Origin of the sequence: Danxiaibacter flavus (assembly GCF_041060425.1) — a bacterium.
Taxonomy (GTDB): domain Bacteria; phylum Bacteroidota; class Bacteroidia; order Chitinophagales; family Chitinophagaceae; genus Danxiaibacter; species Danxiaibacter flavus.
Genome location: NZ_JAULBC010000010.1, coordinates 1 through 57,671 on the forward strand (window position 1 = coordinate 1; position 57,671 = coordinate 57,671).

At 42.0% G+C, this 57,671-nt stretch carries 44 protein-coding genes (1 of these 44 running past the window's edge); 24 read left to right on the plus strand and 20 right to left on the minus strand.

What is annotated here, in order from left to right:
* From QTN47_RS24475 to QTN47_RS24485, 3 genes are all read left to right on the plus strand, one after another.
* A partial coding sequence (locus QTN47_RS24475) for a hypothetical protein (RefSeq protein WP_369332076.1) occupies positions 1 to 196 on the plus strand: 196 nt, incomplete at its 5' end.
* A 140-nt stretch (positions 197 to 336) separates the two neighbouring features.
* Positions 337 to 2,001 carry a reverse transcriptase domain-containing protein gene (locus tag QTN47_RS24480; protein ID WP_439100196.1) on the plus strand — a complete coding sequence of 555 codons (1,665 nt, stop codon included), beginning with the start codon at positions 337 to 339 and terminating at the stop codon, positions 1,999 to 2,001.
* A gap of 110 nt (positions 2,002 to 2,111) precedes the next feature.
* Positions 2,112 to 2,465: an XRE family transcriptional regulator gene (locus QTN47_RS24485; RefSeq protein ID WP_369332078.1), complete on the plus strand. Its 354-nt coding sequence runs from the start codon at positions 2,112 to 2,114 to the stop codon at positions 2,463 to 2,465.
* 17 nt (positions 2,466 to 2,482) lie between these two features.
* Here the strand turns inward: QTN47_RS24485 and QTN47_RS24490 are convergent, their stop codons facing one another.
* From QTN47_RS24490 to QTN47_RS24520, 7 genes are all read right to left on the minus strand, one after another.
* Positions 2,483 to 3,160, minus strand: a complete 678-nt coding sequence (locus tag QTN47_RS24490; protein ID WP_369332079.1) for a DUF4272 domain-containing protein — start codon at positions 3,158 to 3,160, stop codon at positions 2,483 to 2,485.
* A 78-nt stretch (positions 3,161 to 3,238) separates the two neighbouring features.
* Positions 3,239 to 3,907 (minus strand): hypothetical protein, encoded by a 669-nt coding sequence (locus tag QTN47_RS24495; RefSeq protein ID WP_369332080.1) that lies wholly within the window; start codon positions 3,905 to 3,907, stop codon positions 3,239 to 3,241.
* Between the two features lie 111 nt (positions 3,908 to 4,018).
* The gene (locus tag QTN47_RS24500; protein WP_369332081.1) at positions 4,019 to 4,498 is read right to left on the minus strand and encodes a hypothetical protein; all 480 of its coding nucleotides are present in this window, start codon (positions 4,496 to 4,498) and stop codon (positions 4,019 to 4,021) included.
* Positions 4,499 to 4,559: 61 nt separating this feature from the next.
* Positions 4,560 to 5,186, minus strand: coding sequence for a tetratricopeptide repeat protein (locus tag QTN47_RS24505; RefSeq protein ID WP_369332082.1), 627 nt, complete (start codon positions 5,184 to 5,186; stop codon positions 4,560 to 4,562).
* A gap of 70 nt (positions 5,187 to 5,256) precedes the next feature.
* Positions 5,257 to 5,694, minus strand: coding sequence for an SMI1/KNR4 family protein (locus QTN47_RS24510; RefSeq protein ID WP_369332083.1), 438 nt, complete (start codon positions 5,692 to 5,694; stop codon positions 5,257 to 5,259).
* Between the two features lie 64 nt (positions 5,695 to 5,758).
* Positions 5,759 to 6,547: a hypothetical protein gene (locus tag QTN47_RS24515; protein WP_369332084.1), complete on the minus strand. Its 789-nt coding sequence runs from the start codon at positions 6,545 to 6,547 to the stop codon at positions 5,759 to 5,761.
* A gap of 193 nt (positions 6,548 to 6,740) precedes the next feature.
* Entirely contained in the window at positions 6,741 to 7,466 is a 726-nt protein-coding gene (locus tag QTN47_RS24520) for a hypothetical protein (RefSeq protein ID WP_369332085.1), read from the minus strand.
* A 553-nt stretch (positions 7,467 to 8,019) separates the two neighbouring features.
* Between QTN47_RS24520 and QTN47_RS24525 the strand changes: the two genes are divergently transcribed.
* The 4 genes from QTN47_RS24525 (at position 8,020) to QTN47_RS24540 (ending at position 12,573) form a co-directional block, all read left to right on the plus strand.
* Complete coding sequence (locus QTN47_RS24525; protein WP_369332086.1) at positions 8,020 to 8,466, plus strand: Hsp20/alpha crystallin family protein; 447 nt, start codon at positions 8,020 to 8,022, stop codon at positions 8,464 to 8,466.
* 263 nt (positions 8,467 to 8,729) lie between these two features.
* Positions 8,730 to 9,371 carry a 2Fe-2S iron-sulfur cluster-binding protein gene (locus QTN47_RS24530; protein ID WP_369332087.1) on the plus strand — a complete coding sequence of 214 codons (642 nt, stop codon included), beginning with the start codon at positions 8,730 to 8,732 and terminating at the stop codon, positions 9,369 to 9,371.
* A complete protein-coding gene (locus QTN47_RS24535) occupies positions 9,368 to 10,351 on the plus strand; it encodes an FAD binding domain-containing protein (protein WP_369332088.1) in 984 nt (327 codons plus the stop codon). Before QTN47_RS24530 ends, QTN47_RS24535 begins: the two co-directional genes overlap by 4 nt.
* A 2-nt stretch (positions 10,352 to 10,353) precedes the next feature.
* Positions 10,354 to 12,573 carry a xanthine dehydrogenase family protein molybdopterin-binding subunit gene (locus tag QTN47_RS24540; protein WP_369332089.1) on the plus strand — a complete coding sequence of 740 codons (2,220 nt, stop codon included), beginning with the start codon at positions 10,354 to 10,356 and terminating at the stop codon, positions 12,571 to 12,573.
* A 672-nt stretch (positions 12,574 to 13,245) separates the two neighbouring features.
* Here the strand turns inward: QTN47_RS24540 and QTN47_RS24545 are convergent.
* From QTN47_RS24545 to QTN47_RS24565, 5 genes are all read right to left on the minus strand, one after another.
* A complete protein-coding gene (locus QTN47_RS24545; RefSeq protein WP_369332090.1) occupies positions 13,246 to 13,707 on the minus strand; it encodes a cytochrome P460 family protein in 462 nt (153 codons plus the stop codon).
* Positions 13,708 to 13,710: 3 nt separating this feature from the next.
* Positions 13,711 to 14,652 (minus strand): heme-binding domain-containing protein, encoded by a 942-nt coding sequence (locus QTN47_RS24550; RefSeq protein WP_369332091.1) that lies wholly within the window; start codon positions 14,650 to 14,652, stop codon positions 13,711 to 13,713.
* A 644-nt stretch (positions 14,653 to 15,296) separates the two neighbouring features.
* Entirely contained in the window at positions 15,297 to 17,195 is a 1,899-nt protein-coding gene (locus QTN47_RS24555; RefSeq protein WP_369332092.1) for a glycoside hydrolase family 97 protein, read from the minus strand.
* A 1,323-nt stretch (positions 17,196 to 18,518) separates the two neighbouring features.
* Positions 18,519 to 18,665: a hypothetical protein gene (locus tag QTN47_RS24560; RefSeq protein WP_369332093.1), complete on the minus strand. Its 147-nt coding sequence runs from the start codon at positions 18,663 to 18,665 to the stop codon at positions 18,519 to 18,521.
* Positions 18,662 to 19,369, minus strand: coding sequence for a phosphonatase-like hydrolase (locus tag QTN47_RS24565; protein ID WP_369332094.1), 708 nt, complete (start codon positions 19,367 to 19,369; stop codon positions 18,662 to 18,664). The genes QTN47_RS24560 and QTN47_RS24565 overlap by 4 nt, the downstream gene beginning before the upstream one ends.
* A gap of 237 nt (positions 19,370 to 19,606) precedes the next feature.
* Between QTN47_RS24565 and QTN47_RS24570 the strand changes: the two genes are divergently transcribed.
* The gene (locus QTN47_RS24570; RefSeq protein ID WP_369332095.1) at positions 19,607 to 20,227 is read left to right on the plus strand and encodes a helix-turn-helix domain-containing protein; all 621 of its coding nucleotides are present in this window, start codon (positions 19,607 to 19,609) and stop codon (positions 20,225 to 20,227) included.
* Between the two features lie 2,046 nt (positions 20,228 to 22,273).
* Here the strand turns inward: QTN47_RS24570 and QTN47_RS24575 are convergent.
* Genes QTN47_RS24575 through QTN47_RS24585 form a run of 3 tightly spaced genes read right to left on the minus strand, consistent with a single transcriptional unit; the run spans position 22,274 to position 26,878 of the window.
* Complete coding sequence (locus QTN47_RS24575; RefSeq protein ID WP_369332096.1) at positions 22,274 to 23,449, minus strand: prolipoprotein diacylglyceryl transferase; 1,176 nt, start codon at positions 23,447 to 23,449, stop codon at positions 22,274 to 22,276.
* 54 nt (positions 23,450 to 23,503) lie between these two features.
* On the minus strand, positions 23,504 to 25,456 hold the full coding sequence (locus QTN47_RS24580) for a sialate O-acetylesterase (protein ID WP_369332097.1): 1,953 nt from the start codon (positions 25,454 to 25,456) through the stop codon (positions 23,504 to 23,506).
* A 24-nt stretch (positions 25,457 to 25,480) separates the two neighbouring features.
* On the minus strand, positions 25,481 to 26,878 hold the full coding sequence (locus tag QTN47_RS24585) for an SGNH/GDSL hydrolase family protein (protein WP_369332098.1): 1,398 nt from the start codon (positions 26,876 to 26,878) through the stop codon (positions 25,481 to 25,483).
* A 308-nt stretch (positions 26,879 to 27,186) separates the two neighbouring features.
* Here QTN47_RS24585 and QTN47_RS24590 point away from each other — a divergent pair, with 308 nt between their 5' ends.
* The 5 genes from QTN47_RS24590 (at position 27,187) to QTN47_RS24610 (ending at position 37,377) form a co-directional block, all read left to right on the plus strand.
* Positions 27,187 to 27,777, plus strand: a complete 591-nt coding sequence (locus tag QTN47_RS24590; RefSeq protein WP_369332099.1) for an RNA polymerase sigma factor — start codon at positions 27,187 to 27,189, stop codon at positions 27,775 to 27,777.
* A gap of 87 nt (positions 27,778 to 27,864) precedes the next feature.
* Positions 27,865 to 29,061, plus strand: coding sequence for a FecR family protein (locus tag QTN47_RS24595; protein ID WP_369332100.1), 1,197 nt, complete (start codon positions 27,865 to 27,867; stop codon positions 29,059 to 29,061).
* Positions 29,062 to 29,316: 255 nt separating this feature from the next.
* Entirely contained in the window at positions 29,317 to 32,853 is a 3,537-nt protein-coding gene (locus QTN47_RS24600) for a SusC/RagA family TonB-linked outer membrane protein (protein ID WP_369332101.1), read from the plus strand.
* A gap of 18 nt (positions 32,854 to 32,871) precedes the next feature.
* Positions 32,872 to 34,689, plus strand: a complete 1,818-nt coding sequence (locus tag QTN47_RS24605; protein ID WP_369332102.1) for a RagB/SusD family nutrient uptake outer membrane protein — start codon at positions 32,872 to 32,874, stop codon at positions 34,687 to 34,689.
* Between the two features lie 147 nt (positions 34,690 to 34,836).
* Complete coding sequence (locus QTN47_RS24610) at positions 34,837 to 37,377, plus strand: hypothetical protein (RefSeq protein WP_369332103.1); 2,541 nt, start codon at positions 34,837 to 34,839, stop codon at positions 37,375 to 37,377.
* A 402-nt stretch (positions 37,378 to 37,779) separates the two neighbouring features.
* Here the strand turns inward: QTN47_RS24610 and QTN47_RS24615 are convergent, their stop codons facing one another.
* On the minus strand, positions 37,780 to 38,307 hold the full coding sequence (locus QTN47_RS24615) for a nuclear transport factor 2 family protein (RefSeq protein ID WP_369332104.1): 528 nt from the start codon (positions 38,305 to 38,307) through the stop codon (positions 37,780 to 37,782).
* A gap of 490 nt (positions 38,308 to 38,797) precedes the next feature.
* Between QTN47_RS24615 and QTN47_RS24620 the strand changes: the two genes are divergently transcribed.
* From QTN47_RS24620 to QTN47_RS24635, 4 genes are all read left to right on the plus strand, one after another.
* The gene (locus QTN47_RS24620) at positions 38,798 to 39,454 is read left to right on the plus strand and encodes an oxidoreductase (RefSeq protein ID WP_369332105.1); all 657 of its coding nucleotides are present in this window, start codon (positions 38,798 to 38,800) and stop codon (positions 39,452 to 39,454) included.
* Positions 39,455 to 40,338: 884 nt separating this feature from the next.
* Positions 40,339 to 42,993 carry a cation-translocating P-type ATPase gene (locus QTN47_RS24625; RefSeq protein WP_369332106.1) on the plus strand — a complete coding sequence of 885 codons (2,655 nt, stop codon included), beginning with the start codon at positions 40,339 to 40,341 and terminating at the stop codon, positions 42,991 to 42,993.
* 107 nt (positions 42,994 to 43,100) lie between these two features.
* Entirely contained in the window at positions 43,101 to 43,418 is a 318-nt protein-coding gene (locus QTN47_RS24630) for an ArsR/SmtB family transcription factor (protein WP_369332107.1), read from the plus strand.
* Entirely contained in the window at positions 43,415 to 44,386 is a 972-nt protein-coding gene (locus QTN47_RS24635; RefSeq protein WP_369332108.1) for an SRPBCC domain-containing protein, read from the plus strand. The genes QTN47_RS24630 and QTN47_RS24635 overlap by 4 nt, the downstream gene beginning before the upstream one ends.
* Positions 44,387 to 44,812: 426 nt before the next feature.
* Here QTN47_RS24635 and QTN47_RS24640 read toward each other — a convergent pair whose 3' ends face one another.
* Both QTN47_RS24640 and QTN47_RS24645 read right to left on the minus strand, forming a co-directional pair.
* Complete coding sequence (locus QTN47_RS24640) at positions 44,813 to 45,283, minus strand: YybH family protein (protein WP_369332109.1); 471 nt, start codon at positions 45,281 to 45,283, stop codon at positions 44,813 to 44,815.
* Positions 45,284 to 46,028: 745 nt separating this feature from the next.
* Positions 46,029 to 47,021: a S1C family serine protease gene (locus QTN47_RS24645; RefSeq protein ID WP_369332110.1), complete on the minus strand. Its 993-nt coding sequence runs from the start codon at positions 47,019 to 47,021 to the stop codon at positions 46,029 to 46,031.
* Positions 47,022 to 47,699: 678 nt separating this feature from the next.
* On the opposite strand from QTN47_RS24645, the gene QTN47_RS24650 reads away from it, so the two are divergent.
* Both QTN47_RS24650 and QTN47_RS24655 read left to right on the plus strand, forming a co-directional pair.
* The gene (locus QTN47_RS24650; protein WP_369332111.1) at positions 47,700 to 48,938 is read left to right on the plus strand and encodes a PQQ-dependent sugar dehydrogenase; all 1,239 of its coding nucleotides are present in this window, start codon (positions 47,700 to 47,702) and stop codon (positions 48,936 to 48,938) included.
* Positions 48,939 to 49,111: 173 nt separating this feature from the next.
* The gene (locus QTN47_RS24655) at positions 49,112 to 50,512 is read left to right on the plus strand and encodes a Fic family protein (protein WP_369332112.1); all 1,401 of its coding nucleotides are present in this window, start codon (positions 49,112 to 49,114) and stop codon (positions 50,510 to 50,512) included.
* Between the two features lie 167 nt (positions 50,513 to 50,679).
* On the opposite strand, the gene QTN47_RS24660 is transcribed toward QTN47_RS24655, so the two are convergent.
* Both QTN47_RS24660 and QTN47_RS24665 read right to left on the minus strand, forming a co-directional pair.
* Positions 50,680 to 51,429 (minus strand): Ig-like domain-containing protein, encoded by a 750-nt coding sequence (locus QTN47_RS24660; protein WP_369332113.1) that lies wholly within the window; start codon positions 51,427 to 51,429, stop codon positions 50,680 to 50,682.
* Positions 51,430 to 51,749: 320 nt separating this feature from the next.
* Complete coding sequence (locus tag QTN47_RS24665) at positions 51,750 to 52,796, minus strand: methyltransferase (protein WP_369332114.1); 1,047 nt, start codon at positions 52,794 to 52,796, stop codon at positions 51,750 to 51,752.
* Between the two features lie 431 nt (positions 52,797 to 53,227).
* Here QTN47_RS24665 and QTN47_RS24670 point away from each other — a divergent pair, with 431 nt between their 5' ends.
* The 5 genes from QTN47_RS24670 to QTN47_RS24690 all read left to right on the plus strand — a co-directional run.
* Positions 53,228 to 54,007 carry a DUF4382 domain-containing protein gene (locus QTN47_RS24670; RefSeq protein WP_369332115.1) on the plus strand — a complete coding sequence of 260 codons (780 nt, stop codon included), beginning with the start codon at positions 53,228 to 53,230 and terminating at the stop codon, positions 54,005 to 54,007.
* A 208-nt stretch (positions 54,008 to 54,215) separates the two neighbouring features.
* Complete coding sequence (locus QTN47_RS24675; protein ID WP_369332116.1) at positions 54,216 to 54,386, plus strand: hypothetical protein; 171 nt, start codon at positions 54,216 to 54,218, stop codon at positions 54,384 to 54,386.
* Between the two features lie 331 nt (positions 54,387 to 54,717).
* On the plus strand, positions 54,718 to 55,548 hold the full coding sequence (locus QTN47_RS24680; protein ID WP_369332117.1) for a universal stress protein: 831 nt from the start codon (positions 54,718 to 54,720) through the stop codon (positions 55,546 to 55,548).
* A 56-nt stretch (positions 55,549 to 55,604) separates the two neighbouring features.
* Positions 55,605 to 57,038, plus strand: a complete 1,434-nt coding sequence (locus tag QTN47_RS24685) for a serine hydrolase (protein ID WP_369332118.1) — start codon at positions 55,605 to 55,607, stop codon at positions 57,036 to 57,038.
* A gap of 433 nt (positions 57,039 to 57,471) precedes the next feature.
* Positions 57,472 to 57,671 carry the beginning of a DinB family protein gene (locus tag QTN47_RS24690; RefSeq protein WP_369332119.1) on the plus strand. The gene runs 340 nt beyond the window's last position, so 200 of the gene's 540 nt are visible here — the first part of the coding sequence; it begins with the start codon at positions 57,472 to 57,474; the stop codon falls past the right edge of the window.

Genomic DNA, 57,671 nt, shown 5'->3' on the forward strand with positions numbered 1-57,671 from the left:
AGCTATGTTATCAATGTTGCTAAACGGTGATTGCCTAAACCAGAAAGCCTTCCTGGCTATGGAGCAGAGGCTCCTGAATATCTGGCATGGCAACGGAGTCTCCGTAGTAGTCGGAGCAAGGGAAAGCCTTGTACAGGGCGAAGGGAGACAGCTGGTATCATTTAAGATCACCAAAGGAAAATGTGAGAGACATTGAGAGATCCTTTGGTAATTTTAAACAGTCTGTCGAAGCACAGCAACCTTGAGTGCTATAAGTTCCAACGCATTTACCGCACACTGTTCAATGCAAATATGTTCTATGAGGCCTACCAACGTATCTACGCAAAACCAGGCAATATGTCTCCCGGCTCAGATGGTAGCACCATTGACAAAATGAGCCTTGAGCGCATCAGCAATCTCATAGAAAAACTGCGCACTGAACAATACAAGCCCACACCAGTAAGAAGGATCTACATCCTCAAGAAGAACGGTAAACAACGTCCCATCGGTATACCTTCATTTGACGACAAACTCGTGCAGGAAGTGATACGCATGATCCTGGAAGCCATATTCGAGAAGCAGTTCGACAACAGCTCTCACGGTTTTCGGCCACACAAAAGCTGCCACACCGCACTTAAACAGGTTCACAACAGGTTTACCGGAGTCAAGTGGTTCATAGAGGGTGATATTGAAGGGTTCTTTGACAACATCAACCACGACACGATGATTTGCATACTGCGCCACCGCATAGCAGACGAACGTTTTCTGCGGCTGATAAGAAAGTTCTTAAACGCTGGTTACCTGGAGGATTGGAAGTATCATAAAACTTTCAGCGGTACACCTCAGGGAGGTATAGTCAGCCCGATCCTGGCAAATATTTACCTGGATCAGCTGGATAAGTATATAAGGCAATATATAGCGGTATTTGACGAAGGAAAAAGACGTGAGCAGAACGAAGCCTATCATAAGCTGTCCAGGCAAAAAGCAAAACTATTATACAAGTTTGACAGGCTCCGCGATTTGCAGATCAGGAAGGAAAGGATTGAGAAGGTTAAGATTGTAGAATCACAGAGAAAGTTGCTATCATCAGGCAACGAAATGGACAGTAGATATAAACGCCTTAAATATGTTAGATATGCAGATGATTTTCTAATCGGTATTATTGGCAGTAAACGCGACTGTGAGCAAATTAAAGCAGACATACAACAATATCTGAAAGAAAACTTGAACCTCACTTTATCAGCAGAAAAGACACTGATCACCCAATCAAATAAAGCGGCGCGTTTCCTGGGGTATGATGTTAGTATCCGTAAGAGCAATCATACGAAAAGAACAAAGGACGGCCATCTTATGAGAACATTCCAGAGCAAAGTCATATTGGATGTTCCTAATAAGACAATATTGAAAAAATTATTTTCATACGAAGCCGTCAAGCTGATCTATGATCATAATGGTGAGAAGTGGAAACCTACAAAACGCATCAAACTGCAAAACAACGATGACCTGGAAATTTTAAATGCATACAATACAGAAATAAAGGGGTTTACCAACTATTACCGCATTGCCAACAACAGCTCTGCCCTGCACGACTTTCGGTACATAATGGAATATAGCATGTACAAAACGTTCGCAGCAAAATACCGCACCACTGTAGGGAAAATCAGGTCTAAATACCGACACGGTAAAGACTTTGCAGTGACCTATACAGGCAAGAACGGTGTGGTCAAGCGAAATGTTTTTCGCAAAGAAAGCTTCCAGCGCGTTAGCTACAGCACATTAGTAACCGATAACCTTCCCAACACAATTACCGTGTCAGCCAGGACTAGCCTGATAGATAGATTGCAGGCTCAAACATGCGAAGCCTGTGGAGCAACAAATCAGCTACAAATGCATCACGTCAGAAAACTAAAAGACTTACAGGGGAATGAGCCATGGAAAATTCTAATGATTGCCAGACGGCGCAAAACGCTCGCTGTCTGTTACAGCTGTCATCGGAAAATACATAATGGCAAAATGGATTGAAGATACCGGTGGAAAGCCGTATGCATTGAGAGGTGCACGTACGGTTTGGAGGCGAGTGCTTGGAAACCTGCTATAGTAATATGGTAAGGCGCCGGGCACTTAGCCTACGCGTGAAACAAGATGCCCTTGCAATTGAACTGGGTGACGACTGGAACCAGAAAAAGGTGTCTATGTTAGAAGCTAAGGCTGAAATAGAACCGGCTTTATTGGAGAAAGTTGCAAACGCATTAAAAGTACCGAAAGAAGCGATTGAGAATTTTGATACGGAGAAAGCTATCAACATTTTTTCGGGAACTTTTAACTACCATGATAATGACAACGCTTCTATTGTTAGTAACAATGCGATAGTTAACCCACTAGACAAAATTTTAGAACTACACAAAGAGAAAGAAGCATTGTTTGAAAGAATGCTGAAGGAAAAAGATGAAATGATTGCAAGGCTGGAAAGCTTGCTGAAGAAATAAAAAGATGACTTTTGACTTTAAGTAGAGGTGTCCGTTTCCTCCCATTCTTTAATGTCCATGAAACGACGTAGCCAGTTCAATGCCTTGTGTCGCTCAAAAGCTGCAGTTCGGTCTATATCCGTTGTGTCTTCTTTGCCATTAAATAAAAGGTCTCGGAAATAAGATGTTGTCAACTCGTAAAAGATGTTTTCTTCAAATATTTCTTCCGGGTTTCTGTAGGAAAGATTGTTCAAAAAGTCCTGTATACTACCTCCTAAGGGGGCAACATTTCCAAAGAAGTCTTCCAATTGCATATCAGTGGCTGAACTACTGGGCGAAGGTAGCTCCTTTACAAGATTTAGCGACCAAGCTAAAATGTAGGCAGCTTCCAATTGCCATGAAAATTCATTGAGTTGTTCTTGATTAGCTTCGGCTCCTTCTAAATATTCCGCTTCTTTATAGCCAATATGTTGCCAAATGTTCTCATTTTTCAACCAATTAGCAATGCCGTCCTTTTTTGCCGGCTCTTCAACTGCATAAACAATTGCGTATAGAATCATGATCCTGCATCCCACCTCATAAGGCGTCGCAAATGCTTTGTTATCGAACATGAGGTAACGTAAAAAAGTTATTGAAGTATCGGATATACCATGCATCCTAAGCTTATGCTCAATTCTTTTTTTTCGCCCCTGTAGCGTTTCCTTGAGTGTCGTCATGCTGTTGTAGTCAATGGTTGAGTATTTGGTATATTTAAGTTCCGTGTATTGTCATTCCAGACTAGTGCCATTTGCTTGTCACTCAATTACGCCATTCTCTTTCAAAACCTTTATAAAATCGTCACACTTGTTTTTTTCGTTTCCGTAAATATGGATATAAAAGGCTGCTTTGTCAAACCATGTGCCTTTATGCACTACAAGCTCATCGGTTCTTAACCAAGCATCATAATCATCATTTTTTGTGGAAAGCCCTCTAAAATCTTTAGTGAAGATTTGAAACTTCTCTTGACTAACCAACTTAAAAAAGAATGGATTCTCATACCAGTTTGTCAGCAGGTTTTCTAATGAGTAAGTTTCTAACATCTTTTCAAACGAGGAAAATATAATATTAACTGTTTCCAGGTTATTATCGTATACACCTATCTGCCCCTTTTCGTCGATGACAAAATTATATTGAGCTGTCTCATGTTCGCCACATCCAAAATAATAATGCTCATTTAATTTGATAAAGTCTGCAGGAGACTTTGTTGAAATATCTTTTTTAGAAAAAAGCTGTGCCTTAAATGTTTGGGTTGGCTTGTTTACAATTGTTAGAATAAGACCTGAAAAATTAGTTTGAAATTGAACAACTTTTTCAAATGCCGGAATGTCTTGATTTAATAGATATTTTTCAACCTCCTCTTTTCCCGATGTCCAGGCAAAATCTCGCTTTAAGGCATCAAGGTATTTATATGTTTTATTGGACAAGTGCATTGTTTGGGCTGTCACTAAAATCGCATGATACGGCTTAAGGCTTTGCGGAAGTATCTGTAATGCTTTTGCTTAGCGGCTATATCGCAAAACCAATATTTTGTACTGTTATGTTTTGTTTGTAGCCCTTTTAATTAGTCCACCAATTAGATTAATTACAAAGGCAGCCTGTCCAAGTAAAAATGTGGTCACAATTGGCAGGAAAATTAATAATTGTTTATGTTGCTGCTCTTGTCGAGTTTCATAGGCGATAATTTCTTTCCTCGAAGTCGGTACTCTAGACTCATACCATAAACCAGCTGATAATATTAAAATCAAAACGACAAGCGTCGATATAATATGGAACCAAGTTAAATACCTTGTCCAAAGAATCCTGTTTGTTAGTTTATAAATTGTCCAGATGAGTAGAAATCCTAAAGCTAACAGCCATACCGGGTAAACAGCCGACACAACAAAATAAGTGTCATGTAAATGAAAATCAATGCTATTTCTCCAGGTAAAAAACGGAAAAATGAAAAGTAGAATGGTTGTCAGAAGAAAAAGGTCAAAAGGCTGTCTCGGCAATCCTATTTTGAAATTTGTTTTCATAAGCTTCAACTTGTCTTGGCAAGAATGGTTTTGAGAGATCACCTCGTCACAGTCGACGATGTTAATTTTTCAGATCCAATATTTTCGATATAGTCGTGTCTCTATCGTCATTAACAAATTGCTGTAATTGCTGGCGTGTCGCGGAATCGATTTTAGTTTGGTTAAGTTTATTCAACAGATAAGTTGCTTTCTTTCTGTCATTTAACATTACGTGTAATAGGATTCTATTGCTTTGTAGCATCATGTAATCACTATTTGTGGAATTCATTGTATCCAAAGCTTTATCACAAATAGATAATGAGTTCAAAAAAAGTTGCTGTGCTACAATTGTGTCGTTTGTTTTTCTATGAAGAATCCCAGAAATTAAATACAAATCATGAGCTTCTGGTTTTATGCGGCTCGCATTGTCAATTGCGGTTATTGCTTTTCTAAATTCCCTCAATGAACAAAGGAACGCCACCTTGTTATAGTAAGCAAGAAAGTTATTTTTGTCAATATTTGTTGCACTATCCAGTAAACTTAAAGCTTTCCTACAGCTGTCTTCATTGTCAAGGTATTTGCCCAATTCCATCGCCTTAAAATTCAACTTTGAGGATAACGGAGGTAACGGATATTTAGCCGCTTGATCTTTGCAGCCCATAAGACAGAGGAGAAATAAAAAATTTGCTATAGATTTTCGAGTCGTCATATTATTGTGCTAACGTTTTAGGACCTTGCTTTTGTGGCCGCTTTAGCATTCCATCAGCCCGAACAGTAGGTTATTCAGATAAGCTTTTTATAAAGTCGGTGAAAGATAAAGCTACATAAGAAACATTGTCAACATAATGTCCGTCTTGCAATTCCGTTTCGCCTTCATGTTCCCAGAAAAAAACTTGTCCGTAATTTTCGGGGTGCAAAGACATGATAAACAAATTGCCAAAAGGGTCTGTCGCAATGGGAAAAGTACTTAAAGGAAGCCTGTTTAAGAACTGGTTGATGTGCTTGTATAAACTTGCATAATAGTCGCCATTGTGCATGCCAAGAATATAGGTCACAATCGTTGCTGGCGTCTGTAGCCGGCCTTTTAAAGGTTTGCCACCGTTGTAATCGAGCAAAAACTTTTTGTAGTCTTCGGGAAGTTCTATTTGGTTGATGTTCTCAAAGTCTGTCAATTCTTCTAATGAAAGTCTGCCAAACTGATTGGGATTGGTCACCATGATATTGGTTAAATATTATTATTTGTTATTCTAACAATCCTATGTCATTGGCTTTTTCTAATCTTTATAAAGGCATAAAACCATTTCCTAAACTTTTTTCATCCATACCAACAAACGAATAGTGTCGTGGTAAATACCAACCAATAGTTTGCATTACACTTCTGTAGGTGTTTTCGTCTTTAAAATTGGCAGGTGTCAAATTAAAAACTATATCTTGTGAAACTCCTTTTCCTCCTTTCCTATGCCGCATCATTAGTAAGACTTTTGGAGCCTTAACACCATTCCTTTTTAGAAATTCTGCAATAAATTGGCGTGTTTGCCTGGGTAGAATTGTTTCTGAAGGCTGCCCAATCATTACTTTTTCATTTTCGGCAATAGTTTCATCGTTTGAATCTCTTGAAAATGGAGTTTCAGTTGTTGTGTAAAATGTCTTGTTTAAATGTAGATTTAAAATGTCTCCATAGGTTAAAACCCAATCTGCACTATTTGGTGTCGGATTTATTACAACACCAAAACCTGACGTCATTAGAAAATCATCTTTCATTCTTTCAATTACATAGCACTGAAAACTTTTACCAGGTTCTGGTAAAAAGAGTTGAAAATATGGAAAGCCGTCAGGTCCGGTTATAACTTGAGGATTGCCACAACGAAAACTTGCTTGTCCAATGTTTTCTAGAAATGTTTGTTGCCACTTTTCATCTCTCTCGTTTCGTGGTGTCTGAACAAGTCTATATATAATGTCTGTCTTGTTTAAGTCCCCAAGATAAGGCTCGGTTTCCTTTGGCACAGATTTTTCGGTTTTGAAAACTGTCTGTGGTTGTTCTTTTTTCTTTAAGAAGTCAAATAATCCCATTGTTAATTTTGAATTGTCTGTTTTTGTAGGGTCTCTCTAAAATAGTTACCAACGTTTTCGGAACTTGCGTTCGTGAATGTAATAGTATTCCGTTAGCCCAGGTTTATTACAAAAGCTTAATCGAATTTCAAATGGTAAGTTTTGTTCGCTACCCACCATGTTACAAGCCAGTGTTGGCTTCCGTTAGCCTCCGTTATGACCTTTTGAATAGTCTTGAAAGCCATGAACCTTTTGTTTGCTCTGTAGCTACAGGTGTGCTTTGAGCTTCCTTCTTTTTATTTGCCACCCTGTCGACAACATATTTTTTAAACGGTGTATCAAACATTAATTGTTCATCTTCATTTGTTGAGATCATAACACCCAAGTGTCTTTTTGCAACCCCAAAAGCAAAGTCCTCCATCATCTGGTCTTCTGTGTAGTCATAAATTTCATCGTTCTTATATGTGCTTCTGAACATTCGCTGCCCATCAATAATTTTTGAATAAACATAAACATTTTCTTCTTCTTCAATTCTGTCACCGTACTCAATTATTGGTTCTCCATTCACAACTTTTTTAAACCGCAGCTTTTGCCCATCTTTCACTAAAGAATATAAATGATAATTCACTGTACTATGGCAAGCTACAGTCAGAATTTCTGAGTCAGGGAATAGGTCTGTCAACACCTTTTCGTAGTCGCTTAGTAAATCAGGAGTTTTAGAAAGCTCTAAAGAAGTTGTAAGCTGATAGTCGTCTGAAATAATCAAACAATCATTGTAGTATCCAAGATTAATTGATTTGTCATTTGGATACATACATTCTTCAAAAGTTGTGTCATCGGAAAATGTAAGGTCTTCAAAACCTAATTTTTTCAAAAGTTCTCCGTCGCTCATTTGCATGGAAGAGTGTTGGATAATTACCATTGATGCTTTAAAGCCCATAATATGTCAATTTTAAATGGTAGCTAACTTTTAAATATGCAGAGTTCTATCAGACTTTGCAACTTTCGCCACTTCTCATTTCCTTTTGATTTGCGATAAAATATCACGATTGCGGCAGTATAAAAATTACTATAGTAATCTTCGCAAATACAATTTACTTTTTGGAAATCTACCCCCCAACAAAGCTCCGCCACCTCGGCCACAGGCGCTGGGCAAGGATTGATATATAAAAAACGCCAATTAAGTTGATTCAACAAATTAAAATCGTTAACCACTAGCCCAAACGCATCAATTCAAAAATCACTGAACAGATACTGCATAAGTGTCGATTAATTTCCAGAAACCCCTCATTACCCCGAGGTGGCCACCTGGGTGCAGATTTCTTGCTAATAGTTACCTGCGTCTAATGTCGTTTCTGACCTCCTGGCCCTCGCAGCGCATTGTAATACTGGTTTATTCTTGCAAAAGTTCTTTCAATTATAACTTTTTGATAAAACCGCGTCCTCTCTTTGGCCCAATTTTTATTGCCATTTTTTCAAAAAAGGAGGTTGCTATGAAACGCGATATTGAAAAATCCGGAAACTGGGGCACAAGGAGATTTTCGGACCCTTTCAGGGATTTTTTTGATATGGGAAATCTATGGCCCGCCTGGTCTGAAAGAAGTTCTTCGCTGCCCGCAGTTAACGTATCCGAAGACGAAAAATGTTACTGCGTAGATGTTGCTGCGCCGGGATTTAAAAAGGAAGACTTTAAAATTAATGTAGACAACGATGTGCTGAGTATCAGCGCTGAAAAGAAAACAGAATCAACAGAGAATGACAAGAACAGGCAATACAGCCGCCGGGAATACAGCTATAGCTCTTTTACCCGTTCTTTCAGGCTCCCGGAAAACGCCAAAGATGATAGCATTGAAGCCCGCTATGAAGATGGCGTTTTGAAGCTGGAAATCCCCAAAACACAGGAAGAAGTAAAAGCATCGAAGGAAATTAAAATAAGCTAATTAACCCGCAGGCGCCGGAAACTACCGGCGCCTTTGTTTGTATTTTGGAAAAAAACCTTCTTTCACTTTTATTGAAATTTTCTGAGGCGTGCCGCAGGAAAAAATTATCCTGTCATTCCATTTATTCCCGAAAAGAACATTCAAACAAAACTGGACTAACAATTGCAGCAAATTATCCGGTTCCGGTTTTTCCGGCAAGCAAATTTGTGTAACACCAAATGCGCTAACGCACATCTCCAAACATTCATCTCCAATCATGCGACATGACTAACGACAATACGCAGGATAAGCAAGAGCAACCAGGCGAACTGCTTGAAACCAGGCGCCAATTTTTAAAACAATCCTCAGCCATCACGGCAATTGCCCTCGTGGCGCCGGCATTGGTTGATGCTGCTGAGAAAAAGCTGGACGAGAAAGCGGCGGATATCTTTGAAAAGGTTCCACTGAGCATTGAGATCAATGGCAAACAGCACCAGCTTTCTGTTGAACCGCGTGTAACACTGCTGGACCTGTTGCGCGAACAACTCCATCTTACCGGCTCCAAAAAAGGGTGCGACTATGGCCAGTGCGGCGCCTGCACCGTTCATGTGAATGGCAAGCGGGTATTGAGCTGCCTGAGCCTGGCCGTTATGCAGGATGGCAAAAAAGTTACAACCATTGAAGGTCTGGCCACCGGCAGTACGCTTCACCCGATGCAACTGGCTTTTATTAAACATGACGGTTTTCAGTGTGGCTATTGCACACCTGGGCAGATCATGTCCGCGGTAGCCTGCATTAACGAGGGGCATGCCGGATCGGATGATGAGATCCGCGAACACATGAGTGGCAACCTATGCCGCTGTGGCGCTTATCACAATATTGTCGCCGCCATTAGGGAAGTAAATGCGAAAGGAGGTAAGTCATGATTGCGTTTGACTATGTTCGTCCGAACTCGGCAAAAGCCGCTGTAGATGCCATCACAAAAGATGCGTCGGCGCAATTTATAGCAGGCGGCAGCAACCTGGTGGATCTGATGAAACACGGTGTGGTTGCTCCGCAAAAACTGGTTGACATTTCCCGCCTTCCGCTTAACTCCATTGAACAGTCCGGTAATAATATTCGAATCGGCGCGCTTTGCCTGAACAGCGAGGTAGCTGAACATGCCTTGATTAAGGAGAAACTTCCTTTGCTGGCACAGGCACTCAATGCGGGCGCTTCACCACAAATAAGAAATATGGCAACGGTTGGCGGCAATATGCTACAAAGAACGCGCTGCACGTATTTTTATGATCTTGCCATGCCGTGTAATAAACGACAGCCGGGCAGTGGCTGCGGCGCATTAAAAGGCTATAACCGCATGCATGCCATTTTTGGCGCGTCGAACAGTTGCATTGCGGTTCACCCTAGCGACATGTGTGTGGCACTGGCTGCGCTGGATGCAACGGTTATTGTTGCCGGAAGCAAGGGAGAAAGAAAGATCAGTTTTGTTGATTTTCACCGTCTGCCGGGCGATACACCGGAAAAAGATACCCACCTGCAAAAAGGAGAACTCATTACTGCCGTTGAAATTCCTGTTAATGATGGTTTCGCCAAACATTCGCTGTACACAAAGGTGCGCGACAGAGCATCTTACGCATTTGCGCTGGTGTCTGTTGCCGCGGCGTTGGATCTTCAAAACAATACCATTCAGCATGTAAGGCTTGCGGCGGGAGGCGTGGCGCATAAACCCTGGCGGTTGATGGCTGCTGAAAAATATCTGAAAGGCAAATCGCCGACGGAAAGCAATTTTAAAGCCGCGGCTGAAGCAGCGATGTCAGCAGCAAAAGGCTATGGCTATAATGACTTTAAATTAACGTTGCTGCCCAACACCATTATTCACACACTCAAAACAATTGCGGGGGTATAGTTATGGGAAAGTTTTTTGAACGTCCGCTTGTGCCAGATGACCTGGACAGGGTTGAGGGTAAAGAAAAAGTTACCGGAACCGCCAGTTATGCTGCCGAATATGATGTACCGGGTGTGCACTACGGCGTGTTGGTGAACAGCAGCATTGCAAAGGGCAAGATCAGCACTCTCAACACAAGGGAAGCAGAAAGGTCGCCCGGAGTTGTGGCTGTGGTAACGCATTTGAATCGTCCGAAAATTCCTTTTTGGGACAATCCACCGGAGCAACAGGACAATAAGCGTGTTGAGGGACAGGAGTTCCGTGTGTTTTTTGACGATACCATTTATTTCGACAGGCAGCCGATCGCGCTGGTGATTGCCGATACATTTGAACGGGCCACTTATGCGGCATCTTTGGTGAAAGCGACTTATAAGAAAGAGTCACCTTCCACCAATATTAAAAACAACCTGGACAAAGCCTTAACCGCAAAGCAGGCGCAGGATTATTCGCGCGGTGACAAGGATGCCCTAAAATCCGCGCCCGTAAAAATAGAAGCGCAATACACCACGCCATTCCAGGTACATAACCCAATGGAGACGCATGCAGCGACGGTTGTTTGGGATGCGCCGGACAAAGTGACCGTGTACAATAAAACGCAGGCGACCAAAATTGCGCAGCAGGATATTATGCGGACGTTTGGGTTAAAAGCCGAAAATGTGATCGTACACTCGCCATACGTGGGCGGCGCTTTTGGCTCTTCCTCACGCGTTTGGCCGGAGGAAATGGCGGCGCTGATCGGCGCGAAAAAATCCGGCAAGCCGGTAAAAGTGATGCTGCGCCGGGATGAGGCTTTTAATATGGTGGGCTACCGGCCCACATCTGTTCAACGTATATCGATTGGCGCGCAGTCGGATGGCACGATGACCGGCATCAATCATGAAGCCTTTGGTTCTACGTCGCAATATGAAAAGTTTGCAGAGCGCATTGTCGATCCCACAAAGGCATTGTATAACTGTGCGAATGTAAGCACCAGTTACCGGCTTGTGCCGCTGGATATGAGTACGCCATGCTGGACAAGAGGTCCGGGTGAAACAAGCGGCTCCTTTGCATTGGAGTCAGCTGTCGATGAATTGTCATATGCTTTGAAGATGGATCCGCTGGAATTACGGTTGAAAAATTTTGCGGAGAAAGATCCGGATAACGGCAAGCCATGGTCAAGCAATTACCTGAAAGAATGTTATGAATCCGGCGCGAAAAAATTTGGCTGGAAGAACAGGAATCCGCAGCCAAAGTCCATGCAGAAAGATGGCTGGTTATTGGGCATGGGCATGGCAGCCGGAATCTATCATGCCGGCCGATCACCCGCAACGGTTAGCGCTACACTCCGTTCAAACGGCACATTGCTGGTGCAGACTTCTGTCGCCGATACAGGTCCTGGTTCCGCAACTATCATGACACAAATAGCAGCTGAAGCAATGAGCATAGATGTGCGAAAAGTAGAATTTCAATGGGGACATTCGACATTGCCGCCTGCACCGGGACAATTTGGTTCGCAAACAACTGCTTCCACCGGCTCCGGCGTGTATGATGCAGTAAAGGCATTGCAGAAAAAGATCGCAGGGATGCTGAGCGGCAAACAAGGCTGGGCTTTTTCCGGATTACCTGTGGAAGACATCTCGTTTGCGGATGAAATGATTGTTGACAAGAACGGCGATAAAGTGAGTTATGATGATGCCTTAAAGGAGTTGTCAGTTAAAGAGATCAAGGCCGAGTTTGAGTCGAAACCAACGGAGGAAAGAGAACAATATTCCGGTTACTCTTTTGCCGCGCATTTTGTGGAAGTGCTGGTGCATCCCGAAACTAAAATGGTGAAGATGAACCGGGTCGTCTGCGCGGTTGACGCCGGCCGCGTCATCAACAAGAAAACTGCCGCCAGCCAGGTGTATGGATCAATGGTTTGGGGAACGGGGATAGCGTTGATGGAGGAAGGCATCCTGGATCATCGTTACGGGCGTTACGTAAATAATGATTTTGCGAATTACCATATTCCGGTAAATGCAGATATCTGCCATGTGGATGTGCTGTTTACAGATAAGCCGGATCCCATTTTGGACCCTATGGGAGCGAAGGGGCTGGGTGAAATTGGATTGGTGGGCTTTGCCGCTGCGGTGGCTAATGCGGTTTACCATGCAACGGGGAAAAGGGTGAGAGATTTGCCGATAACGTTGGATAAACTGTTGTAAGCTGGTTGGAAACATATAAATATTGGGAGTTGACCACTTCGCGTTTTTTTTTTGAACCATATAAGTAAGGTGTTGGCCGCGCCAACGTTTCTTTGTAAACAACTGATAAAGCTTAAAGCCCAAAGCCTAAAGCTGACCGAAGCGAATTTTTTTAAACCATATAAGTCATATAAGGGCGTGTAAGACCTTACCACCCTGGGTTAATGCTGACTAGTGTAGTTTATGCCTACTCAGCCAGTTTGTGCCCTTCACCATTGACTATTCACTAGTTGTATAGAAGGCATGTAAGGGAATATAAGGTTTTCCGCTTCGCGGAATTTTTGGGATTCCGTTTAGTGAACAATTTGAATCGTATAAAAGCGTGTGAGAAATACATTGTTTCAGAGGCTTGTTCTAAATGAAAGCAGACTGCGCTTTTCAACCGAAGCTGAAGGCCTCGAAGCATTAGCATGGGGCAACGCCCTATGAATAAAGGACAAACACAAATAAAATATCTGAAGGGGCGGAAGAAATTGAATCATATAAAAGATGTAAGACAATGTAAGGTTTCCGCTCTGCGGAAGCTCCAGCTTCCGCAGGCTTACTTTATCGCTTGCCGCGATTAATTGTACAATACAAAATCGCCAAATGCGATAGAGTAATGCCACGAAGCCAGGAGGCTTCGCGGAGCGGTTACGGCATAACAGATGCCTGCTGCGCGATAATAGCAACAATTCGTTGTTTGTTACCGGTAGTATCGCTCACAAGCGCAAGAGGGTTGCCTTCGTAACGTTTGTAACCGATAGCTGAAGGATCGTTTCCCGTACTTACCTGTTCAATGCTTTCAATTTTATCCGGAATATTTGCGCCGAACCAATTTTCATCCGGCTTTTGTTTCCATACTACCAGTACCAACTGTTCACCTGCCGCTAATATTTTTCCTGAGCGTGCGCGATCAACGGCGATCCGATTTCCGTATAGGGTCGACATTGTTTGCTGTCGTTTGTTAATGCTGCTTGTAATAACGTGCATGTTATTCACTGAAAAAGATGCGGGTAGTGAAGCCTGATTATTTACAATTTTATCCGGAGCTACCGGAGCCTTGCAAGATGCCATTAATACTACTGCAGCAGATACTATCAATCCTGTTTTCATGGATTAATTTTTTAAAGGTGAGGTGAATACAAAATCCCGATCTGCAACCGGCTTGTGGCAGCCGACACATTCTGAAGTAAACGTGGCGGTTTTGCCATAAGGAATTAATTGCGGCGTTTTAAACCTGGCAAAACCCCAGCCGTGTGTATCTGCATATTTGCGACTATCTTTTATCATGTATTCGATCTGCTTAAAAGCGCCGGTCGTGACATTTCCATCTTTATTTTCTAGCTGGTCCCAGGCGACTTTGGCGAAAATGGTGCCGTCGGGCCATGGATTTATTTTGCCGTCATGAACAGCTTTTACCGCTATGTCATTTCCAAAAATTACGCGCATGGTACCATTGTCGAAGCGGTCTGTGGTGCTGATTGCCTGCCAGTTTTTATAATCGGGCATGTAGGTGATTCCGTTGAGCGTCTTTGGCAATTGTGCAGAATTCATCTTTCCATCTATCCAATTTTGATATTGTTGTTTTGCTGCGTTCTGTTTGGCTGTGTCACCTGGGTGATCTTTGACGGTAGCATTGAGATAATCTTTCAAAATGATCAGGTCTTTTTCTGTTATGTGCGCCTCGCGATGTATTGTCTCATAGTCTTTTAAAGGCATAGCGCCAGCAATTGCCTGGTTTACACTTTCCCAAAGTTTACCGGCACGGTCGGGTGCAGCTATCTTATCCCACTCGGAAAAATTGAGAACAGCACGACCGCTCTTAATGTGTTCGGCAACACGCCAGCTTGCAGGTGAGATCTGATCAAACCAGCGCAATTTCGTTTCGTTAGAATGGCAATCATAACAAGCGCGCCTGAGGATGGCTTTTACTTCTGGCGGAGCCTGTATATCGCTGGTAACAGGTTGCTGCGGTATTGATGGCCGGACAAACTGCAGCGCAATAAAAATTACCAGCAGGGCCGCAAGAATATCGCGGAAGGTTTTTCTTTTTTTCATAGCTGTTCAAAGTTAGACAGGACATTTGGCTTTGTAAACAGAGAGGAAGTTGAAAAGGACAAAACGGGGTTTGAAGTAGACATTTGGAACTGTGAAAGAAAATTTGAACCATATGAGGAATATAAGGACCTGGTTTTGTGCGTCTGATTGTGTCTTTGACTGACGCTGAAGGCTTCAAAGCAATAGCATGGGGCAACGCGCTATGAAAACGATAGCAAAAACAATAAGGCCGTGAAAGGACGGAAGAATTTAAACCATATAAGTAAGGTGTCGGTCGCGCCAACATTTCTTTGTGAACAACTGGTAAAGCTTAAAGCCCAAAGCTGACTGAGGCGAAGTTTTTTGAACCGTATAAGGCACATAAGGGAGTATTAGAAGTTACGCCGGAGGTCAATAATGGCTAGACCAGTATACATTTACCCAGCCAGTTTGTGCCCTTCACCATTGACCATTCACTATTCACCGGTTGCTTGGAGGACATATAAGGGAGTATTAGAGCGTCGCCGCCAGTTTATACTGTTCTTTAAATTATAAAATGACTGCACTTTGACTGAGGCTGAAGGCCTCATAGCACTGGCCCAGGGCAACGCCCCGGGGGAAATAGCAAATGAGAATCAAGCCTGAAGGAGCGGAAGCAAGAACTCCTACATCGGCCTTATCCAAATAGCTTCACCACCGGAAGCCAATAAATGAACATCCAAAACGGTCGAGGCATCTACGGTCAAATGCTTCATGGAAACCTTTGTTCTTACTGGTGATGAAGGATTATCGTAATAGATGGTTGCTTTAAACTTTTTACCAGGTTCAAGAAAAGAACAGTTGAGCTTTAAATCCCTTGCATCATTGTTTGTTATACCTCCAACAAACCATTCATTATTGTGTTTGCGGGCCACGGTAATAAATTTACCAATTTCTCCGTCGAGGATCCGGGTGTCATCCCATACAGTGGGTACATGGTCGAAAAATTCAAGCTCAGGTTCATTCTGTGAATCTTCCGGCTTATCATACCAGTACATGAATTGTAATGGGCTATAATATACTACAGATAAAGCCATCTGGTGTGCTGAAGTGGTTTTAAGAACACGCGCGTTTTGTGTCCCGGCCAGCCTGGGTTTAAGTTCCGGGCGATGATAATAACAGATTGTGTAATCTGCCGGGCCGCACAAAAAACGGGTAAAAGGTAAAACCGTATTGTTGTTTGCATCAGGCATTTCTTCATTGCCTCTTACACCTTCCTGTGTCAGCAGATTTGGATAGGTCCTGCTAAAACCGGTTGGCCTGTATTCGTCATGAATATCCACCATCAAGTGATACTGCGCACATTTTTTCACTGCCTCATGCAACCAAACGGTCCACCGGTGCGAGCCAACATGTACAAATCCAAATTTCAATCCTGCAATTCCCCATTTTTCATACAAAGGAAGCAGCGTGTCCAGGTGTTTTGCCAGGGCACGCTGATTAACGTACAGAAAAACGCCCACGCCTTTTTCTTTCGCATATCTCACAACCTCCTGCAGATCTAAATCATTGTTAGGATTGCGTCGTGGGTCAACATTTACTACCGAGGCGTCGGAGACTGCAGCATATTCATAACCGTACCAGCCTGCATCAAAGTGAATGTATTGTAAATGACGTTTTACGGCAAAATCAACAAGCTCTTTCGCACCTTTTGTTGAAAGGGACATTTCGCGCATGATTTTCCCGGGTTTTATCCAGTCCGTATTTTTTATGGCGCAAGGCGCGTTTAAATTTAGCATCAGGGCATTGTTCTGCAGTAGCCGGGTTTCCTTGTCCGCGATCATTATCACGCGCCAGGGCGTGGCAAAGGGTGTGGTTAGTTCAACTTTATCATACATTGAACAGGTAATTGTGTTGGGTTTAGAAGGATGTAAAGCAAATTTGGTTCTGCAATAATCTACCACCTGTGCTTCGGCGAGGGCAACTTTTACACCATTGCTTAGCGCTAAGGTCAATGGTCTTTCAGCTTCGGATTGCCAGTTGCTTAAAGGCAATAACTGGTAGACTCCCTGTGCATGATCCGTTACCCAAGCCTGCGTTTCAGCAGGCAAAGAAAATTCAGTCAGATCTCTGCTTATGGTGATGTCGGAGCCGCCGGATACGTGTTCAGGAAAGGCGTAACGAAAAGCGATCCCTTCGTCGTAGGCTCTCACTTCTACCTGGATGCATTGTTTCGCATTATTGTTCTTCCAAAAGGAAAACAGCTTCGCATTATAATGATCACGGATAAAATTCTTTTCACCATACACGGGTTTCCACGTAGTATCTGTTTTGGTTGACGTGACGGTTTGTAGTGATAGTTTATCTTTCCAGCCTTCGATGCCTAATGTTGACTGTTTTATAATTTCTTTTTGTTGATAGGTTGTGGTGTAACTCAGTTCTCCGTTCGCCGCAACCGCCAATGAAAACCGGATATTTCCGTTGGGTGATTGCAGGCTCAGCGAATCCTGCGAGTATGTTTGCGTTGTAAGGAAAGTGGTGACGCAACATAAGATCAATATCCTTTTTAAACAGCTATATGGCATTTTTATCAGTTAAGTCGTTAGAAATTTTTTCAATTTATCGCTTCCGGTTCGATTAATCTTCCACCGCAGTAAAAATATTTAAGCAAATTTTCATTTGCGGGCTGAGAGTCACTTCTTTACCCTATAAAACCGGTTCAGGTTTTGATTTTCAATTCAAAACAAATCAATAAACAAATGCATCATCTCTTAATTCTTAACCATTAATCTTTTCATAATTAACATGTATGTCTGAACATATTGACAAACCATTATATTTACTGAAAGGTTTTTCTTAAGCATAATCAGGACAATTACGAAGCCTCTTTCTTTCCAGTCAGGGGCATTTTTAAAACACAGGGCTTCGCCCTGGTGAGGGTTTAAACCATATAAGTAAGGTGTTGGCCGAACCAACGTTTCTTTGTAAACAAATGATAAAGCTTAAAGCTTAAAGCCTAAGGCGGACCGAAGCGAAGTTTTTTTAAACCATATAAGGCATATAAGAAAATATAAGAACTTTTGCTCAGGTTAATAATAACATTGACCACACTAGTTGTATAAAAGGAATATAAGAACAAATAAGAATTTTGCCCAGGATGATAATAACACTTAAACGAGAATACATTTACTTCGCCAGCTCGAGTCTTCACCATTGACCATTCACTATTCACTAGCTGTATAAAAGGCATATAAGAGCAAATAAGAACTTTTGCCCAAGACAATGATAACACTTAAACGAGAATACATTTACTTAGCCAGCTCGAACCTTTCACCATTGACCATTCACTATTCACTAGCTGTATAAAAGGCATATAAGAGCAAATAAGAATTTTGCCCAGGACAATGATAACACTTAAACGAGAATACATTTACGTAGCCAGCTCGAACCTTTCACCATTGACCATTCACTACTCACTAGCTGTATAAAAGGCATATAAGAGCAAATAAGAACTTTTGCCCAGGACAACGATAACACTTAAACGAGAATACATTTACTTAGCCAGCTCGAACCTTTCACCATTGACCATTCACTATTCACTAGCTGTATAGAAGGCATATAATAGAATTTAAGAATTGCTTTATTTGAACTGCGTTTTCTAAATATGCGCAGACTGCAGTTTTGACCGACGCTGAAGGCGTCGAAGCATTAGCATGGGGCAACGCCCCATGAAAAAATAATAATTACAATCAAGCCTGAAGGGGCGCCAACAAAAAAGCCGCCCACAACGGAGCAGCTTTTGGATTTTTATCGAATAGCTTTCAACATAACTCTCTACTTAAATACACCTGTCGACATTACGCGAGTCCAATTGGCAGGCAAGGTTTTCACTCCAAAAATCTTTTCTATTACCAACGCAGTGTTTTTATTAATCCCGGCACACTAAAGCCATCCAATCCAATGATCACTACTCTTTGAGCTTTCTGTGCGTATATAGCGAGGCAGATAACAATTAAGATCAGGAATGATAATCTCTTCAGTCTGTTTTGCCTCATGCTCCGGCTTTTTCTGAGCGAGCACTTTCGTTTGCAGTCTTCACTATTGGCAATAGCTCAAGCAAATCGTTGATAATATATTCCGGATCTGCAGCTTTTAATTGTTCGTAAGTGTGTGCACCGGTAGTAATACCAATATTGATGCTGCAGCCTGCATTCTTTCCTTCTTCAACATCTATCGAAGAATCACCAACTTTAATCACCTCTTTTGCATCGCTTACACCAAGTTGCTTCATAGCATACAGTATCATGTCCGGCTTTGGCCTGTTTTCACCAACATCAGATGCGGTAACAAGCGCGTCAATATCATCACCAATTTTCCAACCGATCTTTTCAACCAATGTCTCAGCAGTTTCCCTGTTGTAACCCGTGTTTAATACCACTTTTATGCCCTGCTGTTTTAATGTATGAAAAAGCCTGGTAGCGTTGCTTTGTTCAAAAATGTCCTGTGTGCGGTAAGCGTTCTCCAATTTTTGCCTGAAATTTTCAAATATTTTGTTGGCAAGGTTATCATCCTGTTTACCAACCAGGGCGAGCACGCTTTTTATTGCCTGCAACTTTTCTTTGCCGGCGCCAACTTCCAAAACCTGTTCAAGCGAAAAATCGAATCCTTCTTCGTTAATGGCTTCACGTACTGTTTTGTACACCACATTGTTTTCATCCACTGTGGTTCCCGCCATGTCAAAAACAACCATTGTAATCATACTATCTTTTTATGAGGTGAATTGTTTAGCCAGCATTGGTTGCCGGTGGTTTGTTTTATTTGTTAATACAACACGTTCATGGCAATAACCTGCACCATCTTGTCTTAAATTCCGCGCGTGCCAACAACTTAATAGGCTGGTCCAGGTTAATCTCAGTCACCAAATATATTTCTTTATACGAAATTATTTTTCTTATAAGTAAATTTTTAATTTTAGCCTTTAAATAATCATTAAGTGATGGAACAGGACTCTTTAGGGCATGGACAATTGGTTTACTATAAAATAGGCGGGCTGATAAGGCAATACAGGAAAGAAAAGGACCTGAAATTGCTCGACCTTTCGGCAATTACCGGCATTAAAAGCGCAATGTTGTCAAAAATTGAAAATGGCCGGATGATTCCTACCATTCCGACACTTTTCACTATTATTAATAAACTGGGGATCCGTCCGGAGACTTTCTTTTCACAACTTAGCACGGAGAGTGATTTTCCTGGTTACTTTTTTCTTCCCAAATCAGGCTTTACGGTTTATGAAAAGGAAGAAAGTGCGATTGGCTTTGAGTATAAATCTATTCTTGAATACAATTTTGAAGGAGGGGCCTTTCAAATATCATTTTTAACACTGCAGCCCGGCGCGAAACGAAGCCAGGTTACCACTGCCGCTTTTGAATTTATTTACGTGCTAAGCGGTAACTTAAAGTATGCGTTAGAAGATAAAATATTTGAACTGAGCGAGGGCGATGCGCTTTTCTTTGACGGAGCCATAGGGCATGTACCTGTTAATGATAGTAATATGACAGTAACGCTGCTGGTATTGTATCTTTTTACGGAACAAGGCAAACCGGGCGGAGGTTTTTGAACCATATAAGTAAAGTGTCGGCCGCGCCAACGTTTCCTGGCAAACAACTGATAAAGCTTAAAGCCCAAAGCCTAAAGCCTAAAGCTGACCGAAGCGAAGTTTTTAAACCATATAAGTAAGGTGTCGGCCGCGCCAACGTTTCTTTGTTAACAACTGATAAAGCTTAAAGCCTAAAGCTGACCGAAGCGAAGTTTTTTAAACCATATAAGGCATATAAGAGCTTTTGCCCAGGATAATAGAAACACTTAAACGACAATATATTTACTTAACCAGTTCGGACCTTCACCATTGACCATTCACTATTCACCAGTTGCATATAAGTAAGGTGTCGGGCGCCAACGTTTCTTTGTAAACACGGATAAAGCTTAAAGCCCAAAGCCTAAAGCTGACCGAAGCGAAGTTTTTTAAACCATTTAAGAAATATAAGAGCAAATAAGAGCTTTTGCCCAGGATAATAATAACACTTAAACGACAATATATTTACTTAACCAGCTCGGACCTTCACCATTGACCATTGACTATTCACCAGTTGCATAGAAGGGATGTAAGAGAATATAAGTTTTTCCGCTTCGCGGAATTTCCAGGTTCCGCAGCCTTACCCTATCACCCACTGCGATTATTGTAAAACACAAATTGGTATAAGAATACAACACTGTATAGACCTGAACGGAGGTTTTTGAACCATATAAGTAAGGTGTCGGGCGCCAACGTTTCTTTGTAAACACGGATAAAGCTTAAAGCCCAAAGCCTAAAGCTGACCGAAGCGAAGTTTTTTAAACCATTTAAGAAATATAAGAGCAAATAAGAGCTTTTGCTTAGGATAATAATAACACTTAAACGACAATATATTTACTTAACCAGCTCGGACCTTCACCATTGACCATTGACTATTCACCAGTTGCATATAAGTAAGGTGTCGGCTGCGCCAACGTTTCTTTGTAAACAACTGAAAAGCTTAAAGCCCAAAGCTGACCGAAGCAAAGTTTTTTAAACCATATAAGGCATATAAGAGCATATAAGAATTTTGCCTACAATAATAATTGCAGTTAAACGACTTTATATTTACTTAGCCAGACCGGACTTTCACCATTGACTATTGACTATTCACTAGTTGTAATAGAAGGGATGTAAGGGAATATAAGTTTTTCCGCTTCACGGAATTTCAGGTGCCGCAGCCTTCTCGATCACCCACTGCGATTAATTGTAAAAGACAAATTGCTATAAGAATACAACACTGTATAGACCTGAGCGGGGGTTTTTGAACCATATAAGTAAGGTGTCGGGCGCCAACGTTTCTTTGTAAACACGGATAAAGCTTAAAGCCCAAAGCCTAAAGCTGACCGAAGCGAAGTTTTTTAAACCATTTAAGAAATATAAGAGCAAATAAGAGCTTTTGCCCAGGATAATAATAACACTTAAACGACAATATATTTACTTAACCAGTTCGGACCTTCACCATTGACCATTGACTATTCACCAGTTGCATAGAAGGGATGTAAGAGAATATAAGTTTTTCCGCTTCGCGGAAATTCCGGTTCAACACGTTGGTTTATTTTATTCGGTGATTGGGTTTTGAGTACAGATCGCGGCAAAAGTAAATTAAGACTGAAAGTCGGAGGCTTAGCAGAGAATAGGTCCGTCGCGTCGACGCCTCTTTGCGCTCGCTGCGTGAAACAAATTTCTTTTTTCTTCAAAACAATGAATCGCTGCAAGCGATAGTGTAAGACTAACAAGCCAGGAGGCTTCGCAGAGCTTGCAGCGGGGACAATTCGCACGTCTTTGCATGAGGCTGAAGGCCTCATATCATTAGCCCGGGGCAATCCACTGGGAAAAATAGCAAACGGTGATCAAGCGGTCAAAGGGCGCAATAAAAATATTAAAATACTGAGGTCTTCAGGAAAAGCCTTTGTATTGTTGATTGAGAGATTGCAAAATTTCTGGTCAGTGATTTCCTATCCTGAACGCGACTTTGCATTTGCCCGTAGGGCATCAAGCTCAATAGTAAATTCGCGTTAGTGCATGTATTGTCCGTAGGACATATACCAATTACACATCACCATCGGGTTTCCGCACCCTATTCGCGTTCAACTTCGGCGCAATAAAAAACAAAAACACACCGCATACGAACAGAAATACAGATAACATTTCCGCCTGCGTAGGATGAAATCCCCAAAAATCATATCGTACATCCACGCGGATTTTTTCAATTGTAAACCGCTCAATGGCGGCGAACATAAGATAGATAGCCGATATTCTTCCGGCCATCCTGATCTGTTTGCGGATCAACATTAAAATGGCAAATAAAAAAAGACAAAGGATCAATTCATATAATGGTGTTGGAAAAACCGGTACCGCCAGTTTGTTGCAATAATCATCCCAGGTGCAATCCTGCATATATATGCCCTTCCTTAACACATTGTGCGGGTAATCGTAGCTCCACAACCACGACGGCAGCCAACCGTAAGGATTAGGATTCGGATTATTTATTCCCCAGTCACCGTCACCCGCTATCTGGCAGCCGATGCGGCCAAGGCCATAGCTCAGCATCAGCGAAGGCGCCAATGCATCGGCCATACGCATACGTTGTACGCCAAACTTGTAATGATAATACCACATAGCAAAAGTGGCGACGATAAAACCACCGAGGTAAGCAAATCCGGTTGACGCGAAAATGTTTTTGATGGGATCATTCAGAAACGCGTTCCAGTTTTCCATCAAGCCAAAAACCTTCGCGCCAATAATGCCGGAAATAGCCGCAACCAATATCGCCTTGGGAACATACTCATGCGGATAAACTGCAATCACTTTTTTCTCCGGCCTGTACAGGCGCTGCATATAACCGACGTACAGCGTCACTGTTGCCCAGATAATTCCTAATAAAACCCCCACCGGTATGTTGCCTTTCCAGGAGAACAGGTATTCTTTATTATCAGTTATCTCATACGGTGTGAACAATAAACCAACCAGTTTAAATCCTGCAAGAAATCCCAGTATCAGGTGAAGTAAAACGCGTTTAATAAGAGTGCGTTTACCAATTGTTATGGTCTTTGTTATATAAGTAAGTTCACGGTTCTTTTCCTTTCGCCTCAGTTCATACCCCCACAGCCAGGCGCCGGGAATAAATGCTAGCGCCATAAAAAAACCGGCGGAGCTGATCACCTTTAAAAAAGGGACATTTATTCCAAACAGCTCTTTTATGACGTAATATAAATTGGGATACATTATTGCTTTCGATCATCTTTATGACGATAGAAATACTATTGCTGTCATAAAGATTTATTCGTTGTAAGAGAATTTTTTATTTGCGGTCATGCCCTGGTAGTCATCCGTTCTGAACGGCACCACCGGCAATCCCTGTCCGTTATACAGGTCAACATCACCCGGGTTACTGCTCCATGCATAGCGCACCGATACAGGTGTTTTAACATCCGGGCCGTATACAACAACGGTGTTCTCACCTTTTACATATGCTTTTGCCCAATGATAAACTTTGTCCGGCCCCGCAACGCTAAACCCACGCACATAACCATATTTATCCCTGCTGGTGAAATTGCCGGTGAAGGTAACGATAATGCTATCTCCAACCACCTGCATGTTTTTATAACGCGGACTCTGATGAATACTATCTATGCCGTATGCCATATTCAATGCAGTTATAGCGAGACGATTGCCGACGGACATTTTATCGTGCGGATGCAGATCATTGGCTTCACCTACATCAATGGTTGTTGCCATGCCGGTATTGGGCAAAGACAATGCCGAAGTCTGTGCTTCGCGAAGCTCGGCCCATTCGCTGTTTCCCGGCTGTTTATCTTCGGGCATAAAGTTGGGAAGCTGAACAAGCAAAAATGGCAGATCTCCCTGGTTAAATTGTTTGCGCCAGTCTTTGATCATCGCTGGCAGCAGATCTTTGTATTCTTCCGCTCTTCCTGCATTGGCCTCGCCCTGGTACCAGGTAAATCCTTTAATGGACAATTGCGTGAGCGGTGCAATGTTCGCATTGTATAAAACAGTTGGCGATCCGAATATGTATGCGTTAGAAACCAATGGTCTTTTAAATGATGAAGCGTTGATCTTTACACCGGTTTTATATTTCCATTCACCCGCCCAATAGGGTGCCCAGAACATATTGAACATGCCGCCCTTTCCGCCTGCATCAAAAACACGCACTACAACAATATTGTCTTTTGGTTTTATGATGTTAGCCGGAATTTTATACGAACGCATATTCTGATTACCATAACCCTCTCCTACTTTAACTCCGTTGATCCAAACAATATCATAGTCATCAACCTGGCCATAATTTATATAGGCATTGCCTGCAAAATCATGCGGAAAAGAATCGAAACTTCTTCTGAACCAAACAGAACCATCATAGTCTTTTAAGTTCTTATCCTCCCAATGCGCAGGAAGATGCATGGTTTGCCAACTTGTTACATCTGTTTCGGATTTGAACCATTCTTCTTTTAATCCCGGATCATCTTTTAAATAATATTTTTTGTTCCAGTCGGCTTTTGTCTTTTCAAAATCATTGTTCATCTCCGCCATGCTTTTATTGGGCGCGAGGTAGAGGTTGTAATAATTATTAAACTGCGGAAACTGGTGAATGGCCTCATTGCTCATCCACTCTTCAATGGCAGTGGCGCCAAGGTTGTCGCTGATCAGTCCGATCGGCACATTCAGATGTTTTTGTAAATAACTTCCAAAGAAGAAACCCACAGCCGCAAAGTCGCCCACATTTTTTTCTGTAGCCATTTTCCATTCACCACCTTTTAATGTATCCTGCGGTGCATAGTCCATTCCAATGCCGGCTGTAAATAAACGGATGTTATTGTTGTTGAAAAAAGAGGTATCTGCCTTCGGGCGCGCGTCACGCGTTTTAAATTGCATATTACTCTGGCCACCGCAGACCCATACATCACCAAACAAAACATTGTCCAGCTCAATTGTATTAGTGCCTTTGATGGTCAATTTGTACGGACCGCCGGCAGGTGTTGCAGGCAGACTTATTTTCCATTTGCCATTTACAGGCGCTGCTTTATAAGAGGCATTATTAAATTCAATCGTAACATTTTCCCCTTTATCCGCAGTTCCCCAAATATTGCAGGGCTTGTCACGTTGAAGCACCATATTACTTTGAAACAGTACCGGCAACTTTACATCAGCTTTTGAATTAAGCGCTGGTATGGAAAACAATATTGCAAATGCGGTTTTTATTGTTCGCTTCATTATTTAGTATTGATCAGACTAAAACTAATTTACTTTTTCGATAGATACTTTGTGTGCTACAGGTTTTGCAAGCTGATACATTTTGTCCGTCATCTCATCCATTTGTTTTTGCACTTTATCCCGCGCTGATTTCTCATGTAGCTCCAGGTATGCATCTTTCTTGCCTCCGATGAACGGATTCTTTTTTGCTTCGGCGATCACCGAATCCGTAATAGCGGGAGTGTCTTTTAAAAATAAACCTCTGTCATACAGAAAATCATAGCTGACCCAATAGAAAGAGCGCAATTTATCCTCAAGATCCTTTCTCTTCAATTGAAGGTCCATTATCTGCTTTGCCTGGTGGTATTGCGGGGTGGTGCTGATCATTGCAAGGTTAACTCCGCCGTTTAATGCAGCGCCGGTATAAGAGCCGATCAACTGCCCGTCGATTTTCAGATTGTAATTGGCTGATTGATCAAGATGCTGAACCTGTAGTAATTCGCTATTAAACTCTTTCGTAAAAGGAATTACATCAAGCGCTTCGTATTGCTTTTGCGGATTCCAAAACACGCGTGCTGTTGAGTCGATCGGGAAAGGAAGTGATTTAGCCAGGTAAGTAAATGCGATATTGTTGTTCTTTTTCTGCAGGCCGGAGATACTTGCATTTTCTGCTTTCAACGTTTTTGCTGCGTTTGCATCAATGACAATATCAGCAATTGGCTTGTTGGCCAATCCCTGTGCTTTAAGAAACAAATAAGCCATCACCAAATGACCAGCATTGCCCGGATGGATCCTGTCAGGGCCGGTGATCGTAAACGCTGTGTCTTTTTGCTGGCCTTTTTTATTGATCTCTGTCATCGGGTAAAAGAGATCTACGAAAGCCCAGTTGTTTTTAGCCGCTTCTTCTTTTTGAAAAGCGCAAATGCCTTCCATGGTTTTAAACTTACCCCAAAAAGGTTCTTTACCATTTTTTACCGTTTCATCATAAGGAGATGAAAGCATCATGATCTTTTTAAGATCTTTTATGCCGTTCAGTTTATCGCGGATGCGCGTGAACCATTTGTAAGAAGTATCAATGGCGGATTTGCGAACGCTGTCCGTTTTATCCTTATGCATCGGGTATTCAAAATAACGGCTGTCATTCATTCCAAAACTTACGGATAGTACAGTTGGTTTTTTAGCCAGTATATCATCATCCAGTCGGACATAGATCTGCCTTGCCACATCTCCCCCAATACCCCCGTTTATTACTTCAATTTTTCTTTCCGGGAAATGGGTGATATAATACAGCCAGATATAAGTTTCGTAAAACCCCGCTTCAGTAATGCTGTTGCCGGCAAATACTACGCGGTCACCTTGTTTAAAAGGTTCAGGAGACTTTTGCGAAAAAGCCGGTGAAAAGAATATTGCGCAAATGCCCAATGTCATTAACCTTGATCTCATAGAATGCTTTTTTAAAAGATAAATCTCCTTACAAGTGTGTTAAAACCCGGTTTACCTCTATCGGGTAGCAAAGGTTAACAAGTTCTGCAACAACGATGCCGCCGGTCGAAAAACAAAGTCGTCCTATATTGACAAACGAAAGTAATCATGATGCACATCATATACTTCGGCTCATGAATACTGCAATAGCTGCTGTTAAAACCGTGAGTTGTGTATAATCAACATGGTAAATTTAAAATTTACACAAACGTTTGTGTTATGAAATATGTCTGAACATGCTTAAATTAGGCGTACATCTCTAATTCTGCATGTATCACCTCCAGACTGACGAACGGCTGCTTGAACTGTTAAGCGACCATGACGATCGTGCCTTCACGGAAATATACGAGCGTTATTGGGAGCAATTGTCTTTATACGTTTTGAAGGTGACCCAATCTTCTGAAGAAGCGAGCGATATTGTACAGGAAATCTTTGTCTCTCTGTGGAAAAGACGCAATGAACTGCAGATTAACGGTCCTCTTTCCGCATACTTAATAAAAGCTGCACGCAATCTTAGCATACGCTATATTGAAAAAAATATCCGCAAACGTAATTTCCTTTCTACACTCAGTAGTCATTTTGTACAGGAAGATTCTTCTACCGAAAGTAAAGTGACATCACATGAACTGGAGTCTGTCGTAATAAAAGCGGTTGACAAACTTCCTCCCAAAATGCGCACGGTTTTTTTGTTGAGCAGGGGCGAAAACCTCTCCCACAAAGAGATTGCAAAGCGTTTGGGTATTGCCGAACGTACCGTAAAAAAACAGGTTGGCAACGCATTGAAGGTCATTCGCACCCAAATGCATATTGTGTTAATCATGGCAATTCCCGTCTTCCATTTCCTCTCAGGCGTATTTTAAAATTTTTTTTCAAATCTTCTACTACCATCGTTCTGTTGCGGGAACTTATATGTGATACGTAAATATCTATCACCCAACTAACCGTTCATGAATCCGCAACAGGCAAAAGAACTCCTGGAAAAATACAGGCTTGGATTATGCACCGAGGAAGAAAAAAACGCAATTGAAGATTGGTTCAATTCTTTAAATGAAGAAGGTTCCTGGCAATGGTCGGAAGATGAACGCAATGTGTTCAAAGAACAATTAAAGAAGCGTATTGATAAGGAAATAACGGATGAGCAGCAAACGCCGGTAAGCAGAATGCGCAGCAACAGGTTTCTAAAGTATGTGGCAGCAGCATCGTTGTTAGCTGTTATTGCAACGGGTGCTTATTTTCTTTTCAATCGATCAGATAAAGAGAAAGAAAAAACGATAGCTGCAACAACCCAGTCATATAAAAATGATGTTAAGCCTGGCACAGATGGCGCTATTCTTACACTGGCCGATGGCCGCCAGGTAATGCTGGATAGTTCCGGAAACACTGTGCCGGTACAGGATGGCAACGTTCAACTGACGAACAAAGACGGAAAACTCACTTATTCGGTTAATGGAGAACAACAAGCGAACGAAGTACTTTCCTATAATACGGTTCAAACGCCAAGAGCGCGGCAGTTCAAATTGCATCTTTCAGATGGAACCAATGTTTGGTTGAACGCTGCTTCATCTATACGCTATCCGGTTGTTTTTGGTAAGAAGGAACGTGTAGTAGAGATAACCGGTGAAGTGTATTTTGAAGTTGCCAAACTGGTTGATGAAACCAATAAACAGCCCGTACCATTTACCGTGCATATACAAAAGGCATCAGGCGACGCGGGTGAAGTTCAGGTGTTGGGAACACACTTTAATATTAATGCATATGATGATGAAGACGATATTAAAACGACGTTGGTTGAAGGAAAAGTAAAAGTAAAAAAACAGCAGGAGGAGGTTTTCCTGTTACCCGGCAACCAGGCAAAAATGGATAAGAAGGGAAAATTTACGGTTGTAAAAGATGCTGATATAACCAATGTAATGGCGTGGAAGAATGGCCTCTTCAGCTTTGATAATGCAGGTGTTCAGGTTGTGATGAACCAGTTGGCGAGATGGTATGATATTGAAGTGGAATATGCTGGTGGAAAAGTACCAAATGATCGTTTCTGGGGAGATATTCAAAGAAATGCGAGACTATCAACTGTATTGAAAATGCTTGAAATAAGCGGGGTGAAGTTTACGCTGGAAGGCAATAAGGTCACCGTTTTAAAATAACTCTTTTCATAACAATCTATCATCACGAAAAACAAACGCTTATGACAAACGAAAGCTAATTTCTCCACTACTCAATTTTTAACAGGTATGGCTCAAAATAAAACCGGAAAGTGTCGGTAGCACTTCCCGGAGTCTTCACGAATGTGAAATGATTTTGGTCATTCCTGTGTAACGCTAATTACTTTCCCACAAAGTGGGAACAGGTATTCTATTAACCAAAATCTAAGTAAAGTTATGTATTCCAAAACTTATTGCATGTCCTTTTTAAAAGGACGTTTTCCCACCGGCCTGCTTGCCATTAACTACTTTAAAAAGGTTTGCGGGAAAACAAACAATACAATTTTTCTCGCTATGAAACTGACCGTTTATATCCTTTTGGTTGCCTGCCTGCAGGTAAGTGCCAAAGGAAGTGCGCAGCGTGTAAGCATTGTAAGAAAGAACGTTGCACTGAAGGAAGTTTTTAAAGAAATTCAGAAGCAAACGGGCTACACGGTATTTTGTAATTATAAGATATTAGAAAAAGCAAAGAACGTTGATGTAGATATTAGCAAAGGTTCCCTGGAAGAACTGCTGAATGCTACGTTAAGAACGCAGGGGCTTGACTACAATATTGAAGAGAAAATGATTGTTGTGTTTGAGAAAAAACAGGATGAAGATGATCTGTTTTTGCCGGGGGCTGCTCTTCCTCCGCCGGCCACCATTATTACAGGAAAGGTACTTGATGAAAACGGAGAAGCCCTTGTTGGTGCATACGTTTTATTGAAGGGAACCAAAACAGGTGTGGCTACAGGTGAAAAGGGAGAGTTTGCGATCAGCATTCCTGATGATGTTGCAAAAGTTCTATTGATCACTTATGTCGGCAAACAGTCGGTAGAAATAAAGCTGGGCGATAAAAGAGAAATAACTGTAAATCTGCTGACATCCATAGAAGATAAACAAGAGGTAATTATTGTAGGTTACGGATCTCAAAAAAGAGAAAACCTGACCGGTTCTGTTGGAACAGTTAAATCTGAAAGGCTGGCTGACAGGCCAACTGCATCGCCGGCAACATTGCTGCAGGGCCTGGCTCCGGGTGTTACCGTTATGCAAAGCGGTGGCTACCCAGGCGCAGGTGCAAGCATCAAAATAAGAGAAGTTGCAACCTGGCAGGGTAGTACTGATCCGTTATATGTGATTGATGGTGTAATTCGTAATGCAAGTGTGTTTGCTTCACTCAATCCCTCAGACATCGACAATCTCAGCTTGTTAAAAGACGCGGCTTCTGCTTCCATTTATGGTATGCAGGCCGGCAATGGTGTTATATTGGTTACAACAAAAAGAGGCAACTCGGATAAAACACAGATCTCCTACAATGGCTCTTACACTACCAATAAGCCAACTGTAAAGCCACCCCGGATGAACGCCTTTGAGGCATACACTTTTGCAAACAAAGCCTTTGCACAGAAAGGTCTTCCGGCAAATGATCCCACTTTCTACAGCGATGATGAACTCGAATATTTTAAAACACATTCCTACGACTGGGTAGATGAGACCTGGAGAGATCCATGGAACACCAACCATGTGCTTTCTATGAGCGGCGGCGCAAAAAATGTACGCTACTATGTATCCGGCGGCTATCTAAGCCAGACAGGTTCCAGTTCTAACAAATACAACAAATATAATTTGCTGGCAAAACTGGATGGACAGATCAATAGTTCGCTCAGCTTTACGCTGGATGTAAATGCTTCCTGGGACAAAGGTGACCGTCCTTATTGGGCATATGATTACGGAGATCCCAACCTGTCAAACATCTACAACCGTCTCTTGATGGTTACGCCGGGCCGTCCTGCGTTTATCAATGGCTTGCCGGTAGGTAACTTTGACAATACAAATACTGCAAACCTGGCAGAAGGTGCGGGTGGTTATATCAGGCCTTATAACTCCAATATCTCTCCTACGTTTCAGTTGAAATATAATATTCCCGGCATTAAAGGGTTGTCAGCTAAAGGAATGTTTGCATACAATACTTACAATGGTTATACAAAAACCTTTGCCAATGCACCCTATATCTATTATTTCAAAACCGCCGGGCAGCACAACCACATCATAACAGATGAGCTTGACTCAGCCAGAACGGGTGGATATAAAATACTTGACCAGGCGCAAACCGCCGGTGCAGGTGCTTCACAGGTATTGTCTGAAACATGGACGATAAACAGCAACTACCAGTTGGATTTTATGTTGAACTACAACCGTGTTTTTGGTGAGCACAACATTTCCGCATTTGTTGCATATGAACAACTAAAAAGCTGGGGTAAATACATTACAGGCAAGGGCAACTATTTTGATAACCTGAACTTCCAGGAATTCAATGGTGCCTCTACATCACCGGCCAATCGCACCGTTTCCGGTAATCAGCAAAACCTTGCCGGACAAGCTTCTTATTTTGGCAGGATTGATTATAACTATGCCAACAAGTATATGCTCGGCGTCACTTTCAGAGCAGACGGTTCCTATATCTTTCCTCCGGAAAACAGATGGGGTTATTTTCCTGCCGCTTCTGCAGCGTGGAATATCTCTAACGAAAACTTTTTTGCGGGCCTGAGAAAAACCATCGATTACATGAAGCTGCGTTTCTCTTATGGCATAACCGGATCAAACAATACAGCAGCCTGGCAATGGCAGCAGAACTATACGTTTAACTCTAATTCCGGCGTATATCTTGGCAACGGAAATCCTCCTTCAACCGTTCTTGGAGGAACCATCAATCCAAACATTACCTGGGAAAAGAACCGCAACTACGACCTTGGTCTTGACGTAAGTATGCCCAACCGGCTGATAAGTGCAACAATTGATTTGTGGGCAAAGAAAACAAAAGACATCCTTGGTCAGCGTAACGCATCAATACCAAGCACTGTCGGTGCCTCACTGCCCGCAGTGAACTATGGTAAAGCATCTGCAAAGGGTATTGAGATCGCCGTTTCGCATGAAAATAAAATTGGCAACGTGTTTTACAGGGTAGGTGCCAACTGGTCCACTTCTACCAATAAATATATTGAAGTAGATCAGGCTGCTTCTGTCAGAGATCCGGAAAATAAAATCGGCAAACCGGTAGCGGGCTGGATAACCGGTTATGTGTCTGAAGGTATTATCAGAACACAGGCAGATGTTGATGCCATACTCAGTAAGAACGGCGCGGGTTTTACCATTTTTGGCAATGCGCCTAAGCCCGGTATGTTGTTGTATAAAGATATCAGAGGTCCGTTGGGTCAGGACAAACCTGATGGCAAAATTGATGGTAATGATGCCATTCCGCTCTCATTCAACGGAATACCAAGAGTGAACTATGGACTCAATTTTACAGTGGGTTGGAAAGGGTTGGATGTAACTGCAATTTTCGCAGGCATAGCAAAGTATGATATCATGCCAACGGATGTATATGTTAGAAGACCATTGCCGGGAAACAATAACCTGAAGATCTGGCAAAATGCATGGACTCCTGAAACAGCCGCTACTGCCGACATGCCCAGCCCTGTGTGGAACGACTGGCAGATAGGTTCTAATGCTGAAGTTGCGTCTACTTTCTGGATGAACAATGGTGCATTCCTGCGCTTAAAATCGCTGATCGTTAACTACAACCTTCCCCAGGCGTGGTTCAGGCATACACAATTGCAAAATGCACGCATTTATTTCAGCGGCGAAAATTTGCATCAATGGAATCATACAGGTTATTATGATCCTGAGCGTGGTGGCGATTTCAGACAGTACCCGCTTATGAAGAGTTTCACTTTCGGGGCAAGTGTGAATTTTTAACCAGAAAACTAACTACAAATGAAAAAGATGAAATCAATCATACAAGCTACGATCGCGCTTATTTCTGCAGCTGTGCTTGGATCGTGCAACAAGGCATTTGATGTGGAACGAGTTGGCGCAGTAACACCAGAACAACAATGGGGATCTCCTGAGTTTATTGAATTCTATATCAATAATTTTTACAACGTGCTTCCGGCGTGGAACCGTAATGAAAATTATTCGGAAGAGGCCGGCACAACTACGTTACCTTCCGCTTTAAAAGGGACTGCACAAACCCAGGACGGTTATCCCGACAGAAGCTGGGACTATTCTTCCGTTAGAGGGCTGAATACTTTTTTTGCTAACATAGAAAATAGCAAGGCGATATTATCAGATGATCAATATAAAGTATTGAAAGGACAGGCCTACTTTTTCAGGGCCTATGTGTATTACAAAATGGTGAAAGTATTGGGCGGAGTGCCTATTATTACTGATGTGCAGGATCCTACATCAGACCCTAAACTCTTAATGGTTGCACGGAATACCAGTCTGGAATGTTTTGATTTTATTGAAAAACAACTGGATTCCGCTGCAATGTTATTGCCTTCCACGTGGGATGCCAACAACACAGGCCGCATTACCAAAGGTGCTGCACTGGCGGTAAAAGGAGAAATGCTGTTGCTAAAAGCCAGCCCCTTGTTCTGCAAAACAAAAAATCCTACGTACTGGACCAATGCTTATAACGCTTTGACCGCTGCAAAGAATGAGCTTGATGCCAATGGATATGGCCTGTATTCCGAAAGTTCTTTAAAAGCAACAGAAAACTGGTGGTACAAAAAGTCAGACGCAGCAAAAGAAATGGTGCTGTATCTGCGCTATAATTTTCCGAATAAGACCAATGGTTTCCAGGCTGCGCAACGCCCGCTGACTGTAAGCTCCGGCGCTGCTGGTGGCGCACAACCGACATGGGAGCTCGTTAAATCTTTTCCGATGAAAAATGGTAAAAGTATTACAGATCCTACCTCGGGTTATAATGAAAAGCAATATTGGAAAGATCGCGATCCGCGCTTTTATACAACCGTTGTGTATAATGGTGCGCAATACGATTTTGCTGGTGTGCCCAACAGAATACAATGGGTGTTCAATGGCATAGCCGGAGATGATGGGTATAAAACATTCAATTATACCGGGTTCTACGCAAGAAAAGAAATTGATACAACACTCAGTTCAACACTCTGGAATAACCAGGCATTTGACTGGCCCATTATCCGCTATGCCGAAGTGCTGTTAAACCTGGCTGAAGCGGCTAATGAAACAGGGCATTCTGCAGATGCAAAAACACTGATGATCAGCGTAAGGCAACGGGCGCATATTAACGCCGGCGCAGGTGATTATGGACTTGCTGCAAATGTTGGCTCGGACTACCAGGCGACGCTCAATGCAATCATGCTGGAACGCCAGGTTGAGTTTACACTTGAAGGAAAACGTTTTTGGGATTTGAGACGCAGACGGATGTTTGGCGTACTTAACAATTACGGCACCATGCACGCATGGGGCCCATATCTCAACAAACAGGCTGCCAAAACCTACGGAATTGATACTACAGGCTCCAACAGCGAAATAGCGCAAAGGCTGAGCAACGTTGTACTCAATCCCGGCAGCATTGATGTGAACAAGTTTTTGCAGGACATTACAAATTATTCTCACGATCCGATCGATATCAGCTCTACCAACCAGATCAATATGAAGGACTACTATTATTTTGGTCCGCTTGATCCGGCATGGATATTACAGGATCCTAATCTTAAACAAAATATCGGTTGGGATAACGGAGACTTCGATCCCACCATTCAATAGTTGAGCAGTTAGGAATAGTGGTGTCACCTCTCGTAGGTGATGCCACTTTAATTTGGACAAGTTCAGATGATCAAAGCTGCAAACCTTGCGCTGTTGATTGCTTCATCCCTTTATCCTGCTTTTAATTATCTCTCTTAACTACTAAGCATGCAAAACAATCTTCTTACAAAAATTGCACGGTACGCCGCCTGTTGTTCGATTTTTGTGACATCATTCATCGTGTCTTCTTTTTCGCCGGCGTCGGATATTACTTTGACTACCGACTGGCTCACCCTGCAGATAAACAATTCAGGAAACATAACTGGTATTGTTTCCAAAATAAATAGCAGGAATTACGGTGCTGCATCTATGCAGTCGCCATTGCTCACTTTGTACAAAGATTCTGTGTACATAAAGCCAACCAAAGCCGTGTACAACGGAGGGAAAAAGCAAATCACCCTTAACTTTTCAAATGGCTCCGTAGCGACAGTTGGTGTTGTTGGGAAAGGTGCCTACCTGCGGTTTGAATTGCAAAAGCTTATGCCACGCAATGGTGTGCAGGCAATAGTTTGGGGGCCATTTGCAACATCTATCCACGAATCAATAGGTGAAACGGTTTGCGTTGTACATGATAACGATTTTGCCGTTGGACTACAGGCTTTGAACATCAATACCATTGAAGGGTTACCGGATGGAAATGATAATGCCGGCGGCGGTAGCTTTATCGATCCCTTACCTGGACAGCATTTGCCGGATTCATTAAAAGATAAGGTCGGCATGCCAGTAGAAGTAAACGTGAATGTAACCGGTGATATGCCTGAATACGTGCGCATGTATCGCGGAAGCGCTGCAGTTAAGAAATCTTATGGAAGCGAGCTAAGATTGTTTTCAAGAGATAGAAGAATTCCGCGTATTGTAAATAATGGCAATGCAGGCAAGCATCAGTATGTGCAACCTGTGGATGTTGATTTTGCCGGCTCGGCCATTGCATTTTTTGGTTGTGAAGAAACAAAAGTCCTGGATGTGATTGGTGAAATAGAAAAGAATGAAAAGTTACCGCATCCCATGCTTAATGGTGAGTGGGTTAAACGGTCACCTGTGCCCGGGCAGGCATACCTGATGTATGAAGGGAAAGACATGACGCAGGGGATGGCTTATGCCGATAGTTGTGGATTTAAACTAATTCATGCGGGTGATTTATTTGAAAGCTGGGGACATTTTGGTCTTCATACTAAACGTTTCCCGCAGGGTGCTGCTGATATTGAAAAACTGACGAATACCGGCTGGCACCGTAACATAGCGTTGGGCGTTCATACGCTCACCATGTTTACGGGTACAAACGATGCGTATATTTCACCCGTTCCAAGCGACAGTCTTGCAAAATCTGGTACAACGTCGTTGTCAAAAGATCTATCGGAGGATGATAAGGACATCTTTATTGATGACCCATCTTTTTTCCGCAATGCTTTTGGAACACATACTGTAAAGATTGGAAAGGAGCTGATTAACTTCCGGGCTGTTTCGACAGAAGCTCCATGGCGCTTACTCGACTGCAAACGCGGTCAGTACAAAACGGCTAAAACAGGGCATAAAGCGGGTGAACGCGTGGACAAGCTTGTAAATAGTGATTACCAGGGCTTTTATCCTGACATTTATTTGCAGGATGCATTTGCCAAAAGACTTGCCACAGTATGTAACACAACCGGGCTCGGACTGATGGATTTTGACGGATACGGAGGCGAATCGCCCACCGGACACGGTACTTATGGCGCCGCCAGGTTTGTGGACCTTTGGTACAGGAGTTTGGATAAATATGTGCTTACCTGTGGCGCAGGAACATTTCATTATTACTGGCATATTTATTCCTTCATGAACTGGGGCGAGCCGTGGTACAACGCCTTACGTCAAAGCCAGGTCAATTACAGAATAGAAAATCAGCGTTATTTTAACCGCAACTATATGCCTCATATGCTGGGGTGGTTTAGCCTTGGTGCAGATTACCGCCCTGAAGAGATTGAATGGATCCAGGCGCGCAGTGCAGCATTTAATGCGGGCTATTTATTGAGAGTTGACGAGAGTATTGAAAAGAATGGATTTAAAACTGATGTTTTTAGTGCGATAAGAGAATGGCAAAGCGCACGAAACGCTAAGGCTTTCTCCAAAGATCAATTGAAACTATTGCAGGATCCAAAGAATGAATTTCATTTGGAAAAGACAGGAGACAAAAGCTGGAATTTATACCCGGTAAATCTTCAATCATCTTATGAGCACAAATTCCGCAGAGTGCAAACAGGTGAACCGGTAAGCACACGTTTAAGTGTACAAAATCCATATGCTGCGCAGCCTGCTAAGCTGTACATCACAATTCAGGCAGAGGAAGGCAATAAGACTGAAACTGTCTCAGCTATAAAAATTGAAATAAACAGTTATCAATCACTGGAAATAGATGAAGCGCTAAAGGCCGGTGACAGAATTGTTGTTGATGGTAAATCAGTTTATAAATGCGACGCTACATGGAACAAGATAAAAGAACTGAAAGTTGCCGGAATTCCGCAATTGAATGCAGGCGTTAACCAGGTTGTTGTAACAAGCGAGTTTTCATCAGAACAGTCTCCACGACTAAAGATGGAATTTAAGTTCGTTGGCGAGCCACAAAAAGTAAAAACCGGGGAATACGCAGGGATGAAAGCACCAAAGGGGGTTAAATAAGTAATCATTATTGTCCGGCTAAATTCAACAAGTGTGACCGCGGTCTTATCGATAATAGTTAGAGATTAACTTTTTGACGAACTAATCCCGAAGCCCGTTCGGTCAGGCGGGCTTCGGGATTGCATACCTCTGCTTATCTTCCTAATTAAAGTAGACGTCGTTAACGTTCGACTTGCACGCCACTTGCCTTTTTGCACTTTTAGTCAGCCAATAGTGAAAAGCAATTACTCATTACAGACAAAAAAACCCGCGGCAGCGTCGCAGGTTTTTTATTTGTGTGTATATGTTTTTATTTCTCGCTGTTAAGAGAACAAAAGTTGCCTGAACCTGGGTACTTCGTACCCGTCCGAATGCGCATTCGGCGCGGGCGGGCTTCGTAACTCGTACTTGTTAATTCAGTCGCTAAAAATATCCATTATTATTCGCCGATTTTGCCGGAACAGGCTCTGTCACCATCCAGTTTTCAGTGATCTTTCCGTTTTCAACCCTGAAAATTTCAACGCGCGCAAATACCTTTCCGTTAGGTGCCACATCTCTTATAAAAAGCCATACAAGGTCGCCATCGGCAGCAACCTGCTTAATATCAACGGTTGTTTTTTCAATACTTTTTGCAGTCAGCATGGTTCTAAGGGCCATTTTCAGCCAATCCCTACCATCTTTTAAAAGCGGATTATGCTGTTTCATATTTTCGGCTACATATTTATCTACAGCGGTAGTGTCTTTGTCGCCCCAAAGTTGCTGATAGAATTCTTTCACCAGTTTTTTGTTGGCGTCAAGTTTTTGTTGTGCTACTTCTGCTGCGCTGGAGGTGAGTGCTGCCGCCGTATCGTTTTTCGCTGTCGTTGACTTGTCGCCAGAATTGTTAGAGCAGGCGGTAAAGAAAACAGATGCCACTAGTGTTGTACAAAGCATTAGCTTAAATGATTTCATTGCTATTGATTTTAAAGTGGATAATTTCTATTATAACAAAATACTAAAAACTTTGATTATTTTTTTAATATGTAACGGTTAAATAGAGGGAGAAATGCATGATTTTGGAAGAAGGGTTAGGGTAAGTACGAAGTACGAACTACGAAGTACGGAAAGAGTTGCCTTGTGATGGTGTTTACAGGCCAGAATTTGCGTTTTATGGTGGAGGCACTAACCGGAAGCAAGAAGTAAAACTTTAAAAAGTGGTAAAAAGGTAATGCACTTTTGCTTCCCGGCATTAGAAAGGGTTTTAATCGGGTTTGCTTTGAGTTTCTGGTTCTTTTGGGTCAGCCAAAAGAACGTGCGATAGATATATTTTTGAATCGTGCGCGCCTGTTCATAAATCTTTCAAGTTTCATAGTGGTTTCTACTATAGAATTAAATGCAGTACTTTGTTACATCTGTGACAGCTGACAGCTCATAGCTGATAGCTCATAGCTAAACCTCTTCCATGAAAAAAGCAATTCTATTTGGCGCCACGGGCTTTATCGGGTCCTTTTTATTACAGGATCTTTTGAATGATGAAAGTTACGATCAGGTAATAGCTGTGGTACGCAAGCGACTTCCGGTAACACATCCAAAACTGGAGATGTTAATTGGTGATTATGCCACGCTTCCATCGATGAAAGAGTCTCTTGTGGGAGACGATATATTTATTTCCATCGGTACAACGAAAAATAAAACGCCTGACCAGGATAAGTATTACGAAATAGATCACGATTACCCATTGCTCGCAGCAACTATTGCGAAGGAAAATGGTGCAAAGGGCGTATTTCTTGTTTCCGCAGTTGGCGCAAATGCGGACTCAAAAATATTTTACATCAGAACAAAAGGCGAAACAGAACGTGATATCATAGCACTGAATTTTGATCACACACATATCTTCCGGCCTTCTATGTTAATGGGTGACAGAAAAAATGAAAACAGGCCACTGGAAAAATTTATGATCGGACTGTTCTCTGTTATCAATCCGCTTTTCATGGGTAACCTTCAAAAATATCGAGGCATTAAAGGTGAGGAAGTTGCTAAAGCTATGCTGAATGCGGCAAAGAAGCCGGCGGGGAAAGTGCAGGTGTATGAGTGGAAGGAAATGAAGGAGTTGTTATAAGTGCTGTGTTGTTTTGGCTTTGGTTAAGGATTGACCGAATGATTCGGCGGCACAATTAAATACAAGGACAGCAACAAAAATATTGTTACACAGACCCACGGAGAACACGCGGAGTTGCACAGAGAATAGGGTTATAGCCTTTACAAATTTCGATCTCGTCATATTCAATACAATTTATACCTGGTCTTCTGCAAAATTCAACAGCACTAAAGTCGGGAGACATCTCCTGCGTGCCAATGACAGATTTCACAACAGTGACAGTTTTTCCCGTAGGGAATTAAGCTTAATAGAAATGTCCGAATTGAGAACATCATAGTCCGTAGGACTTTAACCAAATAAATGGGGTTAATGTCCTACGGACAAGAGAACCTGGTATGTTAGAGTTTCTATTAAACTTTAAGTCCTACGGACTATTGACGAAGTGTACTGTCATCTCTTTTTGATTGTGGCTCACCAAATTCTCAGTCGATGTGACGATGCCGTTGCAACCTTTTTACTATTAGTTTCATCTTGCCAGAAATGCTGCTTGTAATTCATTTTGTTGATGAGCTTTCATCGTCATTTCGACGAATGCAACTGGTTCCCGTCCTAAGCAAGGGAGTCTGATAAATAACCCCGGGGAAGAAGTGAACGGAGACATCAAATAGCATTTTTTATTCAATTAAATCTGTCTGTTATTGCTTAAATTGAGGCATAATTGTATTTGCACGTGCAAAATCCGGCACGACTTTTCGGTCATCATTAATAAAGTTTGCCCGGCTTAAAAGCGATTTGAAGAAACTGAGGTACAACGCGCTGAACAAAGCTGCACAAGGTTCAGTCCTATATGACGCATGATTTAAATCGCGGCAGACGCCATTGTTTAACCCTGTTAATAATGTGCTATGCAGACAATTTACCATCAATTGCCGGCAGACGAAGTTTTGCAAAAACTACAAGCCACTGCTGAAGGTCTTTCCACAGAAGAAGTTAATCGAAGACAGGAAGAGTATGGGTTAAACAAAATCCCTCAGCCAAAATCCAAAACCCTTTTGGGCATTTTTTTCCGGCAATTCCTTAATCCGCTTATTTATGTTTTGATAGCTGCCGCCATTATATCCGCCACAACCGGCGATATTACCGATGCCATTTTTATTACATTCATTATTGTATTTAACGCCATACTTGGTACATACCAGGAGTGGCGCGCGGAAAACAGTGCACAGGCTTTGAAGGATATGGTAAAAGTAAAGTGCCGTGTTAAGCGCGGAGGACACATACTTGAAATAGATTCCGAAGCATTGGTTCCCGGAGATATTGTACTGCTCGAATCCGGTTATAAAGTTCCGGCTGATATGCGGTTACTGGAGGTAAAAGATCTTTCGGTGGAAGAAGCATTACTGACAGGAGAATCCGTTCCGGTCATCAAAAATACAGAGCAGCTGAATGGTGGTGAAGATCTTGCATTGGGTGACAGGTTAAATATGGTGTTTGCTGCCACTACCGTACAAAAGGGGCGCGGTACAGGTATAGTGACCGCTACCGCTGAACACACACAGATCGGTAAAATTGCCGACTCACTTCGCACTACAGAATCAGAGAAGCCGCCTTTGGAAAGACGGATGGAATCCTTTTCAAGAAAGATCAGCATTATTGTGCTCGTTGTTTGTGCAATACTTGGTGTGATAGGTTATTTTGAAGGGACATCTGCCAAAGACATTTTCTTCCTGATGGTTGCGGTAGGCGTTTCCGCTATTCCTGAAGGATTACCGGTGGCCCTGACTGTTGCGCTTTCTATAGGTACAAGACGTATGGCAAGGAGAAATGTGATTGTGCGAAAACTTCCCGCTGTTGAAGGGTTGGGAAGCTGCACGATGATTGCTTCGGACAAGACCGGAACGCTCACAATGGATCAGCAGTCCGTAAAGAAGTTGTACATGCCCAACGGAAAATCCTATGATGTAACAGGCGAGGGTTATAACGGTGAAGGAGAAATCCATGATGATGGCGAAAAGGTTACTGAGATAGATGGGCCATTGCAAAAGTTCCTGATAGCGAGTATTCTATCCAACGAAGGCATTTTAAGAAAGACTGAAAAGGGCTGGGAACATTCAGGCGACGCAGTGGATGTAGCTTTCAGGGCTTTGGCATACAAGATTGGAAAAGATCCCAAATACTTTCAGCAACAGGGTAAACTCAAGGAACTAATTCCGTATGAATCAGAAAGAAAATTTTCTGCAGTGTTTTTCGAAAAAGAGAACAGGCTGTTGTTCGCAATGAAAGGCGCTGTGGAAGTCATACTGAAAAAACTTCCTGCTGAAAAGCAGCAAGAAATCAACCGCGTTGCTGAGCAAATGGCAGCAGACGGTTACAGGGTTTTGGCTTTGGCTGGTGCTGAAGTGGTAGACACTAAAATTGATAATCTTCATTCGCTTGAGTTGCTTGGTCTCATTGGCATGATAGATCCCCTGCGGCCTGAAGCCAGGGAAGCTGTTGAAGAATGTAAACGTGCCGGCATAAATGTGATCATGGTTACAGGAGACCACCCGGCGACCGCGCTTGTCATTGCAAAATCATTGGGTATTGCAGAAAAGCCTGAAGATGTGGCAACAGGCGCAGAATTGTCCGGCACTGAAGGTATGCCCGCAAAAGAACTTGCTCAGAAAATTAAAAATAAAAAAGTGTTTGCCCGGGTGGCACCACTGCAAAAACAAAAGATTGTTGAAGCGATGAAGGCAACCGGCCATTTTATTGCTGTTACCGGCGATGGCGCTAATGATGCACCAGCCCTGAAATCTGCCCATATTGGTGTAGCTATGGGAGCTGGCACTGATCTGGCCAAGGAGGCATCTTCCATTATTGTTACCGACAACAATTTCGCCTCCATTGCTGCCGGTGTGGAAGAAGGGAGGTTTACCTTCGATAATCTTCGCAAGATCATTTACATGTTGCTTTCCACCGGGGCCGCAGAGTTGCTAAGCATCGCATTGGTTATCGTACTGAATATGCCCTTGCCGTTTATCGCGGTGCAGCTATTGTGGCTGAACCTGGTGACAAACGGCATACAGGATATTGCGCTTTCATTTGAAAAAGGTGATTTTGCCGTTATGAACAAACCTCCCCGCAAACCCGGAGAAAGCATTTTTGATAGGCTAATGAACACCCAGATCATCGTTTCAGGTCTTGTAATAGCAGGTGTTGTGTTTGCTGCATGGCATTATATGTTGCTGCAGGGGTTTGATGAAAAGCATGCACGTACAATAGTAGTGATGTTAATGGTATTGATGCAAAACTTTCACGTACTCAATTGCCGGAGTGAAACGAAAAGCATTTTCAAAATTCCCTTCAGCAATAACTATGTATTGATTGCCGGTATAGCCTTGGCACAGGTCGTACACATATCAGCAGCCTATATTCCCGTTCTTAATGATACACTGCAACTGGAGCCGATAAAACTTAAAGAGTGGTTGCTATTGCTGCCAGCCGCAGCCAGCATTATTGGTGTAATGGAAATCTTTAAATGGTGGTGGCGTAGCAGGGAAGGTAAAAAAGAGTTGTGAAAGATGACATTTTAAAAATCTCCTTAAAAATTAATTTTTTTGTTGCGCAACCGAACGATTGCGTATATATTTGCAACTGAACGGTTGCTAATAGTAAAAATTGTATTATGCGGCAAGATATATTTCAGGCAATTGCTGATCCTTCCAGGCGCATGATTTTAAGCCTGATGGCTTTGCTGTTTATGACATTAAATACAATCACTGTGTATTTTAACAGCAGTCGGAAGGTCTTGTCAAAATATTTACAGATCCTTGCCGGGAGCAAGCTCCTTGAACAAAAACAAGGAAGAGAAATTTATTATTATTTCAATCCTCAGAAAATGAAAGAGGTATATAAATGGCTCGAACAATTCAGGCGGTTATGGGAAAAACGCCTGGACAGACTAGACAATGTATTAACTCAAATAAAATCAACAGCAAAATGAGAGACCTTAATAAGATGGAAGTCAAAAAAGACTTATCCAACAAAAAGCTTGTCATCGAACGAAATTTTGAGGCCACCCCTGAACAGGTTTGGATGGCCTGGACACAACCGGAATACCTTGACCAATGGTGGGCGCCGTTGCCATGGCGGGCCGAGACAAAGAGTATGGACTTTAAAGTTGGTGGCCGCTGGCTATACTGCATGGTAGGACCAGATGAAACAAGGCATTGGTGCAGTGTTGACTTTACACGAATTGAAGGTCAGAAAAGCTTTGAAAATATAGATGCCTTTTGTGATGAAAATGGCAACAGGAATTATGATATGCCTGCTATGAAATGGAAGGTTGATTTTGCCGCCAGTGCAACGGGCACAAAAGTTTCTATAGATGTATTGTTTGACAGCGTCGCTGATCTTGAAAAGATTGTTGAAATGGGCTTCCAGGAAGGTTTTGCATCTGCAATGGGCAATTTGGATCATTATTTCAGTACACACTTCAAACTACGCCAGGATTCAAAAACAGGTACTCCCACAAGAGTATGTACTTACCTGAATTTTAACGGTAAAACAGAAGAAGCATTCAATTTTTATAAGAAGGTTTTCAGAGGTGAATTCTCAGGTACAGGTCTTCAACGATTCGGCGACATTGAAGCGCCGCCTGATATGCCGCCGTTGAGTGAAGAAGATAAAAAGCTCATCATTCATGCAGAGCTTACCATTTTGGGCGGACATATTTTAATGGCAACAGATGCGCCTGAAAGCATGGGTTTTAAACTAAAGCCGGGTAATAACATGCACATAAACCTGGAGCCCGAGTCAAGAGAAGAAGCAAAAAGATTGTTCGATGAATTGTCAGAAGGTGGCAAGGTGGACATGCCAATGGCAGATATGTTCTGGGGCGCATATTTCGGGTCATTCTCAGATAAGTACGGTATCAACTGGATGGTTAATTACCAGGAAAAAAATGGGTAGTTTTTTTGAACCATATAAGTAAAGTGTCGGGTGTCAACGTTTCCTGGTAAACAACTGACAAAGCTTAAAGCCCAAAGCCTAAAGCCTAAAGCTGACCGAAGCGAAGTTTTTTAAACCATATAAGGCATATAAGAGCACATAAGAATTTTGCCTGCGATAATAATTGCACTTAAATGACTTTACATTTACTTAGCCAGCTCGAACCTTCACCATTGACCATTCACTATTCACTAGTTGTATAGAAGGCATATAAGAAAATATAAGGTTGTTGACTGGCCTTTATACTTTTATACGCTTTATATGGTTTAATCTTTCAGTGCCGTTAGTTTCTCACATGAATTAGATGCTCGAATGAATATTAGTCTGGGCAAATGATAAAGCTTATATTTTCTTATATGCCTTATATGGTTTAAAATTATTTTGTTATTACTCAGGCGCAGCCTGTGTCATTTCTCTTAATGTTAACCAACCTGTAGGGCTGCTCTTATCCTGTACATAAATCACCATCGAGCGTCCCCTGCCGATACTTGGTTCTCCTCCGTTTTTAGGTGTCGACTTAATCGCGAAGATGGATGTTTGTACGGCTGTCTCTCCGTTAAAGACAGTGCTTTCAACAGTGTTTTCAACAAATTCAACTTTTGTATTTTTAAACCATTCTTCCAGTCCTTTTTCCAGCGCTGCTCGGCCGGTAACAACATTCGTTCCGCCAAAATATTTTATCACTTGTGGGTGATGCAAACTCGCCACTAATGCGGCGTCTCCCTTTGCAAATGCATCAGTAAGCGCAGCGATGTTTTTATCTAACGACTGCCTTAAAGCAATTGAATCAGTTGTGTTTTGTGCATGTGCCTGAATGCTCACAAAACTCATAAGTAAAAACTGCAGTATATTTTTCATATCTGTCTGATGTTATGATTTACGATTGTACCCAGCAAGTGAATTAAATATACTGCGGACTTTCAACGTCTGAAACTCTGGTTGATCAGTAACATACAGGAGTATGTGAAATGCAACAATTAATTGATAAGTGTATGCAGTACGCTCAGCAAAGCTTCGTGGGCTTACTCTTCAGCTCGCAGCAACTTTCTTTAATTGGCTTAATGCCTGATAGCGTGAGCAACCTAAAGTACTTATCTTATGTGTCTTCCATACAACTAGTGAATAGTCAATAGTCAATGGTGAAGGTTCGAGCTGGTGAAGTAAAATGTATTATCGTTTAAGTGTTATTATTATCCTGAGCAAAAGTTCTTATTTGTCCTTATATGCCTTTTATACATTAGTGAATAGTCAATAGTCAATGGTGAAAGTCCGGTCTGGCTAAGTAAATGTAAAGTCGTTTAAGTGCAATTATTATCGCAGGCAAAATTCTTATTTGCTCTTATATGCCTTCTATACAACTGTGAATAGTGAATGGTCAATGGTGAAGGTCCGAGCTGGTTAAGTAAATATATTGTCGTTTAAGTGTTACTATTATCCTGGGCAAAAGCTCTTATTTGCTCTTATATGCCTTATATGGTTTAAAAAACTTCGCTTCGGTCAGCTTTAGGCTTTGGGCTTTAAGCTTTATCAGTTGTTAACAAAGAAACGCTGGCACGGCCGACACCTTACTTCTATGGTTTACAAAACTTCGCTTCGGTCAGCTTTATCTTAGCTCTCCCGGAATCACCACTACACTTTGTTTTCTGCCTTGTCTTAACACTGTCAATTCAATTCTTTTTCCAATCACATCCTCACTCAAATACTTGTGCAGGTTATCAGTTGAGCCAACTGGTTTGCCTTCAAACTCAACAATAATGTCACCAATCCGCAATTGCTGATTGTTCACGTTAGCATCGGGTGTTATCTCAAAAATGTACACACCGGTAGTTGTCTTTAACTGGTTGGCACCAATCATACGCTGCGTTAAGTTGACTGGTTGCGCTGCGATAGCCAGCTTAGCGCGTTTTACTTCACCATGAATAATCAGCTTGCCTGCAATAAAAGCGGCGAGGTTGGACGATACTGCAAAACACAATCCTTGTGCTGCGGATATTACGGCTGTATTAACACCAATAACCTTGCCTTCGGAATTTACTAACGGACCACCACTGTTGCCGGGATTCAAGGCTGCATCAGTCTGAATAACGTCGTCGATCAGGCGTCCGTTATTAGCGCGTAGTGTGCGTCCCAATGCGCTTACTACACCCGCGGTAACAGTATGTTGCAGTCCCATTGGATTGCCAATGGCAATTGCTATCTGGCCCGTTTCCAGTAAATCAGAATTGGCAAACTGTAATGCTCTCAGATCGCCGTCATATACTTTAATAATGGCAATATCCGTTGATGGATCTGTTCCGATCAATACTGCATTCTGCTCTGTTCCGTTTGCAAAGGATGCTTTGATGGAAAGCGCATTTTCAATAACGTGATTGTTTGTTACGATATATCCATCCGTAGAAATCACAAAGCCGGACCCTGAGCCGGGCATTTCTACTTTCTTCTTAGTATTGGGATGGATGGCTTCCTTGATCACTTTAATATGCGCAACAGCTTGCGAAACATGCTTCACTACGCCGGTAACGGTTGAGGAATATGCATCAAGCAATTGCTGGTCTGAAAATGACAGGAACCCGGTTGCATAGTTTTCTTCTTTCATGCTGAAAGAAATTCAACAATTAAACCAATTGAGAAGATGGCAATTTTGGCAGGGGAGATTTGAGAAATTAGATAGTGCTGGAAGTAAGCGCAATTCAAAATCAATTGGTTCGGACAGAAAGGCTCGATACCCATCTTGGCAAAACGTGAAAGGAAAAATGACACAAAGGCACGGCCGTTGGCCGGATTTTTTTGAACCATATAAGAGACATAAAAAAATATAAGGATTGCACCTTACTGAAATGTTTTACAGACATTAACATGAATGAATTATCAAACCGGCGCTGAAGGCGTCAAAACAACGGATATTGAAAAGCCGTATAGACAAAAAATGCAGACTACTCCAAATGAGGATTTTTAAACCATTTAAGAAATAAAGGACATATAAGGATGTCACCGCATTGATGGGTCTTTTCAAAATATCAGGATGATTGAACTGTGAACCGACGCTGAAGGCGTCGAAGCATTAGCATGGGGCAACGCCCCATGAAACATAGCAAAACGCAATCAAGCCCTGTAAGGGCGTAAGCAAAAGCAAAACGCAACATTGTCAAAAAAATCAAGGCTTGCCAACGGCCGTAAATTATATAGCTTCTTCATTACCCAATCGGTAAATGGCTCCGTTTCAAAGCCGTGGTTACGGCTTTTATCGTTATTTTCATTCTATAAAACAATTACCATGCGGCAAAGACAACTTTTTTATGTGCCTGCACTGCTTATGATGGTTGCGTCTTATTCTTGTTCAGGCAATAAGGCCACTCCAAAACCGACGGCAGGCGGAGACAGTACCAAACTTCCTCCCGTAGAAACAAAAGAAGCCAATAGCAAATACAAACCTGCATTTGAAGGACAAACAAGAATAGGCGGCGTAAAAACAACCACTCCTTATAAGGTGGACAAACTTGCCGGCGATCTGGGAAACCCCTGGGCTGTTATCCCAATGCCTGACGGTAGATTGCTGATTTCATTGAAATCCGGTTCCATGCAAATTCATGACGCCAACGGCGAATTGGTTAAAAAGATCACCGGCTTTCCCGCTGTAGATGACAGAGGACAAGGGGGCCAACTTGATGTGGCACTGGATCCCAACTTTGCTACCAACAAAACTATTTACTGGTCCTTTTCTGAAAAATATGGAGTTGGTAACCTGACTTCTGTTGCCAAAGGCCAATTAAATGAAGCAGCCGGGAAGATCGATAACCCAACTGTCATTTTCCGCGCTACACCCGCATTGAACAGTAACCTGCACTTTGGCTCAAGGCTGATCTTTGATAAGGATGGTAATCTTTTTGTGAGTGCCGGTGAAAGATCGATTCTTGAAGGAAGAAGGCAGGCACAATTGCTAAATGCAGGTCTTGGTAAAGTATTTAAAATTACGCCTGATGGAAAACCAGCTCCCGGCAATCCTTTTGCAAGTCAGGCAGGAGCAATGCCAGAGATTTACGCTTATGGCATTCGTAATCCACAAGGCCTGGATATTAACCCGGCGACAGGCGACCTTTGGGAGGCAGAATTTGGTCCGCGTGGTGGTGATGAAATAAATATCATCCGTGCCGGTAAAAATTACGGCTGGCCTGTAATAACCTACGGTATTGAATATAGCGGAGATAAAATTGGTGATGCCATTCAACAAAAAGATGGTATGGAACAGCCGGTTTATTATTGGGATCCTGTGATATCACCAAGTGGCATTAGCTTTTACAAGGGCAATGCAATTCCTGAATGGGAAAACAACCTGTTTATTGCCTGCCTGAGCAGCATGCATATAGACAGACTGGTGATAAAGGACAATAAGGTGGTGGGCGAAGAAAGACTATTGGAAGATAAAAAGGAAAGATTCCGCGACGTTGCGTATGATAAAGGGATGTTATACGCAGTAACAGATGGGGGGAATTTATATAGGATTAGTAAGAAGTAAGTCATTCAAACAGTATAAAAAAGCCCGTGCAAACTAATTGCACGGGCTTTTTTATAATCAAATTGCGTCATTTATGTCGTAATCCTGTCGCAAATTTGTCGCAATCCCCTTAAATTTGTCGTAATAATGACGCAAAAATTTCCCTTAACGCAACTTCAGAGAAAGTAAATGGAATGACAAAGAGTAGCAAAAGAGATATTGATCTTCAACTGGAAGAAATTAAGAGCGCTATAAAGCGTTTTAAAAATGGAGCATCTATTAATGATATTCAATCGGACTCGCAACTAAGTGTTGGTTTGCGGACGTTGCAGAGACGGTTAAAAAAATTGCAGGAACAAGGATATATCGTTAATTCCGGAAATACAAGAGATTCAATTTACCATCTTGCTGAACCACCGCATCCATACGGGGTGAAAAATAGCGGCTCAGTATCCGGGGAACCCGTGGCCTTATCAGCTCAGGGAAAAGAAATTCAAAAAATAGTCTCGAACCCTGAAAAACTACGCCGTCCGGTTAGTTATAATTTCGATTTTTTAAGACTGTACCGGCCTAATATAGACACTTATCTTACCGAAAAAGAGAAGCAGCAACTTTTAGAAACAGGCAAAACAGCCAGGATGAATGAGCCGGCTGGCACGTATGCAAAGGAAATTCTTCAAAGACTACTGATAGATCTTTCGTGGAACTCCAGTCGCCTGGAAGGAAATACTTATTCGTTGCTCGATACCCAGCGCCTTGTTTCATTTGGTGAAGTTGCAGATAACAAATCGCAGATGGAAGCGCAAATGATCCTGAATCATAAAGAGGCGATCGAGTTTCTTGTGCAAGACGCAGATGAAATAGGGTTTAACAGGTATACTATTTTGAATTTACATGCCCTGCTTTCGAATAATCTTCTTCCTGATCCATCGGCATCGGGACGACTCAGAACATTTGGCGTAGGCGTTGCTAAATCTGTCTATACCCCTCTTGCAATGCCTCAACAAATTGAAGAAATGTTCGAGTTAATGCTCAGCAAGGCCGGTCAAATAAAAGATCCTTTTGAGCAGGCATTTTTTATTATGGTTCAATTACCATACCTGCAACCTTTTGATGACGTCAACAAACGCGTATCGCGGCTGGCATCAAATATTTCCCTGAATAATCATAACCTGGCTCCTTTGTCGTTTGTTGATGTACCAGGCGATTTATATATCCAGGGAATGATTGGTATTTATGAGCTGAATCGCGTGGAGTTATTTAAAGATCTGTTTCTATGGTCTTACCAACGGTCGGCTTTGCGGTATGCAGCTTTACGTCAATCATTAGGAGAACCCGATCCTTTTCGTTTACAATATCGCGATGCTATCCGCGCAATAATTTCAACAATAGTGTCGAATGTATTGTCTCCAAAAAGTGCAGCCGGGCGAATTGAGCAGGCTGCTGATGCTTTGCCGGAACAGGACCGGAAAAGGTTTGTTGAAACAGTTAATGCGGAACTGCTTTCTTTACATGACGGTAATTTTGCCCGTTACGGAATTAGGCCATCTCAATTTTCAGCCTGGAAAGAAGCGTGGAATAAGTCAGAGCAATAACTGTTGCCAACGGTTTGCCGTGATTGTATAAAGTCTTACAATTGATAATTGAAAAGGGACAATTGAAAATGTTGTAAGCGAAAGTGAAATTGCTAAATGGCAAAGGTTATATAACGGTATGAAGAATCATTCTGATCATTATCAATTTTCAACTGTCAATTTTCAATTCATTCACTGATCCAAAACTCTATATTATACTCCGTCTCGCCCAGCGTTCCGTTTTTTCCAAAAATAACTTCTTTGCTTTCGGCCGGTTCGCCGTTATCATGACGATTATCCAGCAAAAGTTTTTTTCCGGCATATATTGCTTTAACAGAATATCTTCCTATAGGGATATCGGTAGCCATAAAAGTGCCGGCCACATCTTTGATCGTCTTTTCAATAGATGTGGCGGCGCTGCCATCAATTAATTTTGTATCGAGCGGTGTTAGTATGAGTTTAATCTGCGTTACATCAACATCAGTTCCGAAAGCATAAAGATCTACATGTGCTCCATAAAAACCTCCGTTGCCGGGTTTCGGTCCGGATAACTTCCATGTAAAATTGCGGGTAGTTACTTTGCTTTTGTCAAAGGGGTCAGTGTTATCCGCCTGTAAGTCAAATTTGTAATCCTGGCCGTATGCACTTCTTTCAATTTGAGCTTTTGCGGTCCATGTACCTGCGGGTTCGGCCGGTAGTTTTATGGAATATTTTCCGCTATTGTCCGTTACGCCATACAGGTAAGTATCATACCAAACCGTATGTTCAATAGTTGTCTTAACGCCTTGCAATGGATTGCCATTTTCGTCCATTACCTTGCCGTCAACTTCACCAGAACTATTGTCTGTGTCTTTTTGATTGGAAACACTTTTTGAACATGCAGCCAATGTGAACGGCAGAAAAAACAAGAGTAATAGTGGTTGAAATAAATGTTTCATGCCAATAAAATAACAATGCCGTTGACCGGGTAATTGCGCACCATGACCATCATCGTCAACACGGGCAACGACATCTATAATTTGATAATAAATTTTGTTTGATTTTACTTGTATACAGCTAGAGAATAGTCAATGGTCAAGGTCCGGGCCGGTTAAGTAAATATATTGTCGTTTAAGTGTTATTATTATCCTGGGCAAAAGTTCTCATTTGCTCTTATATTTCTTAAATGGTTCAAAAACCTTCGCTTCGGTCAGCTTTGAGCTTTAGGCTTTAAGCTTTATCAGTTGTTTACAAAGAAACATTAGGCGCGCCCGGCACTTTACTTATATGCAACCAATGCACTGGCAGGGCCTCCCAATTGAATCTTCGTAATTTCCTTAAAGCCTGCTTCTTTTGCCCAGCCTGCAAAATCTTTGGCTGCGTAATCAAAGCCACCAGGCGTTTCAATAAGCATGTTTAAAGACATTAACAGCCCGAATGCATTTTCTTTTCTTTCGTCATCAATAATGTTTTCAATCACAATAAACGCTCCGCCTTCTGGTAATGCATCATAGGCCTTGCCGATGAGCATTTTCTTTTCTTCAAGATTCCAGTCATGCAGAATATTGCCCATTGTAATTAGGTCAGCTTTAGGAAAAGCATCTGTGAAGAAATTTCCGACAGCAGTTTTCACCCTGTCGCTAACACCTGATGCATCAATGTTTCTCTGTGCAACGCGCGCCACAGGAGGCAGATCATATGTTGTAGAATGAATGCCGGGATTAAATGTAGCTATCTGAATGGATAGTTCGCCACTTGCACCACCAATATCAACATGTGTTTTGTATTTAGAGAAATCAAAGCTGCGGGCGAATGCTATAAAATTACTGCGTTGTACGCCAGTCATAGCCCCCATAAATTCTTCAAGTTTACTTTCGTCTTCATACAATTTTTCAAAGATCCCTGCTCCGTGAATTTTTGCTTCGTTTTGCGGTAAGCCTGTTTTAAGACCTTCTTCCAGATCATTCCAGAAGGGAAATAAACGGTTGTTACACATTTCGAGCAATCCGCCTACATAAGAGGATTTTTTCTTGTCAAGGAAAACATCTGTTTCAAGTGTGTTACAGTATTTGGCTTCAGTGCCCGTACCTTCCCTGTACAAAAATTTAAGTGCTACCAACGCATCAAGAAAATCGTACAATCCTCTTTCCTGCAGTCCTAAAGCCTCTTTAATTTGTGTACCCGTTTTGCTGCTTTCGGCAAGCGAAGTAAAAAGATGAAGATTCACTGCAGTAAGCAGCACTTTAGAAGAGAAAAAACTTAATCCCGTTTCCAAAATAGATGCGGGCGTAATTACTACCTGGGCAGACGTTGTTTGTGTTAGCATTTTCTAAGGTTTTTTATTGTTTAAAGTTGATGTTAGTATTGAGGCGTTTCTCAATTGCGGATGCTAAGCTAGTTTACAATTTTACCTCATGCAAGCGAGAATGCAATGAAGTGCTGTTTTGCATGTATGAGCGGCGAAAAAACGCGTACAAAAGAGCAATAGGGCTGCAGGTTTTTTGAAGAAATCAAGCAATAAATTAAAAATGTTATACGTTTTTTTTATTATGCAATCCATTGCATATCAATGCTTTGGCACACAGGTTATAATTTCCGGAGCATATGTTTTTTAAATTGGCAGCAAATTTGCATAGAGCATTCAGAATCTGTACCATATGCTAAGTTGTAATTTATATATAACTAATATTGATCGCCCTTGTATCTACCTATACACTTCAAAATTGTGATTTCTGATTTTAAATAAAAAGCAAAAGTATGATTAGACAACTAAGACTGGCAGGCGTTATTGCCTTGTTTATTGGGAGCGCTGTGGCTTGTAAGAAAAGCGATTCTCCTTCGGGTAAAGCAACAGTAGCGGTGCATTTAACTGATGCGCCGGCCCCGTATGATGAAGTAAACGTTGATGTGCAAAAAGTTGAAATCCATTCAGATCAAAGCGGATGGGTAACACTTGATCTGATACATCCCGGCGTTTACAATCTGCTCGATTTTAGGAATGGCCTCGATACCTTATTGTGTCAAAGCGAGTTGCCTTCCGGAAGTATTTCTCAGATGAGGCTTGTTTTAGGAAGCAACAACTCTGTTGTTGTGGATGGTGCTGAATATGCACTTGCAACGCCTTCTGCTGAACAGAGCGGACTTAAGTTTAATATTCAGCAGGAGCTTGCAGCAAATGGTTCCTACAATATCTGGATCGATTTTGATGCAGCTAAGTCTGTTGTAAAAAAAGGAAACGGAAGTTATAGTCTTAAGCCTGTAGTGCGAGCATATACAGAACAGACCAACGGACGCATAAAAGGAATTGTTCTGCCACTCTCAGCAGGGGCCACAGTGTATGCCATTAATGGCACAGACACGCTTTCCGCTATTCCTGACATTGCAGGGCGCTACATGTTCTCCGGTGTTGCGGAAGGAAATTATACTGTTACAATTGATGCAGCTGCAACCAGCGGATTGTCTGATACAAGTATTTCCAATGTATCAGTTAAGTATGGTCTTATAACCGATGTAGGTATTACCACACTGGTACCATAATATTTTTCGCAGATCCGGCATACCACTTTGCAATAAATGATCGCTTATATGATCCTGAAACAAAAAGCTTAATACAAGCGGTCTGTTGCAAGTGAGCCGGATCTCATTTTTTACAGAGGATCTGTTACAACCGGTATAGATAAATTATACTTTATCTTTGGACCCGTTTTCAAGGAACAAAGAGATTTCAAAGTTTAAATGATTAGCGATGAAGGTTCGGTTACTGTCATTAATAGCTGTCTTAATAATATTTGCATCATGCGATAGTCACATGTATAAAGGCAATTCAGGAAAAATCCCTCCTGGTCAGGCGAAGAAGATGGATGGCAGCCAGTCCGCAAAACCATATGCACCCGGACAGCAAAAGAAAAACTACTAACCTGATGATGTTGGCGGATTTTTTTATTTTGAAAGCGTTTTAAACAATCCCGGCCTTCTCTAAGCTGAAATATTTGAAGCCTGCGTAAAGGCTTGTTGTTGTGATCTGTTTGTAATTCCCGGTGTGAGCGGGAATCCTTTATCCGGATCTCACTGAATGTGTTCCTTTTTTTTGCCACTTTCAAGCACATACTAAAATTACGTTTTGGTAAAATGCCCCATTACTCTTTGGCTGTGTAATAAACTTTGCCGATCTTTTACGAAATTTCCATCTTAACCAGTGAGTTAGAACCATATTGGCTGCTGCGGAAATACTCATTAAACAGAAGCACATGAAAAATGTACTTGTACTCACAGATTTTTCAGACAATGCCCTACAAGCGCTGCGTTATGCCGCGATGCTTGCCAAAACCTACCGGCTTGAAAAGCTGGTTGTGCTTCACAGCTATGACCGTTTCGATGCTCAACCAGGTGGCGAAAACGAAATGGAGCAGGAAAAGAAACGTAAAGCGGATATAATGGCCCAATTGGAAGAATTGCAACACCAGGAGTTATCTAACCTGCAATCAACCAAAATAACAGTCTTGGCGGAAGAGGGTTTTTTAATGGAGAAGATAAACAGGCTGTGTGAAGAAATGAGTATTGACCTTATTGTAGTTGGCGCTACCGGGAAAAGTGGTTGGGAAAGGCATTTTGTAGGATCTGTTGCAATGCAACTGTTGGATGAAGTGAATTATCCCCTGCTGCTGGTACCGCACAGTGCTGTTGTTGAGCCCATTAAATGTGCAGTATTTGCAAGTGATTTGAAAGGATTATTGGAGCCTACTCAGGAACAACTTTCTCCTATCCTTAGTACGTTGGACGCACAAATACTTGTGTTGAATGTGGACAGGAAGGAAAAAGAATTTGGTCCTGAAACGACTTTTGAAATGCGTGATCTTCATTATTATATGGACCATTTTCGCGCTACCTTCTATTTTACAGAAGATGCTGATACGGTTGAAGGGCTGGAACAGTTTGCTGTAGACAGAAACGCATCACTGATTATAACTATTCACAGGCCAAGTGGATGGTTTGAGCGGATCTTTAAATCAAGCGTATCTGAACAGCTGGCGTTGCACACATCGATACCGTTGCTTTGTTTATATGAAGAACGCCGATAGGAATTGATTCTTCTACTGATTTGTTTTTCTTTTCCTGCTAATATCTAACCCTCATCATGAAAAAGGTCTGCCTGTCGTTGTTTACTCTATTGGTTGCATTATTCGGTATTGCTCAAAAACAAATACAAAAAGCGAATGGCCAGTACATCTCCCCCAAGGATATAGAAGGTTCTGTTAATGACTTGATGAAAGCCGGAGATGTTAATGGAATAGCCATAGCTATGATTAATGATAATGTTCCCTCTTACATAAAAGCATTTGGTTATAGCAATGCTGAAAAAGGCATTCCGCTGGATACTGCATCTGCCATGTATGCTGCATCGCTCGCCAAGCCGCTTTTTGCTTACATCGTAATGCAGCTTGTGGACAAAGGTTTTATTGCCCTTGATAAACCGCTATATACTTATCTGCAGAAACCTTTGCCTGAATATAAAGCTTACGCAGATCTTGCCGGAGACGAACGGTGGAAGTTAATAACTGCCCGGCATTGTCTTACCCATACGACTGGATTTCCAAATTGGCGGCAACTAAATCCCAATAACAATAATAAGCTGGAGATATTCTTTACACCCGGTTCGCGCTATGCATATTCAGGGGAAGGTTTGTATCTATTGCAAATGGTTGTGGAAGCTATAACCGGCAAACATTTGGAAACGCTGGCACAGGAGCAAATATTCGAACCCTTCGGCATGTACAACACAAGTTTTGTGTGGCAGCCTTCTTTTGAAAAAAATTATGCAGTCGGTCACAATATGAATGGTGACACCCTTGCGAAGTTCAGGAACAAAGAATCGAATGCAGCAGGCTCGATGGAAACAACCGTTGCCGATTATGCCAGGTTTTTGTCTGCGGTTTTGCAACATAAAGGATTAAGTGAGCAATCATGGAAAGAAATGTTTTCTCGACAGATAGGCATCTTTACCAGACATCAATTTCCCTCATTGAACAATGATACAACAAGTGCAAACAGATCTATTCAATTGTCCTATGGGCTCGGCTGGGGATTATTTAATACGCCATACGGAAGTGCTTTTTTTAAAGAAGGCCATGGTGACGGGTGGGTGCATTACACGATTTGTTTGCCGGATAAAAAATCCGCCTTGCTCATAATGAGCAACAGTGCCAACGGAGAAAGTATTTTTAAAGACCTGGTTGATAAACTGGAAGGTGTTTCTATTCCATGGGAATGGGAAGGTTATTATCCTTACAGGAAGCATGTTACGCTTTCAGAATTTGAATTGAAGAAGTTTGTGGGTCAATATAAAAATGAGCGCATGCGGGCCATTGTTACGCTTGATAAAGGTGTGCTGAAAGTTGAAGTGCCTGATATGGGATTGGGAAAAACCAATTTATATGCAGAAAGCGATCATCACTTTTTTATGAAGACAATGGAAGTGGATCTGGAGTTTAGCATTGATGACGATGGTGTTTCGGAAAAGATACTGGTGAAGGATGAAGGGGAGGAATATGAATTGAGAAGGGTTAAATAGAGCCGGACCTGGATTGGCGAATTGCTCCTGCAGAGCAATTTGTCTGGACCTGGATTTTAGGGATTAGGGGATTGGCGGGATTTTACGGGCGGACTTTCCCTGGGATTCTTGATTGCATAACAACTCACGAGAAATATAATAAAATCAAAATGCTGTATTGACTAACGTAAGCAGCCGGAATTAGCAACAGCAATCCCTTCGATCCGGTAAATCCAGATTCACATACCGAAATTAATGGCTAAGCCGTCAGCATTAATCAAAAGCAATCCAATTAATCCCTCAATCCTAAAAATCCCGGCCCAGACAGTTAATCCGGTAAATCCCGGTCCGGATTGCCGTTCATATAATTTTATGGCCAGCCCTTTTATTGTACTTAAATCGGCCAGAATCCCGGCCTAATTTAGATCAACCTTTCATTTCAAAACAATTTTTTATGCTAACTGTAAAAAGAATATTGCCTGTAATAGCGCTGCTGTTTGTTATTGGCGCAAAGGCGCAGAATTCAAAAGACACCACTCTTAGAAGTATTTTATTGAATCAGCTTAAATCCACACATAACCAGGCCGAATGGTTTGTTCCTGTCAACAATGCCTTACAGGATCTTACACTGGCTCAGGCCACATGGAAACCATC

Coding starts and splice junctions, on each gene's coding strand:
- QTN47_RS24480 (WP_439100196.1), top strand. CDS start 337: ATGTCTCCCGGCTCAGATGGTAGCACCATTGACAAAATGAGCCTTGAG.
- QTN47_RS24490 (WP_369332079.1), bottom strand. CDS start 3,160: ATGACGACACTCAAGGAAACGCTACAGGGGCGAAAAAAAAGAATTGAG.
- QTN47_RS24500 (WP_369332081.1), bottom strand. CDS start 4,498: ATGAAAACAAATTTCAAAATAGGATTGCCGAGACAGCCTTTTGACCTT.
- QTN47_RS24505 (WP_369332082.1), bottom strand. CDS start 5,186: ATGACGACTCGAAAATCTATAGCAAATTTTTTATTTCTCCTCTGTCTT.
- QTN47_RS24510 (WP_369332083.1), bottom strand. CDS start 5,694: ATGGTGACCAATCCCAATCAGTTTGGCAGACTTTCATTAGAAGAATTG.
- QTN47_RS24515 (WP_369332084.1), bottom strand. CDS start 6,547: ATGGGATTATTTGACTTCTTAAAGAAAAAAGAACAACCACAGACAGTT.
- QTN47_RS24520 (WP_369332085.1), bottom strand. CDS start 7,466: ATGGGCTTTAAAGCATCAATGGTAATTATCCAACACTCTTCCATGCAA.
- QTN47_RS24525 (WP_369332086.1), top strand. CDS start 8,020: ATGAAACGCGATATTGAAAAATCCGGAAACTGGGGCACAAGGAGATTT.
- QTN47_RS24530 (WP_369332087.1), top strand. CDS start 8,730: ATGACTAACGACAATACGCAGGATAAGCAAGAGCAACCAGGCGAACTG.
- QTN47_RS24535 (WP_369332088.1), top strand. CDS start 9,368: ATGATTGCGTTTGACTATGTTCGTCCGAACTCGGCAAAAGCCGCTGTA.
- QTN47_RS24540 (WP_369332089.1), top strand. CDS start 10,354: ATGGGAAAGTTTTTTGAACGTCCGCTTGTGCCAGATGACCTGGACAGG.
- QTN47_RS24545 (WP_369332090.1), bottom strand. CDS start 13,707: ATGAAAACAGGATTGATAGTATCTGCTGCAGTAGTATTAATGGCATCT.
- QTN47_RS24550 (WP_369332091.1), bottom strand. CDS start 14,652: ATGAAAAAAAGAAAAACCTTCCGCGATATTCTTGCGGCCCTGCTGGTA.
- QTN47_RS24555 (WP_369332092.1), bottom strand. CDS start 17,195: ATGCCATATAGCTGTTTAAAAAGGATATTGATCTTATGTTGCGTCACC.
- QTN47_RS24560 (WP_369332093.1), bottom strand. CDS start 18,665: ATGAGGCAAAACAGACTGAAGAGATTATCATTCCTGATCTTAATTGTT.
- QTN47_RS24565 (WP_369332094.1), bottom strand. CDS start 19,369: ATGATTACAATGGTTGTTTTTGACATGGCGGGAACCACAGTGGATGAA.
- QTN47_RS24570 (WP_369332095.1), top strand. CDS start 19,607: ATGGAACAGGACTCTTTAGGGCATGGACAATTGGTTTACTATAAAATA.
- QTN47_RS24575 (WP_369332096.1), bottom strand. CDS start 23,449: ATGTATCCCAATTTATATTACGTCATAAAAGAGCTGTTTGGAATAAAT.
- QTN47_RS24580 (WP_369332097.1), bottom strand. CDS start 25,456: ATGAAGCGAACAATAAAAACCGCATTTGCAATATTGTTTTCCATACCA.
- QTN47_RS24585 (WP_369332098.1), bottom strand. CDS start 26,878: ATGAGATCAAGGTTAATGACATTGGGCATTTGCGCAATATTCTTTTCA.
- QTN47_RS24590 (WP_369332099.1), top strand. CDS start 27,187: ATGTATCACCTCCAGACTGACGAACGGCTGCTTGAACTGTTAAGCGAC.
- QTN47_RS24595 (WP_369332100.1), top strand. CDS start 27,865: ATGAATCCGCAACAGGCAAAAGAACTCCTGGAAAAATACAGGCTTGGA.
- QTN47_RS24600 (WP_369332101.1), top strand. CDS start 29,317: ATGTCCTTTTTAAAAGGACGTTTTCCCACCGGCCTGCTTGCCATTAAC.
- QTN47_RS24605 (WP_369332102.1), top strand. CDS start 32,872: ATGAAAAAGATGAAATCAATCATACAAGCTACGATCGCGCTTATTTCT.
- QTN47_RS24610 (WP_369332103.1), top strand. CDS start 34,837: ATGCAAAACAATCTTCTTACAAAAATTGCACGGTACGCCGCCTGTTGT.
- QTN47_RS24615 (WP_369332104.1), bottom strand. CDS start 38,307: ATGAAATCATTTAAGCTAATGCTTTGTACAACACTAGTGGCATCTGTT.
- QTN47_RS24620 (WP_369332105.1), top strand. CDS start 38,798: ATGAAAAAAGCAATTCTATTTGGCGCCACGGGCTTTATCGGGTCCTTT.
- QTN47_RS24625 (WP_369332106.1), top strand. CDS start 40,339: ATGCAGACAATTTACCATCAATTGCCGGCAGACGAAGTTTTGCAAAAA.
- QTN47_RS24630 (WP_369332107.1), top strand. CDS start 43,101: ATGCGGCAAGATATATTTCAGGCAATTGCTGATCCTTCCAGGCGCATG.
- QTN47_RS24635 (WP_369332108.1), top strand. CDS start 43,415: ATGAGAGACCTTAATAAGATGGAAGTCAAAAAAGACTTATCCAACAAA.
- QTN47_RS24640 (WP_369332109.1), bottom strand. CDS start 45,283: ATGAAAAATATACTGCAGTTTTTACTTATGAGTTTTGTGAGCATTCAG.
- QTN47_RS24645 (WP_369332110.1), bottom strand. CDS start 47,021: ATGAAAGAAGAAAACTATGCAACCGGGTTCCTGTCATTTTCAGACCAG.
- QTN47_RS24650 (WP_369332111.1), top strand. CDS start 47,700: ATGCGGCAAAGACAACTTTTTTATGTGCCTGCACTGCTTATGATGGTT.
- QTN47_RS24655 (WP_369332112.1), top strand. CDS start 49,112: ATGACAAAGAGTAGCAAAAGAGATATTGATCTTCAACTGGAAGAAATT.
- QTN47_RS24660 (WP_369332113.1), bottom strand. CDS start 51,429: ATGAAACATTTATTTCAACCACTATTACTCTTGTTTTTTCTGCCGTTC.
- QTN47_RS24665 (WP_369332114.1), bottom strand. CDS start 52,796: ATGCTAACACAAACAACGTCTGCCCAGGTAGTAATTACGCCCGCATCT.
- QTN47_RS24670 (WP_369332115.1), top strand. CDS start 53,228: ATGATTAGACAACTAAGACTGGCAGGCGTTATTGCCTTGTTTATTGGG.
- QTN47_RS24675 (WP_369332116.1), top strand. CDS start 54,216: ATGAAGGTTCGGTTACTGTCATTAATAGCTGTCTTAATAATATTTGCA.
- QTN47_RS24680 (WP_369332117.1), top strand. CDS start 54,718: ATGAAAAATGTACTTGTACTCACAGATTTTTCAGACAATGCCCTACAA.
- QTN47_RS24685 (WP_369332118.1), top strand. CDS start 55,605: ATGAAAAAGGTCTGCCTGTCGTTGTTTACTCTATTGGTTGCATTATTC.